51 protein-coding genes and 1 pseudogene are annotated in these 53,498 nt (G+C 49.3%); 25 read left to right on the top strand and 27 right to left on the bottom strand.

The annotated features are described in order from the left end of the window. Window positions 1-7: 7 nt before the first annotated feature. From ACO6V1_RS05535 to ACO6V1_RS05505, 7 genes are all read right to left on the bottom strand, one after another. Window positions 8-556, bottom strand: a complete 549-nt coding sequence (locus ACO6V1_RS05535) for a DUF2058 domain-containing protein (RefSeq protein WP_422446724.1) — start codon at window positions 554-556, stop codon at window positions 8-10. 181 nt (window positions 557-737) lie between these two features. Further along, window positions 738-1,508, bottom strand: coding sequence for a cytochrome c1 (locus tag ACO6V1_RS05530; protein WP_101745151.1), 771 nt, complete (start codon window positions 1,506-1,508; stop codon window positions 738-740). Beyond that, window positions 1,508-2,743 carry a cytochrome b gene (locus tag ACO6V1_RS05525; RefSeq protein ID WP_422446728.1) on the bottom strand — a complete coding sequence of 412 codons (1,236 nt, stop codon included), beginning with the start codon at window positions 2,741-2,743 and terminating at the stop codon, window positions 1,508-1,510. Before ACO6V1_RS05525 ends, ACO6V1_RS05530 begins: the two co-directional genes overlap by 1 nt. Beyond that, the gene (petA, locus tag ACO6V1_RS05520; protein ID WP_101745149.1) at window positions 2,743-3,336 is read right to left on the bottom strand and encodes a ubiquinol-cytochrome c reductase iron-sulfur subunit; all 594 of its coding nucleotides are present in this window, start codon (window positions 3,334-3,336) and stop codon (window positions 2,743-2,745) included. The genes ACO6V1_RS05525 and petA overlap by 1 nt, the downstream gene beginning before the upstream one ends. A 406-nt stretch (window positions 3,337-3,742) precedes the next feature. Further along, window positions 3,743-4,135, bottom strand: coding sequence for a 30S ribosomal protein S9 (rpsI, locus tag ACO6V1_RS05515; protein WP_101745147.1), 393 nt, complete (start codon window positions 4,133-4,135; stop codon window positions 3,743-3,745). Window positions 4,136-4,147: 12 nt separating this feature from the next. After that, window positions 4,148-4,576, bottom strand: a complete 429-nt coding sequence (rplM, locus tag ACO6V1_RS05510) for a 50S ribosomal protein L13 (RefSeq protein ID WP_101745146.1) — start codon at window positions 4,574-4,576, stop codon at window positions 4,148-4,150. A 250-nt stretch (window positions 4,577-4,826) separates the two neighbouring features. Further along, window positions 4,827-5,855 (bottom strand): hypothetical protein, encoded by a 1,029-nt coding sequence (locus tag ACO6V1_RS05505; protein ID WP_422462120.1) that lies wholly within the window; start codon window positions 5,853-5,855, stop codon window positions 4,827-4,829. Window positions 5,856-6,199: 344 nt separating this feature from the next. On the opposite strand from ACO6V1_RS05505, the gene rpe reads away from it, so the two are divergent. Further along, complete coding sequence (gene rpe / locus ACO6V1_RS05500; RefSeq protein ID WP_422446733.1) at window positions 6,200-6,877, top strand: ribulose-phosphate 3-epimerase; 678 nt, start codon at window positions 6,200-6,202, stop codon at window positions 6,875-6,877. A 106-nt stretch (window positions 6,878-6,983) separates the two neighbouring features. Here rpe and ACO6V1_RS05495 read toward each other — a convergent pair whose 3' ends face one another. After that, complete coding sequence (locus ACO6V1_RS05495; protein ID WP_422446735.1) at window positions 6,984-8,357, bottom strand: hypothetical protein; 1,374 nt, start codon at window positions 8,355-8,357, stop codon at window positions 6,984-6,986. Window positions 8,358-8,538: 181 nt separating this feature from the next. On the opposite strand from ACO6V1_RS05495, the gene ACO6V1_RS05490 reads away from it, so the two are divergent. From ACO6V1_RS05490 to trpC, 6 genes are all read left to right on the top strand, one after another. Continuing rightward, a complete protein-coding gene (locus ACO6V1_RS05490; protein ID WP_422446737.1) occupies window positions 8,539-8,850 on the top strand; it encodes a hypothetical protein in 312 nt (103 codons plus the stop codon). A gap of 28 nt (window positions 8,851-8,878) precedes the next feature. Continuing rightward, window positions 8,879-9,103 (top strand): AAA family ATPase, encoded by a 225-nt coding sequence (locus ACO6V1_RS05485; protein ID WP_422446739.1) that lies wholly within the window; start codon window positions 8,879-8,881, stop codon window positions 9,101-9,103. Window positions 9,104-9,756: 653 nt separating this feature from the next. Beyond that, complete coding sequence (gene trpE, locus ACO6V1_RS05480) at window positions 9,757-11,247, top strand: anthranilate synthase component I (RefSeq protein ID WP_422446741.1); 1,491 nt, start codon at window positions 9,757-9,759, stop codon at window positions 11,245-11,247. After that, entirely contained in the window at window positions 11,247-11,831 is a 585-nt protein-coding gene (locus ACO6V1_RS05475; protein ID WP_422446743.1) for an anthranilate synthase component II, read from the top strand. Before trpE ends, ACO6V1_RS05475 begins: the two co-directional genes overlap by 1 nt. A gap of 24 nt (window positions 11,832-11,855) precedes the next feature. Next, the gene (gene trpD, locus ACO6V1_RS05470; protein ID WP_422446745.1) at window positions 11,856-12,911 is read left to right on the top strand and encodes an anthranilate phosphoribosyltransferase; all 1,056 of its coding nucleotides are present in this window, start codon (window positions 11,856-11,858) and stop codon (window positions 12,909-12,911) included. An 11-nt stretch (window positions 12,912-12,922) separates the two neighbouring features. Then, complete coding sequence (gene trpC / locus ACO6V1_RS05465) at window positions 12,923-13,726, top strand: indole-3-glycerol phosphate synthase TrpC (protein ID WP_422446747.1); 804 nt, start codon at window positions 12,923-12,925, stop codon at window positions 13,724-13,726. Between the two features lie 44 nt (window positions 13,727-13,770). On the opposite strand, the gene sodC is transcribed toward trpC, so the two are convergent. Continuing rightward, entirely contained in the window at window positions 13,771-14,346 is a 576-nt protein-coding gene (sodC, locus tag ACO6V1_RS05460) for a superoxide dismutase [Cu-Zn] SodC (protein WP_422446749.1), read from the bottom strand. Window positions 14,347-14,427: 81 nt separating this feature from the next. Beyond that, window positions 14,428-15,081 carry a cAMP-activated global transcriptional regulator CRP gene (gene crp, locus ACO6V1_RS05455; protein ID WP_422446751.1) on the bottom strand — a complete coding sequence of 218 codons (654 nt, stop codon included), beginning with the start codon at window positions 15,079-15,081 and terminating at the stop codon, window positions 14,428-14,430. Window positions 15,082-15,266: 185 nt separating this feature from the next. Between crp and ACO6V1_RS05450 the strand changes: the two genes are divergently transcribed. Next, window positions 15,267-15,680 carry an OsmC family protein gene (locus ACO6V1_RS05450; RefSeq protein ID WP_422462126.1) on the top strand — a complete coding sequence of 138 codons (414 nt, stop codon included), beginning with the start codon at window positions 15,267-15,269 and terminating at the stop codon, window positions 15,678-15,680. Window positions 15,681-15,770: 90 nt separating this feature from the next. Here ACO6V1_RS05450 and ACO6V1_RS05445 read toward each other — a convergent pair whose 3' ends face one another. After that, a complete protein-coding gene (locus tag ACO6V1_RS05445; RefSeq protein WP_422446755.1) occupies window positions 15,771-16,112 on the bottom strand; it encodes a histidine triad nucleotide-binding protein in 342 nt (113 codons plus the stop codon). A 33-nt stretch (window positions 16,113-16,145) separates the two neighbouring features. Further along, entirely contained in the window at window positions 16,146-16,880 is a 735-nt protein-coding gene (cysZ, locus tag ACO6V1_RS05440; RefSeq protein ID WP_422462152.1) for a sulfate transporter CysZ, read from the bottom strand. Window positions 16,881-17,078: 198 nt separating this feature from the next. Between cysZ and trxB the strand changes: the two genes are divergently transcribed. After that, the gene (trxB, locus tag ACO6V1_RS05435) at window positions 17,079-18,032 is read left to right on the top strand and encodes a thioredoxin-disulfide reductase (RefSeq protein ID WP_101745135.1); all 954 of its coding nucleotides are present in this window, start codon (window positions 17,079-17,081) and stop codon (window positions 18,030-18,032) included. A gap of 47 nt (window positions 18,033-18,079) precedes the next feature. Here the strand turns inward: trxB and ACO6V1_RS05430 are convergent, their stop codons facing one another. Beyond that, window positions 18,080-18,556: a YhcB family protein gene (locus ACO6V1_RS05430; protein WP_101745134.1), complete on the bottom strand. Its 477-nt coding sequence runs from the start codon at window positions 18,554-18,556 to the stop codon at window positions 18,080-18,082. Window positions 18,557-18,918: 362 nt separating this feature from the next. Here ACO6V1_RS05430 and zapE point away from each other — a divergent pair, with 362 nt between their 5' ends. Beyond that, window positions 18,919-20,013, top strand: a complete 1,095-nt coding sequence (zapE, locus tag ACO6V1_RS05425; RefSeq protein WP_422446761.1) for a cell division protein ZapE — start codon at window positions 18,919-18,921, stop codon at window positions 20,011-20,013. After that, entirely contained in the window at window positions 20,010-20,447 is a 438-nt protein-coding gene (locus ACO6V1_RS05420) for an SDR family NAD(P)-dependent oxidoreductase (RefSeq protein ID WP_422466101.1), read from the top strand. Before zapE ends, ACO6V1_RS05420 begins: the two co-directional genes overlap by 4 nt. Here the strand turns inward: ACO6V1_RS05420 and ACO6V1_RS05415 are convergent. The 4 genes from ACO6V1_RS05415 to ACO6V1_RS05400 all read right to left on the bottom strand — a co-directional run bounded on the left by ACO6V1_RS05415 (window position 20,432) and on the right by ACO6V1_RS05400 (window position 25,293). Then, window positions 20,432-22,123 carry a hypothetical protein gene (locus tag ACO6V1_RS05415; RefSeq protein ID WP_422466095.1) on the bottom strand — a complete coding sequence of 564 codons (1,692 nt, stop codon included), beginning with the start codon at window positions 22,121-22,123 and terminating at the stop codon, window positions 20,432-20,434. The two genes, ACO6V1_RS05420 and ACO6V1_RS05415, sit on opposite strands and share 16 nt — an antisense overlap. Window positions 22,124-22,634: 511 nt before the next feature. Next, a complete protein-coding gene (gene djlA / locus ACO6V1_RS05410) occupies window positions 22,635-23,456 on the bottom strand; it encodes a co-chaperone DjlA (RefSeq protein WP_422446765.1) in 822 nt (273 codons plus the stop codon). Then, window positions 23,453-24,205: an N-acetylmuramate alpha-1-phosphate uridylyltransferase MurU gene (murU, locus tag ACO6V1_RS05405; protein ID WP_422462130.1), complete on the bottom strand. Its 753-nt coding sequence runs from the start codon at window positions 24,203-24,205 to the stop codon at window positions 23,453-23,455. The genes djlA and murU overlap by 4 nt, the downstream gene beginning before the upstream one ends. Then, complete coding sequence (locus tag ACO6V1_RS05400) at window positions 24,202-25,293, bottom strand: aminoglycoside phosphotransferase family protein (protein ID WP_422462131.1); 1,092 nt, start codon at window positions 25,291-25,293, stop codon at window positions 24,202-24,204. The genes murU and ACO6V1_RS05400 overlap by 4 nt, the downstream gene beginning before the upstream one ends. Before the next feature lie 257 nt (window positions 25,294-25,550). Here ACO6V1_RS05400 and ACO6V1_RS05395 point away from each other — a divergent pair, with 257 nt between their 5' ends. The 3 genes from ACO6V1_RS05395 to pdxA are packed head-to-tail and all read left to right on the top strand — an operon-like array spanning window position 25,551 to window position 30,684. Next, window positions 25,551-28,331 carry an LPS-assembly protein LptD gene (locus ACO6V1_RS05395; RefSeq protein ID WP_422462133.1) on the top strand — a complete coding sequence of 927 codons (2,781 nt, stop codon included), beginning with the start codon at window positions 25,551-25,553 and terminating at the stop codon, window positions 28,329-28,331. Then, window positions 28,332-29,669 (top strand): peptidylprolyl isomerase, encoded by a 1,338-nt coding sequence (locus tag ACO6V1_RS05390; RefSeq protein ID WP_422462135.1) that lies wholly within the window; start codon window positions 28,332-28,334, stop codon window positions 29,667-29,669. Window position 29,670: 1 nt separating this feature from the next. After that, window positions 29,671-30,684, top strand: coding sequence for a 4-hydroxythreonine-4-phosphate dehydrogenase PdxA (gene pdxA / locus ACO6V1_RS05385; RefSeq protein WP_422466099.1), 1,014 nt, complete (start codon window positions 29,671-29,673; stop codon window positions 30,682-30,684). A gap of 79 nt (window positions 30,685-30,763) precedes the next feature. Here pdxA and gcvA read toward each other — a convergent pair whose 3' ends face one another. The 4 genes from gcvA to ACO6V1_RS05365 all read right to left on the bottom strand — a co-directional run bounded on the left by gcvA (window position 30,764) and on the right by ACO6V1_RS05365 (window position 36,199). Then, window positions 30,764-31,711 carry a transcriptional regulator GcvA gene (gene gcvA / locus ACO6V1_RS05380; RefSeq protein ID WP_422446775.1) on the bottom strand — a complete coding sequence of 316 codons (948 nt, stop codon included), beginning with the start codon at window positions 31,709-31,711 and terminating at the stop codon, window positions 30,764-30,766. A 119-nt stretch (window positions 31,712-31,830) separates the two neighbouring features. Continuing rightward, window positions 31,831-33,327 carry a CoA-acylating methylmalonate-semialdehyde dehydrogenase gene (locus ACO6V1_RS05375; protein ID WP_422462137.1) on the bottom strand — a complete coding sequence of 499 codons (1,497 nt, stop codon included), beginning with the start codon at window positions 33,325-33,327 and terminating at the stop codon, window positions 31,831-31,833. 61 nt (window positions 33,328-33,388) lie between these two features. After that, window positions 33,389-34,549: an iron-containing alcohol dehydrogenase gene (locus tag ACO6V1_RS05370; protein ID WP_422446779.1), complete on the bottom strand. Its 1,161-nt coding sequence runs from the start codon at window positions 34,547-34,549 to the stop codon at window positions 33,389-33,391. A gap of 60 nt (window positions 34,550-34,609) precedes the next feature. Beyond that, window positions 34,610-36,199, bottom strand: a complete 1,590-nt coding sequence (locus ACO6V1_RS05365; RefSeq protein WP_422462138.1) for a BCCT family transporter — start codon at window positions 36,197-36,199, stop codon at window positions 34,610-34,612. A gap of 301 nt (window positions 36,200-36,500) precedes the next feature. Here ACO6V1_RS05365 and ACO6V1_RS05360 point away from each other — a divergent pair, with 301 nt between their 5' ends. The 6 genes from ACO6V1_RS05360 to ACO6V1_RS05335 all read left to right on the top strand — a co-directional run bounded on the left by ACO6V1_RS05360 (window position 36,501) and on the right by ACO6V1_RS05335 (window position 42,997). Then, complete coding sequence (locus tag ACO6V1_RS05360; RefSeq protein WP_422446783.1) at window positions 36,501-39,011, top strand: CoA transferase; 2,511 nt, start codon at window positions 36,501-36,503, stop codon at window positions 39,009-39,011. A gap of 129 nt (window positions 39,012-39,140) precedes the next feature. Next, the gene (locus tag ACO6V1_RS05355) at window positions 39,141-39,266 is read left to right on the top strand and encodes a hypothetical protein (RefSeq protein WP_422462142.1); all 126 of its coding nucleotides are present in this window, start codon (window positions 39,141-39,143) and stop codon (window positions 39,264-39,266) included. Window positions 39,267-39,339: 73 nt separating this feature from the next. Then, window positions 39,340-40,146 carry a 16S rRNA (adenine(1518)-N(6)/adenine(1519)-N(6))-dimethyltransferase RsmA gene (gene rsmA / locus ACO6V1_RS05350; RefSeq protein WP_422446785.1) on the top strand — a complete coding sequence of 269 codons (807 nt, stop codon included), beginning with the start codon at window positions 39,340-39,342 and terminating at the stop codon, window positions 40,144-40,146. 17 nt (window positions 40,147-40,163) lie between these two features. After that, window positions 40,164-40,967 (top strand): symmetrical bis(5'-nucleosyl)-tetraphosphatase, encoded by an 804-nt coding sequence (locus ACO6V1_RS05345; protein WP_422446787.1) that lies wholly within the window; start codon window positions 40,164-40,166, stop codon window positions 40,965-40,967. Window positions 40,968-41,292: 325 nt separating this feature from the next. Then, a complete protein-coding gene (locus ACO6V1_RS05340) occupies window positions 41,293-42,513 on the top strand; it encodes a type II secretion system F family protein (protein WP_269673042.1) in 1,221 nt (406 codons plus the stop codon). A gap of 184 nt (window positions 42,514-42,697) precedes the next feature. Beyond that, window positions 42,698-42,997: a hypothetical protein gene (locus tag ACO6V1_RS05335; RefSeq protein WP_422446789.1), complete on the top strand. Its 300-nt coding sequence runs from the start codon at window positions 42,698-42,700 to the stop codon at window positions 42,995-42,997. A gap of 160 nt (window positions 42,998-43,157) precedes the next feature. Here the strand turns inward: ACO6V1_RS05335 and ACO6V1_RS05330 are convergent. Beyond that, window positions 43,158-44,436: pseudogene (locus ACO6V1_RS05330) on the bottom strand (IS66 family transposase). 170 nt (window positions 44,437-44,606) lie between these two features. Beyond that, complete coding sequence (gene tnpA / locus ACO6V1_RS05325) at window positions 44,607-44,948, bottom strand: IS66 family insertion sequence element accessory protein TnpA (protein ID WP_422446791.1); 342 nt, start codon at window positions 44,946-44,948, stop codon at window positions 44,607-44,609. A 205-nt stretch (window positions 44,949-45,153) separates the two neighbouring features. Between tnpA and ACO6V1_RS05320 the strand changes: the two genes are divergently transcribed. Continuing rightward, complete coding sequence (locus tag ACO6V1_RS05320) at window positions 45,154-45,984, top strand: ion transporter (protein ID WP_422446793.1); 831 nt, start codon at window positions 45,154-45,156, stop codon at window positions 45,982-45,984. A gap of 464 nt (window positions 45,985-46,448) precedes the next feature. Here ACO6V1_RS05320 and ACO6V1_RS05315 read toward each other — a convergent pair whose 3' ends face one another. The 4 genes from ACO6V1_RS05315 to ACO6V1_RS05300 form a co-directional block, all read right to left on the bottom strand. Next, window positions 46,449-46,808 (bottom strand): transposase, encoded by a 360-nt coding sequence (locus ACO6V1_RS05315; RefSeq protein ID WP_422466097.1) that lies wholly within the window; start codon window positions 46,806-46,808, stop codon window positions 46,449-46,451. Between the two features lie 302 nt (window positions 46,809-47,110). Next, window positions 47,111-47,347 (bottom strand): hypothetical protein, encoded by a 237-nt coding sequence (locus tag ACO6V1_RS05310; RefSeq protein WP_422446797.1) that lies wholly within the window; start codon window positions 47,345-47,347, stop codon window positions 47,111-47,113. Between the two features lie 47 nt (window positions 47,348-47,394). Then, window positions 47,395-47,673, bottom strand: a complete 279-nt coding sequence (locus ACO6V1_RS05305; RefSeq protein ID WP_422446799.1) for a hypothetical protein — start codon at window positions 47,671-47,673, stop codon at window positions 47,395-47,397. A gap of 106 nt (window positions 47,674-47,779) precedes the next feature. Then, window positions 47,780-47,905 (bottom strand): transposase, encoded by a 126-nt coding sequence (locus tag ACO6V1_RS05300; protein ID WP_422446801.1) that lies wholly within the window; start codon window positions 47,903-47,905, stop codon window positions 47,780-47,782. A 103-nt stretch (window positions 47,906-48,008) separates the two neighbouring features. Here ACO6V1_RS05300 and ACO6V1_RS05295 point away from each other — a divergent pair, with 103 nt between their 5' ends. The 4 genes from ACO6V1_RS05295 to ACO6V1_RS05280 are packed head-to-tail and all read left to right on the top strand — an operon-like array spanning window position 48,009 to window position 53,097. After that, window positions 48,009-49,898 carry a hypothetical protein gene (locus ACO6V1_RS05295; RefSeq protein ID WP_422446803.1) on the top strand — a complete coding sequence of 630 codons (1,890 nt, stop codon included), beginning with the start codon at window positions 48,009-48,011 and terminating at the stop codon, window positions 49,896-49,898. Between the two features lie 50 nt (window positions 49,899-49,948). Next, window positions 49,949-50,353: a TerB family tellurite resistance protein gene (locus tag ACO6V1_RS05290; RefSeq protein ID WP_422446805.1), complete on the top strand. Its 405-nt coding sequence runs from the start codon at window positions 49,949-49,951 to the stop codon at window positions 50,351-50,353. A 2-nt stretch (window positions 50,354-50,355) separates the two neighbouring features. Further along, on the top strand, window positions 50,356-51,270 hold the full coding sequence (locus ACO6V1_RS05285) for a hypothetical protein (RefSeq protein ID WP_422462148.1): 915 nt from the start codon (window positions 50,356-50,358) through the stop codon (window positions 51,268-51,270). A gap of 18 nt (window positions 51,271-51,288) precedes the next feature. Beyond that, the gene (locus ACO6V1_RS05280) at window positions 51,289-53,097 is read left to right on the top strand and encodes a hypothetical protein (protein ID WP_422446809.1); all 1,809 of its coding nucleotides are present in this window, start codon (window positions 51,289-51,291) and stop codon (window positions 53,095-53,097) included. The last annotated feature ends 401 nt before the right edge of the window (window positions 53,098-53,498 follow it).

Genomic DNA, 53,498 nt, shown 5'->3' with positions numbered 1-53,498 from the left:
GCCCCCGTTACCACATCAGGTCATCCGGAATCTGATAATCCGCATACCAGTCTTCTTCTTCCTCGGTCAGATCGCCAGACTTATCATTCTGTATGACAATCGCTTCTGGCTTACGCTCGGCAATCTTACTGGCCACCGGCGCAGGGATGACCAGAAAATCGTCGCCCAGTATCGCCAAGGCCAGCAAGCCCCTTTCCAACTTGGTTAACTGTTCATCAGTCACATAAATTTTCTTGATTTTGTTTTCATAAACAAACTTATATTCTGCATCGCCCCCATTACGGGACAATGCATTAGTCTCAATCAGTTGACGAACCTGTGCGTCCAACGCCTTACGCTGACGTTCATCTTCAAGCTGTCGATTCAGCTCACGATCTTTCTCAGCCTGAGCCTGCCTCTCTTTCTCCAGCTCAATACGGCGTTTTTCCTGATCGGTCATATCACCAGAGCGGGCAGCCTGCTGTTTCTTTTTCTTATTACTGGTCTTGGCCTGTAATGCCTGTTGTTTTGTCGCAAGGCCAGCTTTCATCAGCTGGTCACGAAGTGATTTACTCATCGTCTTAAATACCAGAGGGGGATTCAAAAAACTGGAATCTTAGCAAGCCCTTCTACTGACAGCCAGAGATGAAACCCGCCATTGTCTGCTTTTTGATAATCACAAAAAGCACAAAGCCCACAAAGAAAAGCCTTCCTTTGTGGGCTTGTAGGTTCAGAGAGCCGATAACGGCGACTAATGCTTAGTGGACATCCTTCCAGAATTCCCGTTTGAGCAGATAGGCAAACACAAAGAACAGCGCCAGGAACAGGTATACATAAATACCCAGCTGCTTACGCTGTTCTTGCATTGGCTCCGCAGAGTAAGCCAGGAAGTTGGTCAAATCATAGGCCATTTGATCGTATTCGGTGGGCGTCATACTCCCCTTACGCTCCGGATCAACCGTCAGGCCACAGATCTTGTCTCCGGTCAGCGGGTCACGGGCCGTTGGGTCTGTATCACCGCAATTGTCGATCTGTACTCCCTGAAGCCCCAGAAGCACATGGGGCATACCAACATCCGGGAAGACCTTGTTATTTACCCCATAAGGACGGCTTGGGTCTTCGTAGAAGGTCCGAAGGTAGGTATATAGCCAGTCAGGCCCACCTTTAACGCGGGACACCAGTGTCAGGTCCGGAGGTGTAGCACCAAACCAGACCTTCGCTTCGTCCGGGTCCATGCTGTTATGCATCAGATCACCGATCTTGGCAGACTTATCGAACACCAGGTGCTCCATCATCAGGTCATGGGGAATGCCAAGGTCATCCGCTACCCGCTCATAGCGCTGATACTGGGTCGCATGACAACCTGCACAGTAGTTCTGGTAATACTTCGCCCCCCGCTGCAGCGAAGCTTTGTCAGAAGGGTCCACATTGGCCTCATCAAGCGGGTATCCCCCACCGGCTGCTGCCGCCAACGATGAAAACAGCACCGAAACCAGAAACAACTTAATGGTCAGTATTATTCTTTTCATTAGCCGGTCACCCTCTCAGGTACAGGTTTGGTCTTCTCCCATCGTGTGTAGAAAGGCATCAACAGGAAGAACGCAAAGTAAATCAGCGTACAGATCTGGGCAATGAGTGTATAAGTCTCAGTAGCCGGTTGCGTTCCGAGCCAGGTCAGCAAAATAAAGACAAAGGCAAAAACCACAATGCTGGTTCTGCTGATCATGCCCTTGTAACGCCATGACCTGACCGGGCTGCGATCCAGCCAGGGCAGAACAAAGAGAATGGCAATGGCACCACCCATGGCGACAACCCCACCCAGCTTGGAGTCGATTGGCCCGATATCAAAGGTAATCGCCCTGAGAATGGAGTAGAACGCCCCAAAGTACCAGACTGGTGCAATATGCTCGGGCGTCTTCAGGCCGTTGGCCGGTTCAAAGTTGGCATGCTCAAGGAAGAACCCGCCCATCTCCGGGAAGAAGAAAATAATGCCACAGAACACGAACAGGAAGACCACAACACCGACAATATCCTTAACGGTGTAATAGGGGTGAAAAGCGATACCATCCAGAGGCACACCATCCGGCCCTTTGTTCTTCTTGATATCTATACCGTCCGGATTGTTTGAGCCCACTTCATGCAATGCCAGGATGTGCAAAACCACCAGACCAAGAATAACGATCGGCAGCGCAATGACATGCAGTGCAAAGAAGCGGTTCAGGGTAATACCGGAAATCAGGAAGTCACCACGAATCCACTGCTGAAGATCCGGACCAATTACCGGAATAGCGCCAAACAGGGAAATAATTACCTGCGCCCCCCAATAGGACATCTGCCCCCAGGGCAACAGGTACCCCATAAAGGCCTCACCCATCAGCGCCAGGTATATGGCCATACCAAAGATCCAGATCAACTCCCGTGGTGCCTTGTAGGACCCGTAGAGAAGACCACGAAACATGTGGCAGTAAATCACCACAAAGAACATGGATGCGCCGGTAGAGTGCATGTAGCGGATCAACCAGCCATATTCCACATCCCGCATAATGTACTCAACAGAAGCAAAAGCAGCTTCAGCGCTGGGAACATAGCTCATGGTCAGCCAGATGCCCGTCAGGAGCTGGTTAACCAGAACCAGCAGGGCCAGAGAACCAAAGAAATACCAGAAGTTGAAGTTTTTGGGCGCATAATATTTGCTGAGATGCTTCTCCCACGCCTGGGTGACGGGAAGTCGGGCATCAACCCAGGCCATTATTTTATTTCCCATCACGCATTCTCCTCATCTTTACCGATAATCAGAATATCATCGCCTTCAAAGGAGTAAGGTGGCACGACCAGATTCGTTGGGGCAGGAACTCCTTTATACACCCGACCGGCCAGATCGAACCGCGAACCATGACAGGGGCAGAAATACCCCCCCTTCCAGTTGGCATCAAACTCCATGGGTTTGACTTCCGGCAGATATTTTGGAGAACACCCGAGGTGGGTACACAAACCGACCAGAACAAGAACATCTTCCGTCCGTGAACGGTACGGATTGGTGGCATACTCAGGCTGCTCTGAGCTTTCTGATTTCGGGTCGCGCAAACGCCCATCCTGTGATGGCAGTTCATTAAGCATATCTTTGGTACGTCGCAGCACAAAGACTGGTTTACCCCGCCATTCATAGACAACCTGTTGCCCGGGTTCCAGCTTGCTTAAATTGACTTTTACCGGTGCACCGGCAGCCTTAGCTTTTGCACTCGGGTTCCACGACTTCAGAAAAGGCGTAGCAACCCCTACAGCACCGGCAGCCCCCACCACCGAAGTCGCTGCCACGAGAAAGCGGCGCCGGCCTTTGTTTATGCCGTTGTCACTCATTAACCTACTCTCCCCATCCGGGCTGAACGCCCAATGACTTCTTTTTGTTCATGGGTGTGATAACAGATTTACTTCTGAAACAGGGCTTTTGTTAACCCGGAAAGGACAAAGACTCAAAAGCTCTCTCGCAGAACCACCCGCACCTCAAATAACAACCTGACAGCTGCAATCAACCCCCAACAATAAAGCCGCCTCGCATTATACTTACGCACATAAGCGGCAGTGCGTAATGATACTGGTTTTAACGCATAAAAAAAATGCCCAAAACAGGGCACAGGTTTTTTTAATAAAAGTTTCAGGCATAAAAAAACTTCCCGATACGCTCTCCCGAAAGAGGCACAAAGGGAAGCTTTCCAGTAACCCAGGCAACCAGCCGAAAAAACCGGCCGGTGGTCTGAGCACAATATCAGCGCTTGGAGAACTGTGGACGCTTACGAGCTTTACGCAGACCCACTTTCTTACGCTCAACTTCACGAGCGTCACGGGTAACGTAGCCAGCTTTACGCAGAGGAGAGCGCAGAGTCTCATCGTACTGCATCAGCGCGCGGGTGATACCATGACGGATAGCACCAGCCTGACCAGAACCGCCGCCACCAGATACAGTGATCTTGATGTCGAACTTTTCAGTCAGCTCAGTCAGTTCCAGAGGCTGACGAACTACCATTCGAGCAGTTTCACGGCCGAAGTATTCGTCCAGGGAACGGCCATTGACAGTGATACTGCCAGAACCAGCTCTCAGGAAAACACGTGCGGTTGAGGACTTACGACGTCCAGTTCCGTAGTATTGAGTTACAGACATAACCACCCCTGATTAAATTTCCAGTTGCTGAGGCTGCTGAGCAGCATGTGGATGCTCGCTTCCGGCATAAACCTTCAGCTTGCTGTACATGGCACGACCCAGAGAATTCTTGGGCAGCATCCCCTTAACAGCCGTCTCGATTACCAGCTCAGGCTTGTGGTCGATCAGCTTGTCAAAGCTGATGGACTTCAGGCCGCCGATGTAACCGGTGTGGCGGTGGTACATCTTGTCAGTAGACTTACGTCCGGTAACACGTACTTTCTCGGCGTTTACTACAACGATGTAGTCGCCAGTGTCCACATGAGGAGTGTACTCTGGCTTATGCTTGCCGCGCAGACGCAGAGCGATTTCTGTTGCCAGACGACCCAGCGTTTTGCCTTCGGCATCAACTACGAACCAGTCACGTTTTACGGTTTCTGGCTTAGCACTAAAAGTTTTCATTAAATTCGCCTCTATGATACCGCTGACGCGATACCTGTTCCTACATGGCCGTTCCCTGCTGGGCAAGAGCCAGGCTAATAGCCCCAGATCAGCAATACCGGCCTGTTCAAAACATTGGGCGCTCAATCGGGAAACGGGAGCGGTATTATACCGTTTGGCAAGAGGAAATAAAGCCCCCTGCGAACCGGATCTCTGTTAAAAACCCGGAACCACACTTTGCATCATTAATTTACATAGCACGGCGACATGACTAACGAGCAACCCGCAAATCGCTGTCAGAAGCCCTGAGGACTTTTAAAATATGCCGCCCCTGAAAGTCCGGGTTAAACTGAAGACCTTCCGGAAGCACCCTTCTGCCAAACCTCTCAAGCTCTGAGGAAGCAGCACTGGTTCGGACTTCAACGGCCAGTAACAGGGAGTTCAGCAGGAAGCCAATAATGCTTCGACTCCATAAACTCACACCAAAACCACCGGCAAGGGCAGCGTAAGTGACGATAAAAGAGACCCTGTTAACAAAACCGTTTTTCTGATCCCCGTGATACCCGGTCACCATTCTCACAGGAGGCTGCGTTCTGTCATTATCGGCAAAACTGAACCCGACACCTTCTGAGAGGCCGTTAATACTTAAAGGCCCGCCAAGATCGAGAAAAAGCTCATTATCCCTGGGAAATTTGTAATATCGATAACCATAAATACCTCCCCGCCCCGCGCTACTAATGTACAGTGACTTAAGATCCATCCACTCAAGGCTCATAATGTAAAGCGTTCTTTCCGGGGACAGCATCAAATCAAGGGCTGACTGATGGGTTGCCAGAATTAAAAAAAGTAATAACGGGTTTTTCTGCAAAGGGGCAGGCATTGTCCTTGAATCAATTTTTTTTACCAACCGCCTGACCTTACTTTCCGTGGTAAATCGCACCTTGTAACCCGAAACCTCTGATGCGGATTCAGTCAATATTGCCTCATAGTCCACCAACAACAATTGCCCGGTTCGTTTAAGGTAAGAGAGGTAATTGACATAACCAAAAACTCCATCCTCCACTTCCTCCATTTGATCAATCTCTTCCGCCTCTGACGGGACTGAAATCATTATTCGACAGGACTCGGCAACCCCCTGCTGGCACCCCCCGGTATATTTCAAATCCCCCTTAACACCGAAGATATCCCTCAATTCCACGGAGCCCACATAGTCTGAAGCCACAACGTCGTCAGACTGGCCCTGATAATTCGCCATTGCCTGGCCGGTGATAATCAGTGCGATACAACAATATCGCCTCATTCCCCACACCAAAGCGCTTGAAAAAATCGTCTTAATTTTTACCACAAGCCTCACCAACAATGCTGCCAACCAAATGAACTTTACCCTTTTTTCGAGGCGGTCCCTCCTCCAGTCGATAGACCGTTGACCAGAAGATAACGAGATGCTCAGTCAGCACAGTGCGTGACGTAAAAGCATAGACGATGTCAACCATTGTGACTAATTGTGCTGGCATTACGCTGCGGTCTCAGCCTGAAATGGTGGCCGGTCTATCCCTGCGATGTGTCAGAGCCGGTTGTACCTGACAGGGCCCTGACAACCCGCTACAATCGCCGGAAATCATACACAGGCAGATCAGGAAAACCATGCGCGACTATATTATTGCCCCGAGTATTCTTTCCGCAGATTTTGCCCGCCTGGGCGAAGAGGTCGATCATGTTCTGGTCGCCGGAGCGGACTGGATTCACTTTGATGTTATGGACAACCACTACGTCCCGAACCTCACCCTGGGCCCGATGGTCTGCAAGGCACTGAGAAAGCATGGCGTCACTGCCCCCATCGATGTTCACCTGATGGTGAGCCCTGTCGATCGTATCATCGGTGATTTTATTGAAGCCGGTGCCAGTATGATCACTTTCCATCCGGAAGCATCTGAACATATTGATCGTAGCTTACAACTGATTCGCGAAGGTGGCTGCCAGGCTGGGCTGGTACTCAATCCGACAACATCCCCCGATGCGCTTGAGTATGTGATGGACAAGCTGGATATGGTCCTGTTGATGTCGGTCAATCCCGGCTTTGGCGGTCAGAAGTTTATCCCCTCAACCCTGAAAAAACTGTGCAGGGTGCGCAAGCTGATTGATAATAGCGGGCTGAATATCCGTCTTCAGGTAGATGGTGGTGTGTCGGCCAGTAATATCCGCCAGATTGCCGAGGCCGGTGCGGATACCTTTGTTGCCGGCTCCGCCATTTTTGGTGCTGACAACTATCAGGATGTCGTGACGCAAATGCGCTCCGAGCTGGCTGAAGTCGTGGCTTTATAAACCATGACAACATCCAGCGGCCATCCATTTCTGAACAACCTGACCCTGGTCATGTACGACCTGGATGGCACGCTGGTAGAAAGCGTGCCTGAGTGCGGGAATGGTGTCATGCAGTCACTGCTATTCCATTTCCCCAAACAGTGGCCTTTGAAGTTACCTTAACCTTACGCTGGTAAAGACGTGAACAAACCCGATTGCTGTGCCCCCATGCCTGCCGGGCAACCCTTGGCAGGCTGGGTACCGGATTCGACTTCTCAGCTCTGAAAAACAGATAGTTAAGCGCTGTATATAACGCGTATGCCCTTCGCGATATATAGGCCCTGGGCTTATCCTGATAACCACTCACCGCCGGTATCAACAACTTACTCAGCAGTTCGGGTCGCTCATTGCTGGTAGCGCAAAACTGCATATTCCAGGTTGTATAGAGATCACTCCAATGCTTCGGCAGCGGATAATTAAACAGAGGTTCCTGCCCCTGCTCATCCAACTCAGAAGCACATTGGGTGTATTTACCCGGATAATGCTGGGCCAGGGTCAAGCCTGCACAGGCATTTTCGTGACGGCCACTGACTGCCTCCACGGCGGTCGCTTCAATAATATTAAAGGGCAAAATACAACGCCCCTGCGAATGGGGATAATTTCGTTGCTTTCGACCTTTCAACATCTTCACAATAGGCTGCTCAACGGAGATGAGCTTAATCGCTTTTATGAAACCCAGCCCTCTGATAGCTCCCCCCATTTCATTTCGCTTTTTTTTCCACAAATGAACACACGCTTCCAGCACTTCGGCATTTTGAATCTGGGCTTTGGTCAGTAAATTGAGCGCCAGAGCAAATGGCAATACCGATTCCAGTTCATGAATAATTTCATTTTTACCCTTTTCGAGCATGCCTTCGTTCGTTTCACTGACATTAATAATGTTATGAATAGCACGCATCAAATAATCATTGTCCTTGATATTCCTGAAAACCTCACTGACTGCCTTTTCTATTGCTTCCTGCGAAGTATCATCGGATAAGTTACCACTGATTATTTCGAATATTTCCTGAGTCCACTCACCTCTGCAATCCATCAGCTCAAGATCTATGAAAGACTGCTTAACCTTTTCCCTCACTTCGTTAACATCAAGCTTCTGTATCAGCTTGCTGGCACGAGTATGCAAGTCACTCAGGAAACCATTGACCTTTTCTGTCTCTGCCGAACTCAGTGATGTTTCTGAGCGATCAACTGCTCCTTTCATACATAGTGCAATTTTCAAATAGATTGACAATGCTTTATTGCAGATATAAACCAAAGGCCTGCTAATAAGGTAATCGGTGATCTTTTTCCTGATCGTTGACGACCCGTAACCTTTATGTGAACGCTGGCCAGATGTCGCTTTTGGATTATTGAAATTGCTCGGCATCAAGCCTTGAGTCTGCACCAGTCCCTGAACTTCAGCCTGCAACAGACCCTGAGTATCCCTGGAATTTCCTATCATGTGAATCACCCTGCATAGTTTTAGCCATATCAAGAACCTACCCTATTGATTAACCGGATAAACTGACAAATTGATCAGAATGGCTAACAAACAATAGCAGCCCTGCATCAATAAGATTCAGGAACCTTTTCAGAAACGGGGAGTCGAACGGCATGCACATTATCAATATGACGGTCATACCATGAATGCAAATTCGACGACATATGACGGATCACTCAGCGCTAAAACTCTCTGGTATTTGAACAAGATAAGATCTTCGCAAGAATCTTTATCTTCTTCAGTATCCGCCTTAAAAAGGCATGCTGAGCAATTAACTGATGAACAACGCCTTAATCTTGTCAAAAAGATCAAGTCAGATAAGCGTCCCGGCTGGTCGGTTGACTTAAAACTCAGTGAAAGACAGTTACAATTTCAGTCAATACTTTTGAAACCATTCATATTGAGTCTTAGTAAAATAGGCAAAGTTACCATTGCAGATATTGGTCAATATTAATCAGTAAGTGTGTAGGCACAATCATTCCGTGAAGAACAATGTTGACTGGCAAAAGGTTGCCGATATGTTTGAAAAAGCCTGTAAGGTAAAAGGGGCCATTATTATGATTGATGAAATTGACAGTATGCTTCCGAAACGAAACGATGCTTCGCAGTTCAATGTTAAACGGACTAACGAATTGTTAAGACATATAGAAGCAGCGAATGAGAATCGCATCATCGTGGCGGGAACCACTAAAACAGTTTATCAGTGAAAAAACGGATAAAATCATGTGTAGTACTCAAGAAAATCCTGACACCTCCCCACTCCCATCGAAGCCGGGAAAATATAATCTGAGGTCAAAAAAGAGTTTTCTTTCTATCTTAAGCACTGAAGGAGCGGCCTTTGGATAGATATCAAGCCTGGGGAAAACATCATCGGCTGTAGATTCATATCAAGCAGCCCTTTGACCACTGATTTCAGGAAAAGATCAATATCAAAGCCATACGCAACCCATGCTCAAATCCAGATACACTGATTGCCCCGCCCGATGCACTTTCATCTTCGGGCCCCCAACCGGGGCAGCATACTCGCTGATTTGCAATAGCCCCTGTAGTCATATACCCTTAGCGCAGATCATAATGACATAAAGCAGTACTAAAGAGTCTGGATAAATCCTGCCCTGGTACGGAGTTTGCTGTGAAGCCCTGTCAAAGCCAAGACCATTTTCACCAACATCGCTTTCGACTCAGATACAACGACCATAACGGCTGTTCCGATACTTCCTTGTCTTCAACTTCCCTCCACACTGCCTCCTGGCGCTGGCCATAGGCCTGCCAATTTCACTTAGCCCAACGGCAACATGGTTGTTGCCAAACATAGATAATTTCAATCAATAATCCTGTTAGCTTATTCGAGAGAGCTGCTATGACGCCTGAAGCGTTTACGCGTCTGACCAGAGAAGGATACAACCGCATCCCCGTTGTACGTGAGATTCTGGCAGACCTGGACACACCATTAACCACCTATCTCAAGCTCGCCAATGGCCGCTACTCCTACCTGCTGGAGTCCGTGGAGGGCGGTGAAAAGTGGGGCCGCTACTCGATGATTGGCCTGCCCTGTCGCACCTTGCTCCGGGTCAATGGCGATCGTATTCAGATCGAAACCGATGGCCAGATTGTCGAAGAACACACCACCAGCGACCCACTGGCGTTTATCAAGGCATTCCAGCAACGTTATCAAGTGCCGGAGTTGCCGGAACTGCCCAGATTCACCGGCGGCCTGGTGGGTTATTTTGGTTACGATACGATTCGCTACATTGAGCCCAAACTGGCACAAAGCGCCCCGAAGGACGAACTGCATACACCGGACATCCTGTTAATGGTGTCTGACGAACTGGTGGTATTCGACAACCTCAGTGGCAAACTGATCCTGATTACCCATGCGGACCCTGACCAGCCAGCCGCGCTGGAAAAAGCACAATCCCGCCTGGACAACCTTGTACGCCAGCTGCAAACCAGCCACATTCAACCTCCGGTCCAGGCCTCTCTGAACCCCGCCTGTGAAGGTGATTTTCAATCAGGCTTTGGCGAAGAAGCCTTCAAAGATTCCGTTGGCGCTATTCGGGATTACATTCTGGCAGGCGACGCAATGCAGGTGGTTCTCTCCCAGAGAATGTCGATCCCCTATGACAGTTCACCGCTGAATCTTTACCGGGCTCTGCGAAGCACCAACCCTTCCCCCTACATGTACTACATGGATCTGGGGGATTTTCATGTGGTGGGCTCTTCTCCTGAAATTCTGGCCCGGCTGGAAGATGGTGAGGTGACCGTAAGGCCCATTGCCGGCACCCGAAAACGCGGTGATACCGAAGAGAAAGATAAAGCGCTCGAACAGGAGCTGCTCAATGACCCCAAAGAGCTGGCAGAACACCTGATGCTGATCGACCTGGGAAGAAACGACGTTGGACGTGTAGCAACCACAGGCTCAGTAAAACTGACGGACAAGATGGTCATCGAGCGCTACTCCCACGTTATGCACATTGTCTCCCATGTGACGGGCGAACTGAAAAGTGGACTGGATGCCCTGGATGTACTAAAAGCTACGCTACCCGCAGGGACGTTAAGCGGGGCACCCAAAGTACGGGCCATGGAAATCATCGATGAAATGGAGCCGGTAAAACGGGGGGTCTATGGCGGCGCAGTGGGCTACCTGGCCTGGAACGGCAATATGGACACCGCTATTGCCATCAGAACAGCGGTTATCAAAGACCGGCAGCTCCATATTCAGGCCGGTGCCGGTATTGTTGCTGACTCCAGCCCTGACCTGGAATGGCAAGAAACCATGAATAAAGGGCGTGCAATGTTTCGTGCGGTAGCCATGGCCCAAACCGGATTCATTAAAGGGATGAAACACTGATGCTGTTAATGATCGACAACTACGACTCATTCACCTTTAACCTGGTTCAATACTTCTCGGAACTGGGGGCTACTGTCGATGTCCACAGGAACGATCACATCACCATTGATGACATCGAAACGCTAAAGCCAGACCATATCGTTATTTCTCCGGGCCCGTGCACGCCAAACGAAGCTGGCATATCCATGGATGTTATACGACATTTTCAGGGTAAGGTTCCGATCCTGGGAGTCTGTCTTGGCCATCAGAGCATTGGCCAGGTGTATGGCGGCAGGATTGTTCGTGCCCGACAGGTGATGCACGGGAAAGTTTCCCCGGTCTTCCATCAGGATTTCGGGGTGTTTCAGGGACTGGCCAACCCGGTCACCACAACCCGTTACCACTCACTGGTGATTGATAAAGAGAGTCTTCCTGATTGTCTTGAGGTCACCGCATGGACGCAATTTGCCGACGGCAGCAATGACGAGATCATGGGCGTTCGCCACAAAGAACTGCCCGTTGAGGGCGTGCAGTTTCATCCGGAGTCCATTATGACCGAACAGGGACATGACCTTCTGGCCAATTTTCTCAAACAGTCCATATAACCATTGAGCTAAGGGAATGAAGACATGCAGATAAAAGAAGCCATCAACCGGGTCGTACAACATCTTGACCTGAGCCGGGATGAAATGGTCGAGGTCATGCAACAGATCATGACAGGCCAGTGCAGTGACAGCCAGATTGCGGCTTTTCTGACGGGCATGCGGATGAAAAGTGAGAGCATTGAAGAGATCACCGGGGCGGCCATGGTTATGCGACAGCTGGCTACCCGGGTTGAGGTTAACACTGGGCACCTGGTGGATATTGTCGGTACCGGCGGGGATGGAGCCCACCTGTTCAACGTCTCGACAGCGTCGGCATTTGTCTGTGCGGCTGCCGGTGCCAAAGTGGCAAAACACGGCAACCGTGGGGTTTCCAGCTCAAGCGGTAGTGCCGATCTTCTGGAGCAGGCTGGTGTCAACTTGGATATCAGCCCTGATCAGGTGGCCCGCTGCATTACTGAGGTGGGGGTCGGCTTTATGTTTGCACCAGCCCACCACTCAGCCATGAAAAATGTGGTCGGTGTGCGCCGGGCGCTGGGTATTCGTACTCTGTTTAATATTCTTGGGCCGATGTCCAACCCGGCTAACGTAAAAAATCTGCTGATTGGTGTCTTTAACCGGGAGCTATGCCGCCCTATGGCTGAAGTACTGCGTGAACTGGGCAATGGGCATGTTATGGTGGTGCACTCCGTCGATGGACTGGATGAAATCAGTATTGCCAGTGCCACTCACGTTGCTGAGCTGAAGGATGGCAACATCCGCGAATACACCCTGACACCGGAAGATTTCAATATCAACTCCCAAAGCCTGATCGGGCTGGATGTAAAAGACAGTGATGAATCACTGGCGCTGATCAAAGACGCCCTCGGTAAACAGGAGGGAAAACACGCTGAAAAAGCTGCCAGCATGATCGCCCTGAATGCCGGTACCGCTATCTATCTTTCGGGGGTTGCCGGTGGCCTTGAGGAAGGTATTCTGATGGCCCGGGACGCTATCGATAGCGGCCTGGCGCTGGAGAAAATGAAAGAGCTGGCCAGCTTCACCCGCGTTTTTTCTGCAGAAGCAGCCACCTGGTCAGTGTGAGGATCCAATTCATGTCGCTACCGACGATTCTGAATAAAATCATTGCACGGAAGCATGAAGAAGTTTCTGAGCGCCGCGATATCAGGCCGCTTGATGAAGTGAAAACGCTGGCCGAACAAAACACCCCAACACGGGGCTTCGCCCGCAACCTGCTGTTACGGGTGGAAAAGCAGCAGGCCGCCATCATTGCGGAAATCAAAAAAGCCTCTCCCAGTAAAGGTGTTATTCGGGAACACTTTGAGCCTGCTGACATCGCCAGAAGCTACGAACGCTCCGGAGCCTGCTGCCTGTCCGTGTTGACGGACCAGGATTTTTTTCAGGGGAGTGATCGCTTTTTACAGGCTGCTCGAGATGCCTGCTCTCTGCCTGTACTACGTAAAGACTTTATGGTCGACCCGTATCAGATATATGAAGCCCGGATGATTGGTGCTGACTGTATCCTGTTGATTGTCTCCGCACTGTCTGACCAACAGCTCAGTGAATTTAATGAGCTGGGACAATACCTTGGAATGGACGTTCTGGTTGAGGTGCACGGGGCCGATGAGCTGGAAAGGGCACTGCCATTACCGGGCGCTATTCTCGGTATCAACAATCGCAATCTGCATACGTTTGAAGTGAGTCTGGATAATACCTTTGAGTTGCTAAACCGGATTCCCGATGGTCGGCTGGTGGTTACGGAAAGTGGTATACACACAAAGCAGGATGTGGAATCCATGGTCTCGCACAATGTGAACAGCTTTCTGGTGGGTGAGGCTTTTATGCGTCAGGAAGATCCGGGAGAAGCGCTCAGCGGATTGTTTGGCAGTTACTTATGATTAAAGGCCGCCCTGAGAGGGGTGGCCAATCTTTATCACGTCAACTATTGAATAATCCCACAGGCTATTCTGGCACCACCGCCACCCAGGGGAGGGTTGTCAGAATAGTTATCGGAACCAGCATGAATCACCAGTGAACGCCCCTTCAGTTCAGAGAGTGAAAGTCGAGGTGCTACAACAGGGCTGACCGCGTTTCCATATTCATCAACCATTAATACCGGCAAATCCCCTGAATGCCCGTGACCTTCGGGCCCCTCGTGATGACCGGTGCTGTTTGGGTCATAGTGATCACCTGCGGCCAGGGCAGCAACGCTCTGGCCACCTTTTTCTCCTGGCTCACAGGAGGGGTTTTCATGAACATGAAAGCCATGCTTCCCGGGTGGCAGATCATGCAGTGCCGGCTGCAGTCTAATCCCTTTGGTGACATCATCATCGTCAGCATGATGTATAAATATGTTGCCTATTGTTGGCCCATTACCTGCCGGAGTCACCTGAAACATCGCAACTTCCAGCTTTTCCTCTACCTTGCCTTCACCCTGACCCGTATTATTTGAACACCCGGACAGCAAAGCAGATAGTGCGATCGGCAGAGCCAGGAACCTGATACCTTTATTAACCATGTTATGAAACCCCTGAGAAAACATATAAGCCTCAGTATAGGTTTCAATGACACTCAACAAGGGCTGATTGCTTCGGCTATTCTATCGGGTGCCAAACACAACCATGGTTTTTCCTTTTACCGAAACAAGCCCCTGGGCTTCAAGGCTTTTCAGAACCCGTCCAACCATTTCACGGGAGCAACCGACAATACGACCAATTTCCTGACGGGTTATTTTGATCTGCATCCCATCAGGGTGCGTCATGGCATCGGGTTGACGGCATAAATCCAGCAAGGTTCTGGCCACCCGGCCGGTAACATCGAGAAATGCCAGATCCCCCATCTTCCGGGTGGTATCCTTCAAACGGGCAGCCATCTGGCCAGACAGCATCATCAGAATCTCGGGTTCTTTCTGCACCAGATCCCTGAACTGCCGGTAACTGATTTCCGCTACCTCACAGGCGGTCTTGGCCTTAACCCAGGCGCTGCGTTCCTGCTGATCCTCGTCGAAAAGACCCATTTCTCCAAAAAAGTCCCCCTGATTCAGATAGGCGACGATCATCTCACGACCATCATCGTCTTCGATAACCACGGATACAGCACCCTTGACGATGTAATAAAGGGTCTCTGAAGTGTCACCGGCACAGAGTATGGTACTTCTGGCCGGATAGTTTTTCCGGGAGCACATGTCCAAAAAAACAGACAAAAAGTGTTTTACTCCGGAGGCTGGTCTGACAGGTAAATTCTTTGCCAACATCTTTTCACCACAACTGCCTTGTTTTGGTCACATCATACCGCAAACTTTTCTTGACTGTCTTGGCACTATTCGATGAATGGGTGCTGTTACGAAGAATACAGAATTCTGATTGAATGGCTGTTTTGACGCAAAGGCTTTAGAATTGCCCCCAAATAGAAACAGTCAAACGAGAACAGGAATTTCAAATGAAGGCACAAGTCAAGTGGGTTGATAACCAGCGTTTTCTGGGACTGACCGACAGTGGCAACTCCATCGTTATGGATGCCGATAAACACCATAAGAGCGCACCGAGCCCCATGGAGATGGTGCTGATGGGTTTAGGTGGCTGTTCTTCGGTGGACGTGGTTAATATCCTGGAAAAAGCGCGTCAGAAAGTGACCAGCTGCCATGTGGACATTGAATCCGAACGTGCTGATGCCATTCCCGCCGTATTTACCAGAATACATCTGTCTTTTGTGGTGAAAGGCAGCAAGATCAAAGCATCCCAGGTGGAACGTGCCGTAAACTTATCCGCCGAAAAATACTGCTCGGTTGCCCATATGCTAGGCAAAGGTGGTGTTGAAATCACCCACAGTTACGAGATTATCGAAACCGAGTAGAGGATTTAAACCACAAAGACACGAAGGAAGCCTTTTTTGTTTGCTGAACCTGGATCAAAACAACTTTGTGTCTTTGTGGCCCTCTTCTGTTTAACCCGGCGGCCACTGCATTTGACGTCCCGCCAGCAAATGCAGGTGTATATGGTAGACCGACTGCCCACCTTGGCTGTTGGTATTCACGGCCAGGCGAAAGCCATCCTCACTTACCCCTTCGCTGGCCGCGATGTCTTTTGCCACCAGCATCATCTTGCCCAGCAGTGACTGGTCTTCTGCTACAGCGTCATTCATGGTCGCAATATGCTTTTTGGGAATGACCAGAATATGGGTTGGAGCCGCCGGGTTAATATCCCTGAAGGCCACTACCTGATCATCTTCAAATACTTTATCTGCGGGAATATCGCCCTCAGCAATTTTACAGAAAAGACAACTCATTAAACCCACTCCTTGCCTATATAAAAAATCCAGTCACCCTGCAGTAACAGGCTGCTCTATTTCCCGTTCCCACAACAGCGTTGCACCAACGACCGCAGCAGGAATAATCAGCAAATTGATCAACGGTATCAACATGGCCAGGTTAACAACCGCACCAAAAGGCCACGACGTTGATAGCTTTGGTTTCAATCGTGATAACATGTCGGAAAATGAGACACCCCGGTTATCCGCTGCATAGTCACAGTACTGGATAGCCATCATCCAGCCATTGAATAAAAACCACAACACCAATCCCAGCACCGGAACAAAAGACAGTATCAGCAGCACGATTGCCCGGGGCAGGAAATACAACAGTTTGCGCAACTCCCGGCCAATACTTCTCGGCACAATTGTCAGCCAGTCAGACAATTTAAGATCAGGCAGCTCAGCGCCTTCCATTCGCTGCACTTTTTCCGCCAACAGTGCATTAAACGGGGCCGCAATAAAATTCCCGATAATGGTAAAGGTAAAAAACATCACGGCCGCCAGGGCCAGAAAAAACAGCGGCCATAGCAGATACTCCAGAAACGCCAGCCACTCTGGCATCCAGCCGGTGAGTTGCTCCATCCACAGAGAGAAATGGCCCGATGCCCAATAAATAATCCCGGAAAACACCAGGATATTAATGACCAGCGGAATCAAAACAAACCATCGCAATTGTGGCAGTAAAATCATTTTCAGTCCCTGGATAAAGTAACCGGGGCCTGATGCAGGGGTATTATGTATCATCACTTTATTGTTAATGCTTGCCAGAAACCGAAATATTACACCAGCATCAGCTATTTCTCTTGTTTTCTTCTCTTGTGCTTTTCTCTTGAGCAATAGGGACAGACAATAAGACCCATAATTTTTGCCAATTGCCATGGCTCAAAGGCTATAGCTATTATAAGGCCATTTAATCATTACCCCTTATTAATGGAGTACATAATGAGCATAACCAGACACTCCCGCCTGTTAATTCTTGGTTCCGGGCCTGCGGGCTATACCGCCGCTGTCTATGCCGCCAGGGCCAATCTCAATCCGGTCATGATTACCGGCATGCAACAGGGGGGCCAGCTGACCACCACAACGGATGTCGATAACTGGCCAGGTGGACAGGAAGGGCTTCAGGGCCCCGGCCTGATGATGGAGATGGAAGCCCACGCCAAACGCTTTGGTACTGAAATTATTTTTGATCATATCGAAGAAGTGGATTTCAGCCAAAAGCCCTACACCCTGAAAGGCAGCCACACGTATACCTGCGACGCCCTGATTATCGCCACCGGAGCCAGCGCACGCTATCTGGGCCTGGACAGTGAAGAAGCCTTCAAGGGTAAAGGGGTGTCTGCCTGCGCAACCTGTGATGGATTCTTTTATAAAAATAAAGATGTGGTCGTGGTCGGTGGCGGCAACACGGCGGTGGAAGAAGCACTCTATCTCTCTAACATTGCCAGAACCGTTACCGTGATTCATCGACGCCAGCAATTTCGCTCAGAAAAGATCCTTCAGGACAAATTGATGGATCGCGTGCAGAACGGCAATATCAAACTGGTTCTTGACTCTGTTCTGGATGAAGTTCTGGGCGACGACATGGGGGTCACCGGCGTCCGGGTTAAAAATGTGCTAAGTGGTGAATCTGAAGAAATATCCGCAATGGGCTGCTTTATCGCCATTGGCCATACGCCAAATACCGGTATTTTTGCCGGTCAGCTGGACATGAAAGATGGCTATATACGGGTGAATAGCGGTCTGGCAGGCAATGCCACACTGACGTCAAAAGAGGGAGTTTTTGCCGCCGGGGATGTTATGGATCATGTCTATCGCCAGGCGATTACCTCTGCCGGTACTGGCTGCATGGCAGCATTGGATGCCGAGAAGTATCTGGATGCCCTGGAAGCTTAAATAGAGTGGCTACAGGCTTCTTCGCCAGGAAGCCTGTAAGTCACCGTTTATTTATCGGTGGTGGTTCCTTCTTTCGCTGACTCACCGTAACCGTACTCTTCAGCCAACGCTCCCTGTTCATCAGGGCTGGATTTAGGCGCATAGTCCTTGGGCTGCTCCAGGGGGGGCGTGCGTTCATTACGACGCTTATGAATCTTCCCGGACAGCAGTGCGTTACTGCTTAACAGGGAGTCGCCAAGCCGGTTGCGGACTTCTTCATCCTTACAGAGCGCTTCCGCACCATTGGCCAGATGCTCATGGACATCCCGGTAGGTATCGGTCAGTTTATTGATCAGGTGGGCTGATGTGGTGAAGTGATCTCCCACACGCTCCTGGTACTCTTTGAATTCCTGCTGAAGTTCATCCAGCTGGCTCTCCAGCCTGCCGTTACGGGATTTTGCACCGGACAGTAAATGGTAAACGAGCGCACCACACAGAATCCCCGTCAGAAACGCCAGACTACCGATAAACCAAAGTACGTTCATGTTTTCCACAGTATCGCCTCACTCAGTGGGGCCCGCGCCCTTGTCATTAAATCACAACGCCATGTGCTTTAGCGCCTGCCTATAAACAGATTGTATAGATTCCATTGAAGTTGGCCTAGCCCATACCGGCAAAAGCCAGATTCGAGCAAAACTCGCAGACTTTGTCCACCACTTACTTTGTATAGTTGCTTTCGTCAAAGAGTGATAAAAGAACATCAAAGCCTATAATGACCGAACCCGGCCTGAAAAGGTTCAGTTCAGCAAGCCTTGCCACCTGACCGGAGTCCAGTTACATTGACAGCTTTTGCCCCGTTGGCAAATATGAAAACAATAAGCAGCGCTCCTTTATCCAGTATTTGATTATGACCCCGCAAGCTTGTTATCACAGGGATATCACCCAAAAAGGTTTTAGCAGGGACCCGGCCCAGGCTGAGGCGGTAAAACACTTGCAAAACCTCTATGAACAGCTGATCCAACCACCCGGGGGATCACTCCTCAAGAAGATCAAAGGTGCCCTCGGCAAGCCCCGTGAGCCATTACGTGGCCTCTATTTCTGGGGGGGCGTTGGCCGGGGTAAAACCTGGCTTATGGACACCTTTTATCACTGCCTGCCCTTTCAGGATAAGCTGCGCATGCACTTCCACCACTTTATGCGCCGGGTGCATGCCGAGCTTAAGACACTGGAGGGGCAGAAAAACCCGCTATCAAGCGTCGCTGAACGTCTTTCCAAAGAAGCAAGGATCATCTGCTTTGATGAGTTCTTTGTTTCCGACATCACGGACGCCATGATTCTGGCCGGTTTGATGGATCAGCTGTTTCAGCGGGGCGTCACCCTGGTCGCCACATCGAATGTGGACCCCGACCTTCTCTACAGCGATGGACTGCAAAGGGCCCGCTTCCTTCCGGCCATCGACCTGATTAAAAAGCACACCCTGGTGGTGAATGTTGATGGCAATATTGACTATCGCCTGCGTCTTCTGGAAAAAGCTGAAACCTACTATTGCCCCCTCAATAAAGCCAACCATGAAAAGCTGGAGCGGATATTTTCAGAGCTGGCTGCTGACCCGGAACATATTGAGTCGGGCCAGAGCATCGAAATATCAGGACGCCCGATTAACACCGTAAAGTCAGGCAGAGATGTGGCCTGGTTTACCTTTACGGATCTGTGCGATGGCCCCCGCAGCCAGAATGACTATATCGAGCTTGCCTGCCTGTACCATTCAGTCATTGTTCAGGATGTCCCTCAGTTTGATGCCAACCGGAATGATCAGGCCCGTCGTTTCATCAATCTGATTGACGAGTTCTATGACCGTGGCGTAAAACTTATTTTATCCTGTGAAGTTCATCTTGAAGCACTCTATGCCAGTGGTACTCTGTCGTTTGAGTTCAAGAGAACGCGCAGTCGTCTGCAGGAGATGCAGTCTACAGAGTATCTTGCCCGGCCTCATAAGCCATAAGTGCGTCGAAAATAAATACAGGAGTTTCATCGTATGGATCTTGGTATTCAAAACAAAGTTTTCATATCGATGGGCTGGTCATCAATGCCGGAGGCCCGGCACCGGGATTCTTTGAAGAGTTTGATGATCAAGCCTGGCAGGCTGCTTTTGAATTGACGCTGATGAGCGCCATACGACTGATCAGGGCAACGCTGCCTGCGCTTAAAGTAAACGGCGGCAGCATTCTTACCCTGACCTCCTCCGCCGTAAAGGAACCCATCGATATTCTGGTGATGAGTAATGTCATGCGTTCAGGCGTCAACAGCCTGGTAAAAACACTCGCAACCGATCTGGCGCAATACAATATCCTTATTCAAAGCAATACTTCTCTGCAAGCCCTCAACAGCTTGATATTTTCACTGTGCAGAGTGACCAGAAATCAGGGTGGTAAATGACGGTGAAGGACGTGGTTCGCATCAGTCAACCAGCCAGTTACGCAGCAGTTGGGCAGTCGAAAAGCATTTTTTGTTTTTCCCCGGGCAATAGAGATTTGACCACTAGCAGGGGATGCCGGTTTGAGCCAATCGGGTACAATCTCACCTAACAGGGGGCTTTGCAAAGTTTGAGCAGGATTGCCTGAATCAACAGAAACATTGCTTTTACAGGCCTCCAGGTAGATTGTTAACAGCTCTTCGACCTTTTCGTGAACCGCATTTATGCTTTTCAAAAGTTCACTTCGGGAAGCCGTTATATCAACAATTAATTTATTGTCGTCTGATCTGTTCCAGAAAAGGTGCTGAAATTTAGCAAATAAATCGTCAAAATCCGAAGTGTTGATAACCCTGTTAAAAAAACCATCCTGAAAAAAATGTTCGGAATAAGTTTCGCTCAATTTAACCAGCTCTTGCTCGACAATATCGAGACCAGGCATACCATCAATATTACCCACACGCTTTAGATATGCAGGGTATTTAGTCATAACTGACAAAAAGTTTGCCTTTTCATAATCAGTGATTGCCTCAATAATTTTGCCCATTTCTTTTTTAATGCCATCCACTTTCAGAGCTTCAGCAATCTCATCTGTTTTTTTTCTGATCGTATCCTTGTCATCTTTATCTGCCAACTGCAATTGAACCCGATTCATCAGCATGATCAATCGCTCTGTAGCCAGCTGAAGTTTCCCGAATAAGGGGATAAAATGTTCAAGGTATATCAACTGCTGAGCCTGTTGGGTGAAGTCCGGAATACCGATATTACTTTTCTCAACCCTGTTCCTGATCTTTTTCTTCAGTGTGTCAATGATTACCAGCAACACTTCGTGCTGTGCGGTTTCTCTATCCATTACCGGTAACTCATGATTTTTGTTAGTCACCAGCATTGCTGCGTTACAACCGACTTTTGGGTGCCCGCCAACACCACCAGGAATAAGCATCCGGTAAGTTGCTCCAGTGGCATCTTCACCAGACTCAGTGGTCAAAATCGGAAACTGGCATTTTTTAAGCTCGATACAAGGTGGGCTATTAAACAACTCTTGATGCCTGAGCGTTGGTGAAGTCTGACAGCCATGCCACTCTGAAGAAATATTCGTATAGTGTTTATGACGTCCAATGTAGCCATGATAGCAACATACGACCCCATCCCTGACGAATACGAATCCCGCTTCAGCCATGTTTTCCGGAGACAGATTATCTGTAAATGTAGTGTCCTCTAACTCACCGTCATCGGTGTAATAACTTTTTTCAATCATTAGTTTTACGGCATTAACATCATGTCGTTGAACTTCAGTCAAGGCGTAAATACTTTTCTCACTTAATCTCCTGACAATCCCTTGAAAATCAGTGCCACGCCAGGCATCGCCAACCACCATATAACGGCTGGATAAATCCATTTCTACAAGGCAACTGCCTACCCTGCACGGATCGACCAGGATAGGATGATCGCAGGATACCGCCCTTACAATCCGGCCACTGTAGACACGGTGGGATTTCTTTTTTTCGTTCTTTTTTTCGTCCTTTTTTTCGTCTGAATATATATTTAGCTTTGTTACATCCCCAAACCCATCGTAAGGTTTATCTACACGATAAAAATCTCTTAGGTCCCAATGATATTTGACTTTAAGTGTTACATTCATCGAACTTTCACCACCCCGTGATTTCACCCATTTGAGATGACTTGCTGACAATGAAAGATCAGACCTTCATTAACCGATTTAGTTCTATCGAGTCATTTCAGGAATTATGATTATTTCCACAAAATGACAGAACACCCAAAGAATCTATAGAAAGAATTAAACAGAAGGTTGAACTTCCCTCTCAACGATAGAGGTGGAGAATTCATTAATTTCTTTGAAAATGAGATACTTCTTTTTTCTTCTCAGTGCTGATCTCACCTTTCGCGGCAACTCTGAAAAGCAATAGATCACTGAACGATTGGAATCAAGGTCAATCCTTGTAGTGGCTGGAACATACCAGTACATATACTGCTTACGTTTTGAATAAATCACAGCCCCGGCCTCCAGATGATTAAGTTAAAGAATTTGCCTGTTGATCATTTAGTCAACTTAACCCTGAAAAAGTTCCCCTGAAGGCTGTATAAAAGTAGCAACCATCCAAAATCTTCATAAAGACAGCTGCTTATTCTAACTATCCTGCGGCCTTCCTGGCTGCCCGAACCTGATCATAAGCGCCCTGAATTTCCTGGGTTTTTTCTTTGGCAACCGCCATCATTTCCTCAGGCAACCCCTTTGCCACCAGTTTATCCGGATGGTGTTCGCTCATCAGCTTACGATAAGCCTTCTTGACTTCAGCATCTGAGGCACTGTCTGACACGCCCAGAACATCATAGGCCCGCTTCAGATCCATTCCTGAAGATGATCGGTTGCCACCGGCTCCGGAATGATAGCCACCTTGCTGGTAATACTCTCTCTGGGCAATAAACCGTTTGTGAATTTGCTCAAAAGCAAAGTTGCCCACCCCCAGAATACTGCAAACCTGCTTGAATACCGCTTTTTCTGAAGGGCTCAACCCACCGTCGGCATAGGCTGCCGACAGCTGAATCTCCAGAAACATGGGAATCAGTGTGCTGGCACCGGCCACCTCACGAAATGACCGAAGCGCACCTTCAATATCGGAAGACGGCTTCTTGCCCTCATTAAACAGCTCTATTGCCATCCTGCGCTGCTCTTCTGAGAGGCGCATGTTGTCCATAATGGCTCGTGCTGTCTCTATTTCGTACTCACTTACCCGGCCGTCCGCTTTTGCCACACGGCCCATCACCAGAAACGTTGCCCTGAAAAAGGCGGTCTGGGCTTTTTGACGATAAGCGGCAGAAGTCCCGAAGCCAGCAGCTCCCTGCCCACCTAAATAGGTCCGGTTAATCCAGGAACCCACAAATGCGCCCAAAATAGCGCCAAAGGGTCCACCGGTCATGAATCCAACCAACGCGCCAATTACTATTGCGGTCATGAAGTCCTGCTCTGATCTTGAAGATTGTTTTGGCTTTGCGGCCGGTCCTGCTGCTGTTTTTGAAGATAGCCTTCCAGTGCCTGTAGCCGTTCAACAGAACCCACATCCGTCCAGAAACCATGGTGGTACTGGCCACTGACCCGGCCCTGTTGCATGGCCTCAATCAATAACGGAGCCAGGGCAAAGGCTGTGCCACGCTGACAGCCGTCAAATAATCGCGGGGATAGTATGCTGACGCCACTGAATGTCAGTCCGGCTTTTTCCGGCATTGCTGCTTTCTCAAAAAGAATCCCATCGTCGAGACAAAAATCCCCTGCAGGATGGAAGTCCGGATTATCGACCATCACCAGATGCGCCAGCATGCCTTGCGGGAGCTGCAGATTTTTCAGGCAGATATCCGTATATACATCCCCATTCACCACCACAAACGGTGCATCACTTTCGCCCGCCTGACCTTGAGCCAGCAGCGGCAGGGCTCGACAAATCCCACCGCCGGTTTCCAGAGGCTCACCTTCAGGAGAATACTGAATAGTTACCCCCCAGCCGGAACCTGAGCCAAGTGCCTCCTCAATCTTTTCTCCCAACCAGCCATGATTAATGACCAGCTCCCTGAAACCAGCCTGCGCCAGCCGCTCGATATGATAGGTAATCAGGGGTTTTCCTGCCACTGGTACCAGCGGTTTGGGAATGGACAGGGTAATGGGTCTGAGTCTTTTGCCATAACCAGCAGCAAGTATCATGGCCTTCATACGCCAGCTTCCTCCATTACCTGTTTGAGCCGCCCTTTAACCAGAGGTTCAACGCCCTTTTGCAGCCACTCAGCATGGGCTTTGAATTGAGGGTATCGCTGGCAGATGGACACCACATACCCCAGGGTTCTTGGAATATCGTTCAGGTAGCCGGATTTGCTATCACGCAGCCATAACCTGGAAAAGATCCCCAGACATTTCAGATGACGCTGTAAACCCGTGAGATCAAACCAGATTTTCAGCTGTTCCCGGTCATAATCTGCCAGCACCGGATGACGGGCAATAAAGGAGGATAACCAGCAGTCTATCTTTTCTTCAGGCCAGGCTATGTAGCAGTCCCTCAATAAAGACACGACGTCATAAAGCAATGGCCCATGCAGCGCTCCCTGAAAATCAATAACCCCGACAGTGCCATCCGGTGCCAGCATCAGGTTTCGGGAATGGTAATCACGATGAACCGTTCCCTTTGGCTGCTCAAGAAACGTTGTTACCAGCGAGGAGAACAGCCCCGTCAGCGGCTGCATAATGTGAGGATCTTCAGCATCAAATCCCATAAGTGCCCCAAGAAACCACTGGGGATAAAGAGACAGCTCAAGGCGGATCAGCTTTTCATCGTAGGGAGGCAGGTTATCAGGCAACTGTTGCTGCACGGTGAGTAAGGTGTCCAGAAGCTGCGGATAGTGCTGGTTGGCGGCAGAACCTTGCAGTAAAACCTGCATTGGCGTATCCCCCAGATCCTCCTGAAGCATAAAGCCATGCTCATAATCAACCGCAAACACCTCAGGAACGTGAACCCCGCCTGCCCGCCAGTGAGTGGCTATCTCAACAAAGGTGCGGGTATCTTCCGTTGCCGGAGGAGCATCTACGGCAACCAGCGTCCGCTGAGGGGTTTTAACCCGATAATATTTTCGAAAACCGGCGTCACTGCCAATGGCCTGTAAAGGCATTGAAGCACCTGCATCAAGGTCCCCATGATCAAAGGCAGGGCTTTGTCCGCCAGATAACACTGTGACAACCCATTGTGCCAGTTGTTCCCGACGACAAGATGCTTCAGAAACGTTCTGAAGCTCTGAAATTGTTGTGGCCAACGCTTTTGCTTCCCATTAGCAATGTCAGATCAATACCCAAGACTATCACAGAGAGCTATTCTGGCCTATTGGCGCTTAGGCTCTATTGACATAAGGTTCCCGGCCCGGGAGAAAATGAAAAGCCTGTGGCCATTTGACATTTCAGGCTCTCGTGTCCAAAGTTCCCAATGGATTTAACACTGCATTTCCTGTGCAAATGCATATAGAATATTGCGACTCAAATGCAGTAAGAATGTTGCCCCAGGATTGCTGAGCTTATGGATATGCACCCATTACCCTTTACCCCAAAAGCACTGACACTGGTCATTGCAACCAGCATTATTGCCAGCCAGCCAGCAGCCAGAGTTATTGCCGCTGAACCCTCGGGTGGTCAACAGAGCGAATGGCACTGCCAGACACTGGCTAATGGTCATTGGAGTTGTCATCCTGCCACCGGCAAATCCAAACCGGTGCAACCGAAGCCCGGGGCCAAACAGCAGGTCAGAAACCCGAAAAAACCGGCGACGCCGATAAAGCCTGCCACCAACGGTCAAAACGCCGCCCTCAAACAACAACTGGACTGGCAACCTATCCGGAACCTCTCTGCACAGAGAAGATCAACTGAGCCTTTCTATAGCTGCGGCGCTTATATCGAGCCGCCCAGACCTGGCAAAGACTATAGCGGGGACAGCAATAATGCACCCATTGTCGCCGAGTCCAATGAGTCAAGTTATGACAAAGACTCAGTTGCCACCTTCAAGGGTGATGTTACGGTCCGTCAGGGCAGTCGGCAGTTTGAAAGTGACCACGCCACGCTGGACAAAAGTCGGAACCATGGCCAGTTCGAAGGCAACGTTCGCTTTCGGGACAGTGGCGTCCTGCTGGTCGGTGACAAAGGTGATCTAAAGCTCGACAGTGGCCGTGCAACCCTTGAGAATACCGCTTATGTGATGCATGAGCAGAAAGCCCGCGGCAGCGCTAAACGCATCGTCCGCAATGAAGACACTACACTTGAGTTGTCTGACGCCACCTACACCACCTGCCCTCCGGGTGACAAAGGCTGGCAGCTGTCCGGGCAACAGGTAACCCTTGATATGGGTAGTGGTCAGGGTCTGGCCAAAAATGCCGTCGTTCGTGTGCAAGGGCTGCCAATCCTCTACACGCCATATTTGTCTTTCCCTATTGATGACCGCAGAAAGTCCGGTTTCCTTTACCCTACGCTATCCCAAAGCAGTGATAACGGTTTGGACTTTGCCATTCCTTATTACCTGAATATTGCACCCAACTATGATGCCACCCTGACGCCCAGATATATGAGCAAACGGGGATTAATGCTGGAGAACGAATTCCGCTATCTGGTGGGTAACACCCGGGGTGAACTGGGGCTTTCCGGATTGCTGGACAAAGATCAGCTGAAAAAAGAGAACCCTTATTACAATGACCACCGCTGGTTGCTCAACTATCGTCAGCAGACCAACCTGACCAGCCGCTGGACGGCAGAAGTCGACTACGCCAAAGCCAGTGATAAAAACTATCTGGATGATTTCAGCACCAGCCTTAACCTGTCTGCCAACGCACCGCTGAACCAGCGGATAGGTACCCGCTACCTGGGAGGGGATACCAACCACAGCTGGCAGTTTAGTGTGGATGCTCACCAATACCAGAATATGAACCAGACGGCCGATGACCCTTATAACAAACTGCCGCAAATCAAACTGTCTGGTAACTGGCTGGCCAGTAGCCGCCTGAACCTGAATTATGTGGCCGACTACACGAAGTTCTCCCGTGATGATAATTGGCATTATGTTAAGGCAGAATCGAAAACAACACCGAATAACGAATACTTCGAGAGCGTATACGACGAAGGTTATGGTATTAAAAGCGCCAATGGTGAACGGCTCTACCTGGAAACCGGGGCAGGTTACTCTTTTGACTGGAGCTATGCATTTATCCGCCCGGCGGTGAAGGTGCAACATGTTGAATACCGGCTGACGGACCTGAGTGCAACTGAGGTAGAGACTGACCTGAATAGGGCCTACGGCAACTTCGCCGCTGCTGACTACACCGAGTCACCCAAGACAACAGTACCCACATTCAGCATTGACAGCGGCCTTTACTTTGACCGATTCACCAATATCGGTGGCACCGAATTCACCCACACTCTTGAGCCCAGGATGAAGTATCTCTACTCCCCTCATAAAGAAGGGCAGGAGATGAACCCGGTGTTTGATACCGCACTGATGAACTTCAACTACAACTCACTCTGGCGTGACAGCCGCTTCTCCGGCCACGACCGGTTAGGTGATGCCAACCACCTCTCCCTGGGCCTGACAACCCGGCTGATAGAAGATGATGGCTTTGAGCGGGTGCGCTTTGGCATTGGTCAGATCATCTATTTTGAAGATCGTCAACTCTGGATCAGCCCTATCGCCGGTATTGACCAGGGTGTTACTGACCAGGACCTGGATACCAACCCGGGCGATGAGACCAAGCGTCTGCTGGAAGAAATGCAGGATTCAGTGTCACCACTGGCATCGGAACTGGTCTATAACATTAATCGCAGTATGAACATCCATCAGGATCTGATGTGGGATACCAGTAACAACAAACTGGACAGCTACGGTCTTTACTACCAGTACAAGCCGGATGATCGCCGTGTCATGAACGCTGGCTATCGTTTCCTGCGTCAGGCTGATCGTTTTGTTAAAAACGAGCTGGATCAAAATACCGGCCTGACCACCGACAACAACCTGAGCCAGACCGACCTCTCTATCGCATGGCCTGTGACCAACAACTGGTCAGCCATGGGCCGCTGGCAGTACGATTTAACCAACAGGCGGAACCTTGAGATATTATCCGGAGTCGAATATAACAGTTGCTGTTATCAGGTACGTGTACTGTGGCGCAAGTGGGTTGAGGATGATGACAACATTGATCACCCTGACAGCAAAAACGGCGTATTTCTCCAGTTTGTCCTGAGAGGACTTGGCGATCTGACCGGTGGCACCACAAAACAGTACATCAAAGGTATTAAAGGTTACGCAGGGGATGAGAAGTAAATGATGAAGGGATTAAAAAGCATGGCACTGGCTTCCCTGTGCCTGCTGTCTTTCAGCAGTGGTGGCGTTTACGCACAGTCAAATGACGCGGCGCAAACCCCACAGAAAGGCACCATCCGAAACCAGCTGGCACTGGATCGAATCGTTGCCAAAATTGATCAGGACGTGATCATGCAGAGTGAGCTGGATGCCCGTGTTGAGGCTGTGCATCGCCAGCTGGCATCCAGAAATATCGACCTGCCGCCGGAAGATGTGCTTAAAAACCAGGTACTGGAACAGCTGATACTGGAAAACATTCAGATCCAGATGGGCAAGCGCGGAGGCATCCGCATTGATGACTGGGCTCTTAATGACGCCATTGCCCGAATCGCCCAGCGCAACCAGATGACCCTGGAAGCGTTCCGGCAAAACCTGGAAGCGGATGGCCTGTCGTTCAGCCAGGCCCGTGAAGAAATCCGCCGGGAAATGATTCTAAACCGTGTTCGCCAGCGCCAGGTTGCCCAGCGGGTCCAGGTCAGCGAACAGGAAATTGATAACTTCCTGAGCTCTCCTGAAGGGCTGGCGCAAGTGCAGACGGAATATCGTCTGGGTCATATTCTGATTGCCACACCGGACAATGCCACGCCCGACCAGGTCCAGAGTGCAGAGCGCCTTGCTGATGACCTGTCCGGACAACTGCGCCAGGGGGCAGACTTTCAGGCCCTGGCCATTGCCAACTCCAGGGGGCAGAATGCCCTGGAAGGTGGCGACCTCGGCTGGCGAAAAGCCGACCAGCTCCCCACACTTTTTGCGGAACAGGCCATTAACATGACCCCGGGGCAGACCTCCGACGCTATCCGCAGCCCTGCCGGTTTCCATATCATCAAACTTATGGATACCAGGGGGAATAAAAAAGTGGTTCAGAGTCAGGTTCATGTTCGCCATATCCTGATCAAGCCCAATGAAATTCGCAGTAACCTTGAGTCCCAGATGCAGGCGAAGAAACTGTATCAGCGGGTTCAGGCGGGGGAAGCGTTCAGCGAGCTTGCCAAAGCGTATTCTGACGATACCGCTTCCGCGCTCAATGGCGGTGATATGGGATGGATCTCTCCAGAAACACTGGTTCCGGAATTCCAGACCGTGATGAACATCATTCCGGAAAAAGTAGTAAGTGAGCCATTTCGCACCACCTACGGCTGGCATATTCTTGAAGTGCTGGGCAAACGGCAGTCTGACATCAGCACCCAGGTTCGCCGCAACCAGGTAAGAGAACTGCTCAGTAATCGCAAGTTTGAAGAAGAACTGCAAGTCTGGCTGCGGGAAATCCGCGATCAGGCCTACGTTGAGATCCAGCTCTGATATGACCGGTTTCACCACCCAACCCATTCCCCGGCTGGTGGTTACCGCCGGGGAGCCTGCAGGCATCGGTCCCGACCTTTGCCTGATGCTGGCAACCCAGGGCCACGAGCTTTCCAAACCGGTGCAACTGGTGATCGCAGCTGATCCGGAGCTATTGGCACAACGGGCAATACAGCTGGGCCTTTCCGTTGACCTGCAACTCTTTAGCCCGGATATCAGAGAACCTTCCCGGGCAAACACCCTGGTGGTTGCCCCGGTCTCCATGGCCACCCCGGCAACAGCGGGTGCCGTTAACCCCGCTAACGGTCAATATGTTCTCGATACCCTGAAGTTAGCCTTGGATGGATGCGTGAACGGCCTTTTTGCTGGAATGGTGACCGGCCCTGTTCATAAAGAAGTAATCAATAACGCTGGTATTCCCTTTAGTGGCCACACTGAGTTTCTTGCTGAACAGACCCACACCGGGAAAGTTGTGATGATGCTGGCGACAGAGGGCTTAAGAGTCGCCCTGGCCACCACCCATTTGCCGCTTTCAAAAGTTTCTTCAGCGATTACCCATGACTCCCTGACTCAGGTTATTCACATTCTTCATCGGGAGTTACAGGATAAGTTTGCGATCCGCACGCCTCATATTCTTGTCTGTGGACTGAACCCCCATGCCGGCGAGGGTGGCCACCTTGGAATGGAAGAGATTGAAACCATTATTCCCGTTCTGAACCATTGCAGGGCTCAGGGGATGAACCTGACCGGCCCCTTACCCGCTGACACCCTGTTTAACCCAAAACTGCTGCAACAGGCTGATGCCGTACTGGCCATGTACCATGACCAGGGATTACCGGTACTGAAATACAAGGGCTTTGGCCAGGCCGTCAATATTACCCTGGGGCTGCCAATTGTTCGAACCTCTGTTGACCATGGTACCGCCCTGGATCTTGCGGCCACCGGGAACATTGACTCAGGCAGTTTATACACCGCCATCGAAACGGCACTGGAGATGCTTTCCTTCCCTGATTGACATCCTCCCCATTGATTCTGAGAAATCAGTGTGGGGTCTATAGGATTAGTCCTTTAATAAAATAAGTTTCCTGTATCAATCAGTATGCAATATCCGCTACTTTTATATCTTCACTAAGCTGACTTTTTGATGACGAGGCTTTGCTTTTCCGGCTCTCTTCCAGAATCCAGCTTCTGAATACTTTCGCCTTGGGATGCAAGTACTGACGGGCAGGAGAAGTAAGATAGAATCCCTCAGAAGCCCTGACTCTTTGCCGCAATGGTGCCACCAGCTCACCACTGGTCAACATTCCTGCGACAAGGGATGTCCGGCCCAGCGCAAAACCCTGACCATACTTCGCCATTTCCAGTGCTGTAATCAGGGTATCAAACTGCAGGCCTGGAGAGTTTTCGCGGAATTCACAATCCAGCTGATTGAACCAGTACCCCCAGCCTTCTTCATAGCCAATAACATGCAACAGGGTATGTTCTGATAGCTGTTCGGGACACTCGGGCAGTGGCAGACCATTGGCCAGCTCTGGACTGCAAACGGGGAAGAGCTCGTCCTCAGTGAGACAATCAGCCTTCAGATCTGGCCAGTCACCCCGGCCATAACGTATTTCAAGGTCTGCTTCCCTGTCCTTGTCCTCTGCCCAGATATTACTGGTAAAACGTATGCCGATCTCAGGAAACTCTTCCCTGAAACGGCCCATTCTGGGAGTCAGCCAGGTCGTGAAGAATACCAGATTCACCCTGACAGTTAACAATCTGTCCCTGCCCTGACCAAACAGCTCTTCCGTCGCCACAACCAGCGAGCTGACTGCTTCATGAACAGCAGGAAGATAAGCCATGCCGGCTTCCGTCATTTCCAGCCCACGGGGAAGCCTCTTGAACAGGGCTACTCCAAGCTGAGACTCAAGACCTTTAACCTGTTGGCTGACCGCAGCCTGGGTAAGATTCAATTCATTGGCTGCATGGGTAAAGCTGAGCAGGCGGGCAGATGCCTCAAAGGAGCGCAGCCAGTTCAGAGGAGGTAGTCGCTTTTTCATTATAATAATCACTACATGGCTAGACCATGCAGTATTAACCCCAGACAACCGAAAGACTGTTCATTTTTTGTAACAAAACGACAATCAAACTGTTTCCGGGGCTATTACCTGGGCTCCGCTTACTTCATGGTGGGCATGGAAAACTGGACATTTTCCCGGACGCCCGCAGAGGGCCAGCGCTGAGTAATGGTCTTGCGACGTGTATAAAAACGAACCGCATCCGGACCATAAGCATGGAGATCACCAAACAGTGAGCGCTTCCAGCCACCAAAGCTATGATAAGCCACTGGCACTGGCAAAGGCACATTGATGCCAACCATTCCTACCCGGATGTGTGCGGAGAAATAGCGAGCGGCTTCCCCATCCCGGGTAAAGATGCAGGTACCATTACCGTATTCATGACGATCAATCAGGTCCATGGCTTCCTGCATACTGTTGACTCGGACAACCTGCAGAACGGGGCCAAAGATTTCGTTCTGATAGCTGGTCATTTCTGGCGTTACTCTGTCAATAAGGGTACCACCGACAAAGTAACCTTCCTGATAACCGGCGACCTCGGGCTGGCGACCATCAACCACGATCTCGGCTCCCTGCTCTTCGGCACTGTCAATAAAACCGACCACTTTTTCCTGGTGCTGTCGGGTAATGACCGGTCCAAAATCATTGGAGCTGTCGCTGTAAGCACCCACTTTCAGGGACTGCATGGCTTCTTTCAGCTTGCCTACCAACTGGTCGGCCGCTGCATCACCCACGGCAACGGCTACAGACAATGCCATACAACGCTCGCCGGAGGAACCAAAAGCTGCGCCCAGCAGCTGATTAACAGCATTATCCATCTCGGCATCAGGCATTACGATCGCGTGGTTCTTAGCACCACCCAATGCCTGGCATCTTTTGCCATTGGCTGTCGCTGTCGTGTAGATATACTCAGCGATGGGGGTAGATCCAACAAAGCTGATAGCCTCGACTCTTTTATCATGGAGTAGAGCATCCACAGCTTCCTTGTCACCATTGACAACATTCATGACACCTGCTGGCAGACCGGCTTCGTGCAGCAGTTGAGCCACGAACAGTGTTGAACTTGGCACCCGCTCGGAAGGCTTCAGAACAAAGGTATTGCCACAGACAATGGCCATCGGGTACATCCAGAGTGGCACCATGACCGGGAAGTTAAAGGGAGTGATCCCGGCAACAACCCCCACAGACTGGAACTCGCTCCAGGAATCAATGCCTGGTCCGGCATTACTGCTGTGTTCTCCCTTTAACAGCTCTGGCGCACCGCAGGCATATTCAACGTTTTCAATACCACGCTGCAGCTCCCCCATGGCATCGTGGGAAATCTTGCCATGCTCCTGGCCAATCAATTCGCAGATACGCTCAGCATTCTGCTCAAGCAGCTCCTTGAATCGGAACATGATACGGGCACGCTTGATGGAAGGCGTGTTTCTCCACGCAGGGAAAGCTGCTTCTGCAGCAGCAACAGCTTCCTCTACTGTAGCTTTGGAAGCCAAAGCAACCTGCTTTTCAGCCTGACCGGTTGCCGGGTTATAAACCGCCTGATGACGTATATCATCATTGACTGCTCTACCATTGATCAGATGGCCAATTGTGTTCATGATTCACTCTATGGTTTTGTTAGAAATGTTTTTCTTAACTCTCTGACTGACTTGTGTTGAATTAGTCCCAGAGCTGCTGGTAAATGGCTTTAATTTCTTCTGCGTCAGGCACCCTGGGATTATTAGCAGGTGACCCGGATGCCAGAGCCTGCAATGCCATGGTGTCCAGCACTTCAAAAAATGCAACTTTATCAATGCCAAATTCCTGTGGACCCGGAACTGAAAGCTCATCATTCAGAGCTTTCAGTTCGGTCAGCAGCTTATGGTTTGCCACTTCATCACTGTCTCTCTGTTCGGCAACACCCATAGCCCGCGCACAGTCGGCATAACGATCAGGCGCAGCGGGAATTGAATACTCAGTAACAGCCGGCAACAGCATGGCATTAGACAAGCCATGGGGAACATGGAAAAAAGCTCCAATAGGTCTGCTCATACCATGGACCAGAGCTACCGAGGCATTGGAAAAGGCGACACCCGCGAGGGTTGAGCCCAGCATCATGGCTTCACGGGCTTTTTCATCCTTGCCATTGTGATAGGCGGTACGCAGATTCGGTGCAATCAGGCGCATGGCTTCCAGAGCCTGACTGTCACTGTACAAGCTGGCTTTTTTACTGACATATGCCTCCATAGCATGGGTCAGTGCATCAATACCTGTGTCTGCTGTCGTACGGGGAGGCACACTCAATGTCAGGTTATAGTCCACCAGAGCTGCTGACGGCATATAAGCAGCCCCGACACAGAGCATTTTTTCGTCACAGGATTCATCTGTGATAATGGTGACTCGAGTGGCCTCAGAACCCGTACCGGCCGTAGTGGGTATAGCAATCACCGGCAGTCCGGGCTGATCCATGATCCTTGGGAACTTATAATCCCGCATTTCACCACCAAGGCATGAGAGAACAGCTATTGCCTTTGCACTGTCGATAGGGCTGCCTCCACCGAGAGCAACAACACAGTCGTAGCTTCCCTGCCTGGCCATTTCAACACCCGCCTGAATGGAGCCGACGGTGGGTTCCGGAACGGTATCTGCAAAAACACTGGAATCAATGTCGTTTTTTGTCAGACAGTCCTGCAGTGCCTGGACATAACCTAGCTGAACCATCATGGCATCAGTAATAATGAGAGGCTTCGCACAGCTCAGACTAGTCAGAACATCAGGAAGAGCCAGGCTGGCCCCCGCCCCCACCTGCATGATGCGGGGCAAAATCACTCGCGTAGACATAACAAACCTCGTCTAATCTACTGAAATGGCTGTGTACCTCTTGCGCACAGCCAATATCTATCAGGAACGTCCATTTCTTGCCATGGACACCTTGTAAGCCTCTTCACCTGGTAAAGCCTCCTCGCGCAGGGCCTTGATAAGACCATAAGTGGCAAGAAACAGAATGATCGAGAATGGCAGGGCCGCGACAATAGAAGCTGTTTGCAGAGCCTTAAGACCACCGGCATACAGCAAAACGGCTGCCGAGGCACCAATCACCAGTCCCCAAAACACTCTGTACCGGGCAGGCGGATTATCACTCCCCATGGACACCAGGGTACAGATCACCAGGGTCGCCGAGTCCCCGGAGGTAACAAAATAAGTCACCAGCAAAATGGTGCAGATGCCCGCCATCAGCGCGGACATCAACTCACTCTCAATCAGCAGCTGCACAGTGGTAAACAGAGCAGTAGTGATATCCTTGTTCACAGCCTCTGTAACACCGCCGTCACCGTAAAGTTCCAGATAGAAGGCACTGTTACCAAATATAGTGATCCAGAAAGCTGCCAGTGTCGTAGGTGCAACGAGAACACCAAGGACAAATTCACGAATGGTCCGGCCCTTGGAGATACGGGCAATGAACATGCTGACAAAAGGAGCCCAGGCAATCCACCAGCCCCAATAGAAGATAGTCCACCATCCCTGCCATTGAGCGCCTGGCTCTGGATCAACCCATAACCCCAGGGAAACGGCATTCAACAGATAGTCACCGGTATTGGTAAAGAATGCACCCAGCAGATAGGCAGTAGGCCCAAAGATGACGAACAGACCCAGAATGACTATGGTCAGATGCATATTGAAAACACTAAGGATACGAATGCCTTTGTTCAAACCGGTCAGTACCGAAAGCGTTGCCACAACCGAAATAACTGCGATCAGGATCACTTGATTGGTGGTCGACACTTCTATGCCCAATAGATAGCCCAGCCCGGCATTCATCTGTTGTGCACCCAGTCCCAGCGAAGTAGCTATGCCGAATACGGTTCCGAATACTGCCAGCAAGTCAGCTGCATGGCCGATAGGCCCATAAATCCTGTCACCGAAGATGGGGTAGAGGCTTGAGCGGATAGTGATGGGAAGCCCTTTGCGATAGGCAAAATAGGCCAGAATCAGACCAGTAACAGAAAACAACCCCCAACCATGCAAACCCCAGTGAAAAATCGAGATTCTCATGGCAACCTGGGCCGCTTCTGCCGTCATGGCCTCGTCATCACTGATGAACGGATTGCTTTGAAAGTGGTAAATCGGTTCGGCAATACTCCAGAACAGGATTCCAATTCCGATGCCAGCACCAAACAACATGGAAAACCAGGCGAAATTACTGAACTCCGGTCTGTCATCATCACTGCCCAGACGAATATCACCGTAGCGGCTGAACACCAGCCAGACAGAAAAAAACAGGAAAAACGACATTATCCCTATGTAATACCAGCCCAGATCCGTAGCAATAAAGTTTTTTGCCGCCGTATAAACGCTATCGGCGTATTCAGGATCGGCAACGGTAAAAACAATAAATGCCAGAACCAGTAAAGCGGAACCAACGACCATCGCTGGGTTGGCTCCCGCAAGCAAGCCAGCATACGGCGACGTATTATTTTTATTATTATTCATTTTTAACCCTTCTTTTTGAGGTATTGATCCTCAGGGACATCATCAAATGCGATTTGCACATCAGAGCACGCCATCATTATCAGTGGCTGGAAAAAAAATGAGAAACAATAAAATAGACACCTGAGACCAAATTATTTTTATAACAAGCCTTTTCCAGCAATAAAAAAAATCAGGTCTCAGGGGTATTTTTTTTTGCTGGTCGATCGGGCAATCCATTCATAACATTTTCCTTGCATAAACGCGTGCAATGAACGCACCGTATTTTAATAAAGCTCTGCCTCTTTATTAGCAGGATTACCAGATGCACAATAAGAATAAATTGCCATTGAATGGTGTCAGGGTTGTTGATTTTGGCCAGCAGATTGCCGGTCCGGCTGTTGCCATGGCGCTGGCCGATCTGGGCGCAACCGTTGTCCATATTGATCCACCCGAAGGTCCTCAATGGGACCATCCCGCCAATGCCGTTCTAAATAGAAACAAACTCTGCCTGAAGCTTGATCTTAAAACTGAGTCTGGCTTGCTCCAGGCACTGTCATTGATTGAAAAAGCCGATATCGTCATCGAGAGCTTCAGACCCGACGTAATGAAACGTCTGGGCATCGATTTTCAGCAATTGAGAGAATCACGCCCCGACCTTATCTCATTGTCGATTCCCGGCTTTGCCAGTAATGACCAGTTGAGAAGGGAGTGGAAAGCCACTGAAGCGGTTGTTGCTGCTACTGCTGGTGCCTTCACGGACATGGGATTCAACCGAATTTTGATGGGTTTGAACCCAAGTTTTTCCCCTCTGCCTCTGGCCTCTTCCTACGCCACATCCCTGGCAGCCAGCTCAGTGGTTCTGGCGCTCACCGCACGTGAGAAAACCGGTAGAGGTGATCACATTGAAGTCCCTATTGTTGCCGCAATGATGGAGGGCCTCTCCTATAATTCTTACGTTGTCGAAGGATTGCCAGAGCGCTACAAAACCATGCGTGAACATGAGATCGAGCATCGCAAGAGCAACAACATTCCCATGGCTCTCAGCTATGATGCGCTTCAGGAGTACCTGGACCCCTTCTACCGAACCTATGAATGCGCCGATGGCCGTATGTTCTACTGCGTATGCCCATCCCACCGTAATCATGCCCGCCGCTGCCTGGAGGCTCTGGGTATTTATGACGAGCTGCTGGCTGAGGGACTGCCAGACGTTAAAGATCTGCACCAGCCCATTAAGGAGTGGGATGGTGAAACGTCCATAGGCGTCTATCCATTACCGAAGAAATGGGCTGACATCATTGCAGCCAAAATGAAGAAAGTATTCCTGACCAAAACCTCACAAGAATGGGGAGAGATTTTCGGTGAAGGACAGATTCCAGGCGCTCCTCACAGAACAACCCGGGAGTGGGTGAATGATGAGCACACCAACCAGTCTGGCCTGATCGTTGAGGTTAATGACCCCGTTTATGGTCTGATGAAACAACCTGGCCCCATTGCCTGGCTGGAAGAGTTTGCCGGACAAATGATTACTCCCGCTCCGCGCAAGAATGTCAGCTATGAAGAGGCCCTCTTTGCGCTGAATACAGTCACGGACGAAGATGACCAGAACCGGTTTGCCGCTCGCCGCCAGCAGAAAGCCCCCGCGCACTGGCTGGACGGACTGCGAATTCTTGATCTGACCAATGTTATTGCCGGCCCACACTCTACCGCCTTTATGGCACGCTTTGGTGCCGAAGTGATTAAGCTGGATCCGGTCACCCCTCTTTATGATCCTCTGATTGGTACCCTGTTTACCTTCCAGACCGGCGTTGGTAAACGCAGCGCGCTGGTCAACATCCTGTCTGAAGAAGGACGAGAGGTATTCAACAGATTGGTCAAGTCAGTGGATATAGTGGTTATCAATGCGCCTGAACGCCAGATGAAGCCTCTGGGTCTGGACCACGAATCACTGCAAGCCATTAACCCGGGCGTTCTCTTCTGCCGCCTGGATTGCCTGGGCGGTCCTTTGCCCGGTCCAAAAACCAATTACATTGGTTATGACGACATCATTCAGGCCAACAGTGGCATCATGAGTCGCTTTGGTGGCTCACAGACACCGGAAGAACACGCCCACCTCGGCACACTGGACGTCAACTGCGGTTTCTCCGGCGGACTGGCTATGGCGGTTGCTCTCTACCACCGCCAGAAAACAGGTCAGCCTACCCGGGCAAGAACGTCATTGTCTGCGGTAACCAATCTGGCACAGATTCCCTTTGCCTTTGACTACCAGGGAAGAGTTCCGTTTAATGAGCCTTCAGGTCGACAGGCTCTGGGTTATAACGCGCTGTCTCACTTCTATGAAACACAGGAGGGATGGATTTATCTGGACAGCAATGACTCCGAGCTGGGCAGACTGGGTCAGGTAGAAGGTCTCGGAGGTATAGTGACTGCTGACAATCTCTCAGACTACCTGACAGAAGCCTTTAAAAGGGCTCCAGCCGTTTACTGGAAGTCCGCGTTGGATAAGGTAAATGTAGCTTCGGCCATTCCACAGGCTATTGAACATCTCAGAGAGCAATACAGCCGTGTTGCCGATGGTAAAGCAGGTACCGGCCTGGGCAGCTTTGCCTTCTCGATCTATCCTGAGCATCCCAGCGGCCACCAGATCACACAGATCGACCATTATTCCATTCGACCCACAGAGTCAACTATCGTAGCCGCCACGCCTACTGAAAGGTTTGGTCATTCAACCAGGGAAGTGTTAGCTGAAATGGGTTATGACAGTGAGTCTATTCAATCAATGATTGAGCGTGGAATTGCAGGTACTGGCTGGGGCAAGGAGTTCCTTCCCAGCTGATAATCAGGTGGCAGCCATAACCTGCCACCTTCTTCCATAAGGGTACTACATTTGGTGATAGCGCTTCGGCAAGTAAAGGTTCTGTATAATGCGAGTTCCCTGAGGATTACTTGATGATCTGAAGTGAGCATGGCAACCATCTCGAATTTCGCCGTTGGGGATGAGGCATTCTTCGGGGAACTACTGGCTGCCGGTGAATCTATTGTCGGAAAGTCTCGCGAAAACAGCAGTCGGGCGTTATTATTGCCAGTTTGACCGATATCCATGCAATCTATTTTTCATGGCTGATGGTCATCGACTGTTTCTCCCCAGATGAGCAATACTCCTCATGCCCCAGACAGACGTTCCTTACCATAAGGCCCGCAAACGTTTCGGCCAGAACTTTCTTCACGATCATGGCGTTATCGGTGAGATCGTTGCGTCGATCAACCCGAAACATGGCGAGCATCTGGTTGAGATTGGTCCCGGCCAGGGAGCCCTGACCGCCGACGTGCTTGAGCGTGCCGGTGGACTGGACGTGGTAGAGCTGGACAGGGACCTGATTCCTACTCTGCTCCTGCGCTTTGGCCTGAACCCGAACTTTCATATTCACGAAGCCGATGCTCTGAAGTTCGATTTTGCCAGCCTGACAACCGATGACCGGCCACTGCGCATCATCGGTAACCTGCCCTATAACATTTCAACCCCGTTAATCTTTCACCTGTTAAGCTTTGCAAGCATGATTCAGGATATGCACTTCATGCTGCAAAAAGAAGTGGTTCAGCGCCTGGCTGCCGCACCGGGGGAAAAACACTATGGCCGCCTGGGTATCATGGCGCAGTATTACTGCAAGGTCGATTACCTGTTTACGGTAGGGCCCGGAGCATTCAAGCCTGCGCCCAAAGTCGACTCAGCCATCGTGCGAATGACTCCGTATCATGAGCTACCTCATCCCTGTAAAGACATTCTGAAACTGGAACAGGTTGTTCGGGATGCTTTCAGCCAGCGGCGTAAAACCATCCGTAATACACTCAAGCAGCATCTCAAGGCAGAAGAGCTTGAAACACTGGCCATGGATCCTGCCGCCCGGCCAGAAGTACTGAGCCTTGCCGATTTTGTTCGAATAGCCGACTACTTGACTGATAGACAACATTAACAGCCCGGGAACAGCCAATGACCACCTACGCAGTCGGGGACATCCAGGGTTGTTATGACCCTCTGCGACAACTGTTGGATAAACTCAAGTTTGACCCTGACCACGATGTCCTCTGGGTTGCTGGTGATATGGTCAATCGCGGCCCAGAATCTCTGGCAACACTGCGCTACCTGAAAAGTCTTGGCAATAGCTGTATCGCCGTTCTCGGGAATCACGATCTGCACCTTCTGGCCGTGGCCTGTGGCATTCGCAAGCAGAAAAGCAAAGACACCCTGACTGAAGTGCTGGAAGCCCCTGATGCTGATGAGTTGCTCCAGTGGCTACGCTTTCGCCCAATGCTGCACCATGACGACCAGAGAAAGATCACCATGGTGCATGCCGGTATTCCTCCTGTCTGGACTATTGACCAGGCTATCGAACAAGCCCGGGAACTGGAGCAGGCTCTACGCTCTGAAGACCATGTCAAATGGCTTAAAAAGATCTTCAAAAACACCAAACCTCAGCCATGGGATGATGAGCTTAAGCTGAAGAAAAGGCTACGGCTTACCGCAGCCTACTTTACCCAGATGCGTTTCTGCAATGACCATGGCGTGCTGGACCTGGAAAGCAAAGGGTCTGTCCCGAAAAACGGTTATGCGCCCTGGTTCAGCTTTTCCGGGAGCCCCTGCTTTCGAGAGCAGATCATTTTTGGTCACTGGGCAGCGCTGGAAGGGGTCAGTGGTCATGATAATATCCACGCCCTGGACACTGGCTGCGTCTGGGGTAAAAGCCTGACTGCGATCAATGTGGACGGTTTCCAGCGAACCGAAGTTTTCAATTAAAAACACACGACAGATCAGGCTCTGTTGACCAAGGGTAACAGGTCCGTTGGCTCCTGCAGCCTACTTCCACAAGGTGGACCGGGGATCTAATCAAACCGGCTCACCGCAGCCTGAAGGCGGCTATAAAAGCCAGACTGCACATCCCGCTGAACGTGCAGTGAAACCTCAGCAGGCCCTAATGACCCACTGTATTTGACCGAAACAAACAGTAATCAGCTCTCAATTTCAGAGGATTATCTGTTTTTATGAACGCCCTGATATAAACTGGGCGAAAGTAAACTTATAATCTGCTCATCAAGAAGAACAGCTATGGATCGCGCATACAATGGCCGCAAAACCAACCAAAACAGCCACCTTTGTCTGGCAGGGCAAAGATAAAGCCGGCAAAAAGATCAAAGGGGAAATGCAAAGTGCCAGTGCTGCGCTGGTCAAGGCTGAGCTTAGAAAACAGGGCATCCTGGCGACCAAAGTCTCTAAAAAAAGCCTCTCCCTGAGCCTTGGCGGTGGGGGCAAAGTCAAGCCCATGGACATAGCCCTGTTCACCCGCCAGATGGCAACCATGATGAAGGCAGGGGTACCACTGCTTCAGGCCTTTGACATTACCTCTGGCGGTATCGAGAAAGAGGCCATGAGAAATCTGGTTGGCAAGATCAAGAATGAAGTAGCCTCTGGCAGTACTTTTGCCGACTCCCTCAGACAACACCCGGATTATTTTGACGACCTGTACTGCAATCTCGTTGCCTCTGGTGAACAGTCCGGAGCACTTGAGACATTGCTGGATCGAATCGCTACCTACAAAGAAAAAACCGAAGCCCTCAAGGCAAAAATCAAGAAAGCGATGAACTATCCAATTGCCGTAGTGCTTATTGCTATGATCGTTACCGTCATCCTTCTGGTGAAGGTAGTCCCTCAATTTGAAGAGGTTTTTCAGGGCTTCGGTGCTGAGCTACCCGCCTTTACCCAGGTTGTCATCAACATATCAGAGGTTGTCCAGGAATATTGGCATATCGTCCTCGGCGCTTTGGTCGCTGGCGGCTTCCTGATATCACGGACACTGAAGTCATCCAAGGCAGCCAGAGACGGTCTGGATCGCCTGATGCTGAAGCTGCCGATTATTGGTGAAATTCTGGATAAATCCGCCGTTGCCCGTTTTGGCCGAACCCTGTCAACCACCTTTGCCGCCGGGGTTCCCCTGGTCGATGCGCTCGACTCGGTCGCCGGTGCTGCTGGCAATGTCGTTTATGCCAATGCGGCAAGAAAAATTAAAGAAGATGTATCCACCGGTCAGCAGCTACAGTTTGCCATGAAAAGCACCGGAATATTCCCGCCTATGGCGATACAAATGGTCTCTATCGGTGAGGAGTCAGGCTCTCTGGATGAGATGCTTGATAAAGTCGCCACCTTCTATGAAGAAGAAGTGGATAATATGGTTGATGGCATGACCAGCCTTATGGAACCCATCATCATGTCGGTGCTGGGTGTACTGGTCGGTGGCTTGATTGTGGCAATGTATCTGCCAATCTTCCAGTTGGGGTCTGTTGTTTAACGAACCTCCTGTAGAAATGTATTAAAAGTGTCGACACAGGTGCAAAAATGTCGACACCAAATTTAAATTGTCGACAAACCTTAGATCTAAACTATATTTCTCACTGTCCAATCAAGCCTGTGGTTGACAGTGAGGTAGTGATGCAAACTAAGAGAAGTAAGGTTACAGAGAAAGACGTTGAGAGGTGGACAAACAAGTGGTTGAAACTTCAGAAGAGGGAGTCTGTAAACCTTGGCTTGAAGTAAGAGAAGTACCCTCCAAAGGAAGGTCCAGAAAGGTCAAAGGCATTAAAATGGCTCACACTCACCACTTTTTATCTGATCTTGAGTACCATACCTACCTCCTGCTGGAATTTGAACCTGCTGTAATTAGAATCTACGATCAGTTCCCTTTATTGCCTCGAGAGGATTCAATCATAATTGCCAATGAAATGGGCATAATAAATCCTGTCTACCGTGATTCGCTCCTTACAGCTTTTGGCTGATATTAGAGATTTTTGGTCAAATCTACTCAAGATACCTGATTTTCAAAACCTTCACCTGAATGGACGAACACATAATTTCGTTCGCGATGTTTGAGAGGGACATCGAAAAGAACGTAAGCGCCAATAAAACCATCGTCATAGCCAGCCCAAACTTTACGACTTATCCTTTAGATGCTTTCACTGCCCAAGGCAGAAGCTGCTCCAGTTTCTCAACCGTGTCGGCATAAGGCAGTTCTTTCAAAATGTGACTCAGGTATTCGAACGGTTCCAGTCCATTGGCCTTCGCCTTTCAATCAGGCTGTAGTAGGTTGCACTCGCTTTGGCACCTTTCGGGGTATCAGCAAAGAGCCAGTTACGCCTACCCACAGTGAAGGGGCGGATAGCGTTCTCAGCTGCCGCGTTGCTAATGTTGAGGTGTCCGTCTTCACAGTAAACCACCAGTTTTGACCACTGGTTCAGGGCATAGCTCATGGCCTTATGGGTAAGACTATCCGGTATCAGCCGGGTGACGTTTTTCTGTAGCCACTGAACCCTTCAAACAGGCGCAGGGGAACCTCCTTGCTTCGGGAAGGATCATATTCAAACAACACGGCGGTTTGTCCCGGTGGCCCACCCAGTGTGACCCACATGTATTTGTCCGATGTTATTGCCTTGCTGGGTTCTTTAAGCACCTGTATCCGGGTTTCGTCAGCATTAATCACTCGTCCTGTTCGCTGATGGTCGTACATCAGGTTGATCAGTCCCTGAAGTTGCCGGGACAGACGCATCAACCAGTTAGCCATAGTCGTGCGGGTGACCGAACCACCGTAGCGGGCGAGGATTTTTTCCTGCCGGTACAGAGGCAGGGCATCACAGAACTTGGCAACAATGATGTAGGCCAGCATGCAGGTTGTCACTGCTGACTTGGGAATAGGATGCCTGGGCAACTCAGCGGCTTTGATGATTCGTCTTTCTGGTTGATTGTCGTCTTGCGACTCCAAAAATACCGCCTTCTCCTGAAGGATCTCTTTTACTCTCACCTTGGCAGGGATGATATCCAGCTCTTCCCGGACTTTGCTGAAGAAGGTGTCGATAGCCCCTTCTTTCTCTTCAGGACTCAGTTCTATTTTTTCCTGGAAGCGAGGCAGGGAAGGCGACAGTGGTCTACGGCCTTGAGACTTTTTATGTTTCTTTTCTGTCTCCGAAGCCTCATTCTGGACCTCTTCACCACAATCAACCAACTCTGCTTCATCAAAGATTTCCCCCTGCAGGCTGCTCTTTTCAGAGCTACGACCATAAAGGCGGGCTCGCTCAAGTCGTAAATACTCTTCCAACAGGGCGATACGCTTTTTTTGCTCAGCGATGACACAGGATTTTTTCTCAATGACATCCGCCTGCTGATCAATGACCTTTATCAAGGCTTCAAGATCAGTAGTATTTTCCCAGAATAAGCATTTGATTTTATTTCGCTGCCGGTTTGTGAAAACATACAGCTCGCTGCTGAAAGGGTTATGGCCAAGCTCCTGCTCAATCAGAACGGCCAGCCCCTTGGAAGATTTCCGGAAATCGACCGGGTCTCAATGCAGGTAGACTCTGGGAAGGGTCACTGGAGGACGCATAACCGGCAGACTCATTGGAGCAGCCCTATGAGTTGTTGTGCTAACTTCAGATTGGTCTGGTCAAAGCCTGTGACCGTTAACCCACTGGGCAGTGTGACGCTGAGCGATGAAAGAGCGGTGCCTGCGACTTCAGCCTGGGAGACAGGAATGACTTGTACAAAGGCAGAAGGCTTATCCTCTTTATGTGTTGTGGTGGTAACGGGCAAAGAAGCTTCATCCAGTTTTTTTCTCCAGTACCAAAACTGGTTTGGTCTGAGGTTGTGCTGCTTACACCAGGTGCTCTGGCTTAATCCGGAATCACGCAAGGATTGAACGCGTTGTTGCCACTTCTCTCTGAGGGAGTGTGTAGACATGCTTGCCTCCTTGTAGACTGGAGGCTTATGATTTCGTAGTGGAGATTAAAGTGGTAGGGCGTGGGTTTTGAATGCACTTACGCCATATCAGTTGTGATGTCATCACGACTGTTTGGTGTCGGCAAAGGGTGATATCCTCCTCAAAAGTCCAGAATTGTTAATGGCTACACCTGACTTAAGTTTGTAATTCCCAAGCCGAGACAACATGCCGAGTAGTACCAACATCAAGTCACAACCCAAGGATTTCATTGAATCCTTCCTGGAAAGGCTCTTTCTGAACGAGAAGGTCACCGCCCTGGTCATCTTTTTGGCTGTCATAATGGCGTTTACTAATGATGCCCTAAGCCATCATAGTATTTATACTTTCAACTGGGTTTTAACTCTCTACTTCCTAATTGAAGCATTCGTGAAAATTAACGCTTATTCATGGCGTGGTTACATCCATTCGAGAAAAAACCGGTTTGACTTCTCAATCCTCACAGGAAGTTTATTCCTACTGCTTTTTCCGGCTTTGCAAACGTCTGGCGTGGCCTTTCTTCGGATATTCCGGATTCTTGCTCTACTACGAATACTGCGTCTGCTGCCAAATACAGAGCATATCCTTCGCGGGTTAGCAAGAGCCATAGTTGCGTCCAAAGCTATCCTGATCCTACTGGCTATCATGCTGGTTTTTTTCTCAATGCTTGGATATGCACTATTTTCAAACTATCTGCCTGAGTTCTTTGGCAACCCCCTAACCGCGATGAATACAATCTTCCAAATATTCACCATTGAGAACTGGGGCGCTGCGCCAGAAGCAGCCAAATCATTGGGGAGCGATAGTCTTTATTATGCGATTAACATGTTTGTCATCAGCGTTCTGATTCTAGGTGGATTTGTTGCTCTCTCTCTTGCCAATGCTGTTTTTGTAGATGAAATGGTCAGCGACAATAATAACGACATCAAAAAAGAGTTAATGGAACTTAGAGCTGAAAACAGGGAAATAAAGAGACTTCTGCATCAAATTGTAAGTAATAACAATAAAAAATCTCGGTGAGTCGCAAGCCTAATACATGTTTTTGTCAGCTGACTTTCATTACTTGCCATAGTTATTATTAATCCTGCTCAGTGCTAAATCCGGGCAGGATGCGCTTGTTGTGCATTATTGTCCATGGGACTAACTGCTAACAACTTACAGACTATCAAGTTCTCGACTTAGGTCACCCCTGCCTGGAACGCTGCGGTGTTTGTCAACATAGTTGTTGCCTTAACTCACGCAGCCTGACTTAGCTGCCCGACAGCAGATCGGTCAGTATTCAGCCAGACTTCATCAGTCAGGTTCCAGTTCCGGGTTGCTCTTTTGCCCCATCTCTCAGGATGACGCAGCTTAGCCAACAGATATACCTTTTTCCGGTTATCCATCAGCTCTTTGGTTTCCCCTCGATGCCTTTGAGCCTGCGTAAGGAATTTGATTCCGCTGTGCCTGTGCTCTTCGTTATACCACTGGGCAAAGCCATGCACTCAGTTGCGAGCCGCCTCAAGCTCAGCAAACGATTTGCATGGATAACCTGGCCTATACTTCAGAGTTCTGAAAATGGCTTCAGCAAACGGATTGTCATCACTAACCCTTGGACTCCTGAATGAGCTGACCACGCCCAGCCTCTGCAGTGTGGACAACATAGTGCCACCTTTCATAGCGCTGCCATTGTCTGAATGTAAGACCAATGTCCTCTCCAAAGCTGCTATTCCGTGGCGAATACAGGCTTTGGTAATCATCTGCGAGGCATGTTCAGCAGACTCATTCTCATGGATTTCCCAAGCCACTATCATACGGCTGTATATGTCTATCACCAGATAGAGATAGTAAAACTGGCCACGCACAGGAGAGCGCAAGAAAGGTAATGTCCCACGACCAGACCTGATTTGGCCCGGTAGCACAATACGACGTTGGCTTTCTGTGACTGGGCTTGGCTGCGCGCCCACGGTGGTGTTGTTGACCGTAACTGTTCGCTGAAACCTTATTGACCCTTGATTACCAAGGGCTACAAGCACCTGTACTTAAGTTCAATATGGCTGCAGCCCCTGGTAATCGCGAACATTGGATGGGATCACCAAACAGTTACTGTTGACCTTTCTCGTGCAATACCCGGTAAAACGTCCTTTCAGATCCGATATATTGGTTCTCATCGGCTAATACCGGGACGATCTGACTGGGGTGCCAGGCTTTTAAAGCGATCACTATTACAGGTATCAATAATCGCCTGTCGCTCCTCCACCGACAGTTTGTTAGCGGGAGCAGGCCGGTTGGCATTTTTGCAGTTATCTGCCTGAACAGCATCCTCCCGGGTCCAACGTTGTACGGTTCTTTCTGAAAGGCCAAGAGCCTCGCAAGCTTTCGACTGGCGTGCACCAGCTTTCACGGCCTGTGTGATCAGGTTGAATGCAATTTGGCGATCCGGGAGAGGGGTTAATCGTCCTCTGGTTCCCCCCAGATCTCTCGGGCCTTTTTTGTGAGTACCAGCAAGGCAGCAGTTTCTGCTAATGCCTTGTTCTTGCGCTTGAGTTCGGGTTCGAGTTTCCTCATGGTTTGCTTGTCTTTTTTCTGCTCAACCGTCAAGGCCTTACGTTGTTCTGATGGTCTGACAGATTTGGGCGACACACCGCTAATAAAGGCTCGTTTCCACTGTTCAATTTGTTCAGCAAAAAGGCCTTTTCTTACAACAATATTCAGCCATTTCTGCTTCATTTAAGGCCGCTGTTTCAATGATTACGGCTAATTGGTTTTCAGGTGTCCACTGATCTGGATTTTTTCCATCGCCTGGCACAGGTATTCCTTGAGATAAAGCTTTCTTTCACCAAGTGTAAAGAGTCACATCAGAGATACCAGTATCACGTACCAACTGAGAAACAGGCACATTATTTGGTGGCATCATCTTCTGAATGATGGACTCTTTGAGCTCTTCTGAATAGCGGGCCATTGATCACTCATTGGCCGCCCCCTGTTTAGGTTTCTAAATTCAGGAGAGGCGACAACTATGCTGACACAGGGGGGCTGGTGTATTACCATGCATTACATTTTTATTGGCATACATTGCCGCACAAAAAGTACACGATATGGAACAGATATTTTTTCAACTCCCCGCTGCCACCCTGTCTTTTTGCTTTCTTAATTTGTGCATTTGTATCTATCTCATTGTACAAAGCAGAGGCCTAAGGGCTCAGCAACTACTACAAAAAGATGAGATTAGTTCACATATATCCTCGTCTATAAGCAGTCTGGCTCTACAAACCACTGAAGCAAATGCATCTCTTAAGAATGCTATTTCTTGTAGTGGGAATGTTGTGGTCGATACCCTCACCCAATTGAATCATGACGCTGACAACCGATTACAGACCATACGGCAATTAATAGAGTCGAAGGGCGAGAAGGTAGAGCGGCAAGTTCAAGCCTTTGAAGAAGCAGTTACATCTCTTGTTTTCAAAGCCCATGAAGATCAGACCCAATTACATAAAAAGCTTGTGAATAGCCTTACTGGTGACATAAGGAACCAATTCACTTCAGTGCATGACGTCATATCCAAGACTGAAGCAAATATTCTGGACTTGGTAAACAAAGCAAATCACTCACAATTGCAGCAATTAGGTATTGTGCAGAAAGCACTTGGTAATGCCCTTGATGTGACCAGTACCAAGATTGGCGAATATCACGCCCAGCTTATTGGTAAGTTTAGGCTTTTGAATGATGCTCAGACTACCAATACTGCGTCCCTGCAGGCAACTTTTAACAAACACTATATCTCACTTGCCCAAACCGTAAACCAGGCTCAAAAACAGCTTACTGAAAAACTGGAGGCTCTGGATGAGAAACAGGCGTGTAATACTGACTCCCTCCAGAGTACCCTTACCGAGCATCGTAATTGTCTCGACAGTATTGTGACTCTGGTACAGGAGAGGATTACAGATCAGCTTGGTAAGCTGGCTGAAAAACAATCCCTTGATGCTGACTCCCTGAAAACAGCTCTGGCCGAATACCATGAATCCATTGATAACACCGTTAACCAGTCACAAACGCAACTGGCCGAACAGCTGGGTCACCTTGCCGATGAAAATCGTAGCCATACGGAATCTTTACAAGAATTCCTTTCCGAACAACAGGCTGCCCTTCATAATGAAGTAAAAGATGTAAGAGTTCGAATTTCAGCGCAACTGGATCAACAGGGCAAAGCTCAAATCAACAAGGCAGAGAGCTTGCATAGCGCTCTGACTGAACACCACACTTCCCTTGATAACGCTGTAAGTCATGCACATACACAACTTGCTGCACATTTAAACAGCTTGGGTAAAGATCAAGCCAGCAGCACTGAATACTTGCAGGATGTATTCGTTGAGAATCAGATTACCCTCAACAATACCGTAACTCAGGCTCATGCCAAAATTACAGATCACTTGGATCATCTGGGTGAGCAGCAGACTGGAGCTACATCATCCCTTCAGACAGTCCTGACTCAATCTCAGAAAACCCTAGAGAACACTGTCAAACTTGCACAAACGCAAATTGAAGAACATCTGGATTCCATGTCCAGTCATCAGGCGGAGAACAATAGCATCTTGTTTGGACAGATTGGCGGGCTGATCCAGAACCTGAAGATAGATAATGCCGTCGAATTAACCAACTCCCTTGCCAACGGGAAAGAATTGACAATTGAAAACGATGATTTTGTTAAGCATCTTGGTGAGTGTAAGGTGTCCAAAATTGAGGACAAGTCTTCCGGTCAGACTACAGAAATCATCTACGAGGACAATAAAAAGGTAGCTTCCCAAACCTTTGCTGACGGAGCCCTGAAGTACAGGATGACATTTGATGACCGTGGCAGAATGGTTAAGGGCGAAGAGTTTGATGATCACGAAAATCTGATTTTCGAGTACCAATACAACAGTGCGGGTGAAGTCGTCAACCGCGTTGAGTTTTGATTTTTACCAAGATACAGAGTCTGTAATAGACAGTTAACAAGGATTTTCGGATGTTTTTGAATATTTTATCCAAAGAAGAGCGCAAGCATTTCCTCAACCTGGCTTTCCACCTCATGCAACTGGATGGGGAGAGCAAACAGGAAGAGCTGTCTATCTATGACGCTTTTGTCCATGAATGTGAACTCACTGGATATCAACCCCTGACCAGTGAAAAGCATATTACCCAATCCATTACCAGGCTTGCAGCTAAAGAGCCTTCTGCAAGAAGGGCTGTCCTTATTGAGCTTTTCGGGATTATGTTCGCCGACCACGAAGCTTGTGACGCCGAGCGTGATTTTATGAACCGGGTAGTTGAAAACTTTGATATGGAAAGCTTTGAAGTTAGTAAAATAGAGCGCTGGGTGTTGGCAATGAACGATATGGTCTCTGAAGGCTATAGAATGGTAGGGGCGTAAGCATGTTTGGGAGAATGTGGAGTAGCATCAAGAGTGCTGCATCAACGGTTGTTAATACTGTAAAAAGTGCTTGCACCAAGGTAAAAGAAACTGCTTCCAAAGTGTGGAATGCGGTTACTGGTAAAGACAAATTCGAAGAAGCTGAACGGCTGCACCAGCAGACAGTTCAACGCTTTGAGGATAAACAACGTCAATACGAAGATGCGGTCGCCCTAAAAAGCCAGGAAATTGAGCGGCAAATCATGGCGATCAATGGTTACAAAAAAGCCATATATAATGAGCAATTCCCACGTTTTATGCGCCTTGGAAATCGTTTGCATAATGTCAGGGTTGCTGGCACTGCTTTTGAAGAGTACTTCGATAACCAGATTCTGGAAATTTCCACACAAACCGGGGTTCGGACAAAGCAGGATCTGTTCAAAATCGACTTCAATAACCTTTCTTTCAAAGAAGTGGCCCTCTCTGTACTGACTTTGGGTTTTTTCTCCCGTAAGAAGGCTAAAGAATCCCTCCAGCAGGTTAAGGATGAAGCGAAACGTATTGACGAAGAAATTGCCAAAATGGATGCCCATTTGGTAAAAATTGACCAAATAATCAGCTCAATCAATAATGTTGCAGAATATTTCGATGGCTTGATTATCAGTTACGCCAGACTGTTGGACCGCTTCGAATACGGTATCAATACGCAGCGCATTGCCCAGCTGAGTGCCTCTCCGGAACTGTTCAGTAGCAAGTTAGATTTTCGCCTGCTACCTGTTACTCACATTGAAGAGTTTCAAGCGCTCTTTAACCTCTCCATTGTTTTGAAGCAGATGTCCAGAATGGGATATCTCTCTCAGACTGGTGAGGTTATTGAACAGGAAACAAGGTCCGCTCAAAAGCTCTACCAAATGACCCAGACCCTCAAGGCTGCTTAAGGAAGGCACGAACTGATTATGTCGAATTATCAACAACCGCAGTTCGATGTTTCAGCCATGACTCGTGCGCTTGCAGAGGCATCCCCTCTGCAGGCAAGCCGGGTGCTGATAGACATGGAACTCTTTGAACAGCGGGACTCATTGACTGTTCTCAATGATATCTATGAAGAGTTTGAGTCAGGCCAGAACATGGTGAATGAACTGGTTCAACCAATTGCTTTTAATCTACTGGATGGAATTATCAGCCACAGGTCTCTCAAACTGGACAGAACAGGACTTTCCGCAAGCCGACTCTGGGAAGAGATACAAACATTCGATTATGACCATCACAGCCGTTCTGTTGCAGAAACTCCGGTCAGTCAGAAGCAGCAGCTAGAGGCTATGCGCACACCAAGAGATTATGATGAAAAAGTACGCAAAACCATGACCAAGCGTACAAACCTGGAGGCGAACAAGGATCGGCACTTCAAGGGAAACAAACAAGCATACAGTTCAATTGAGTTCAACGAAGACGGTAGCCGTATAACTGTTTATCGCAAACAGGCTGTGGCGGAAAATAAAGGCCACAAGAGGAAAGCCGCAGACACCGATCATGTGGTACCAGTAAAACAGATCAACGATAGATATGCTAAAAATGCATTTCTGACAAATCTGGATCTGCAAGCCATTACCGATGGTGACTATAACCTGATTGAGATATCCAATAGTTTTAACCGTGCTAAAGGTGCCAAAAGTTTTGCGGAAATGCGTGCGACCAAGGATGCACTGCAGAAAAAAGCAGACAGTGGCGAACGCTTAAGTCCCAGCGAAAAAAAGCAGCTGAAAAATCTATCTCGCCATAGCAACAAAACCTATGATGCTGCCAAGGAGAAAGAAAAACAAGCAGTGTCAGAAATGCTGACAAATGCACAGCAAAAAGCCATAGAAAATGCAAAGAACGCAAAACTCAATATTTCTTTCAAAGCAGGCAAACAAGTGGGAGAGCAGACAGCTTATCAAGCCATTGGCCACGCAATACTACTCTTCATTAAACCATTACTGTTTGAGATGAATGATGCTATCCGTAACGGGTTTGGTAAAGGCGTAAACAAATCGGATGCTATAGAAGGTTTAAAGTTCCGATTCACTCGCATTATGGCCTATGTAAGACGGGAAATCCTTCCGACATTAGCGCAGTCCTTGAAAGACTTCATAAAGAATTTTTTCAAAGTGTTAGTTCAGGGTGTTCTGGACTTAGTGACAGGGATGTTTCGTAGTGTCATGCGCATTATCTCAGAGGGTTTTTCGGCCTTGGTTGGGGCCTTTAAAATTCTTACCCGTCCCACATCAGAGATGAGTCGAGCCCAGAAAGCTGATGCAATCGTCAAGCTCTTTGCCGCAACAGCGGCCACTTTCGCCGTATTTACTCTGGAAAACACCTTGTTGAAAGGTCCGCTTTCCGCTATGCCTGGGTTTGTCAAGGACATTACTATGACAACCCTGAGTGGAATAGCCTCAACAATAGTTGTTTATCTTCTGAACAAGGCTGACCTTTTTTCAATAAAAGCCGAGTTACGTTCCAAAAGAGTGGAAGAGATATTCAGCCATCGTATTGAACAAATAAAACTCAATACAGATGCCTTTAACGCTGAGAGTATCCAAAAGCTGGCAGAAGACCGATTACGCTTAAAAGCCATTAATGAGCGGATCAATGCGGCTATCAAAGATGATGCCGATGTGAACCCATCTGTTTATGCCTTGGCCGACCACTTCAGGATCAAGCTGGATATACGGGATACCAATGAATTCCTGAACCTACTAAAGAGCTCGGACACATTAGTGATCTGAACAATTGGTGGCGGTACTTTTGCAGACTGGCCGACTCTACAAAGTACCGCTTGCTTGGTTGTCTCTTTATACCAGTTCAGCTCTATGATTACTCCACATCATACTGAAAAAAGAAGCCGGATTGGCATGAGAGGAAATGCTCTGTGAAATTGTTGCCTATGCGGCAGTGCCATAACTAAAAGAGGAGGATTGGGTATTCCGGAAACATTCGGCCACCCATTCCGGTAACATCCGGCCACCCATTCCGGTAACATCCGGCCACCCTTTTCCAGCCAGCGACGCAGTCTTTTTCAATAACCGTTACCCTCGTTCTTGAGACCCTTTCAAGGATGACGGGATTGCATCATGAAGAGACTGTCCATGCGTAAAATTCGTGAAGTTTTCAGGTTCAAATTTGAGCA

The sequence above is a fragment of the Endozoicomonas sp. ALC013 genome (genome assembly GCF_049310205.1).
Lineage (GTDB): Bacteria > Pseudomonadota > Gammaproteobacteria > Pseudomonadales > Endozoicomonadaceae > Endozoicomonas.
Note: the sequence above shows the minus strand (reverse complement) of the source record. Positions and strands in the feature narration are given on the sequence as shown.

What these genes read in the sequence shown, in the direction of transcription:
- trxB (WP_101745135.1), top strand. Translation starts at nt 17,079, where the DNA reads ATGAGCATAACCAGACACTCCCGCCTGTTAATTCTTGGTTCCGGGCCT.
- ACO6V1_RS05300 (WP_422446801.1), bottom strand. Translation starts at nt 47,905, where the DNA reads ATGGCCCGCTATTCAGAAGAGCTCAAAGAGTCCATCATTCAGAAGATG.
- ACO6V1_RS05320 (WP_422446793.1), top strand. Translation starts at nt 45,154, where the DNA reads ATGCCGAGTAGTACCAACATCAAGTCACAACCCAAGGATTTCATTGAA.
- trpD (WP_422446745.1), top strand. Translation starts at nt 11,856, where the DNA reads ATGCAGATAAAAGAAGCCATCAACCGGGTCGTACAACATCTTGACCTG.
- ACO6V1_RS05370 (WP_422446779.1), bottom strand. Translation starts at nt 34,549, where the DNA reads ATGTCTACGCGAGTGATTTTGCCCCGCATCATGCAGGTGGGGGCGGGG.
- ACO6V1_RS05445 (WP_422446755.1), bottom strand. Translation starts at nt 16,112, where the DNA reads ATGAGTTGTCTTTTCTGTAAAATTGCTGAGGGCGATATTCCCGCAGAT.
- rpe (WP_422446733.1), top strand. Translation starts at nt 6,200, where the DNA reads ATGCGCGACTATATTATTGCCCCGAGTATTCTTTCCGCAGATTTTGCC.
- zapE (WP_422446761.1), top strand. Translation starts at nt 18,919, where the DNA reads ATGACCCCGCAAGCTTGTTATCACAGGGATATCACCCAAAAAGGTTTT.
- rplM (WP_101745146.1), bottom strand. Translation starts at nt 4,576, where the DNA reads ATGAAAACTTTTAGTGCTAAGCCAGAAACCGTAAAACGTGACTGGTTC.
- ACO6V1_RS05285 (WP_422462148.1), top strand. Translation starts at nt 50,356, where the DNA reads ATGTTTGGGAGAATGTGGAGTAGCATCAAGAGTGCTGCATCAACGGTT.
- rsmA (WP_422446785.1), top strand. Translation starts at nt 39,340, where the DNA reads ATGCCCCAGACAGACGTTCCTTACCATAAGGCCCGCAAACGTTTCGGC.
- ACO6V1_RS05430 (WP_101745134.1), bottom strand. Translation starts at nt 18,556, where the DNA reads ATGAACGTACTTTGGTTTATCGGTAGTCTGGCGTTTCTGACGGGGATT.
- djlA (WP_422446765.1), bottom strand. Translation starts at nt 23,456, where the DNA reads ATGACCGCAATAGTAATTGGCGCGTTGGTTGGATTCATGACCGGTGGA.
- ACO6V1_RS05415 (WP_422466095.1), bottom strand. Translation starts at nt 22,123, where the DNA reads ATGAATGTAACACTTAAAGTCAAATATCATTGGGACCTAAGAGATTTT.
- sodC (WP_422446749.1), bottom strand. Translation starts at nt 14,346, where the DNA reads ATGGTTAATAAAGGTATCAGGTTCCTGGCTCTGCCGATCGCACTATCT.
- gcvA (WP_422446775.1), bottom strand. Translation starts at nt 31,711, where the DNA reads ATGAAAAAGCGACTACCTCCTCTGAACTGGCTGCGCTCCTTTGAGGCA.
- ACO6V1_RS05340 (WP_269673042.1), top strand. Translation starts at nt 41,293, where the DNA reads ATGGCCGCAAAACCAACCAAAACAGCCACCTTTGTCTGGCAGGGCAAA.
- cysZ (WP_422462152.1), bottom strand. Translation starts at nt 16,880, where the DNA reads ATGATACATAATACCCCTGCATCAGGCCCCGGTTACTTTATCCAGGGA.
- murU (WP_422462130.1), bottom strand. Translation starts at nt 24,205, where the DNA reads ATGAAGGCCATGATACTTGCTGCTGGTTATGGCAAAAGACTCAGACCC.
- ACO6V1_RS05375 (WP_422462137.1), bottom strand. Translation starts at nt 33,327, where the DNA reads ATGAACACAATTGGCCATCTGATCAATGGTAGAGCAGTCAATGATGAT.
- ACO6V1_RS05360 (WP_422446783.1), top strand. Translation starts at nt 36,501, where the DNA reads ATGCACAATAAGAATAAATTGCCATTGAATGGTGTCAGGGTTGTTGAT.
- ACO6V1_RS05505 (WP_422462120.1), bottom strand. Translation starts at nt 5,855, where the DNA reads ATGAGGCGATATTGTTGTATCGCACTGATTATCACCGGCCAGGCAATG.
- ACO6V1_RS05290 (WP_422446805.1), top strand. Translation starts at nt 49,949, where the DNA reads ATGTTTTTGAATATTTTATCCAAAGAAGAGCGCAAGCATTTCCTCAAC.
- ACO6V1_RS05355 (WP_422462142.1), top strand. Translation starts at nt 39,141, where the DNA reads ATGGCAACCATCTCGAATTTCGCCGTTGGGGATGAGGCATTCTTCGGG.
- ACO6V1_RS05525 (WP_422446728.1), bottom strand. Translation starts at nt 2,743, where the DNA reads ATGGGAAATAAAATAATGGCCTGGGTTGATGCCCGACTTCCCGTCACC.
- ACO6V1_RS05490 (WP_422446737.1), top strand. Translation starts at nt 8,539, where the DNA reads ATGAATGCAAATTCGACGACATATGACGGATCACTCAGCGCTAAAACT.
- ACO6V1_RS05390 (WP_422462135.1), top strand. Translation starts at nt 28,332, where the DNA reads ATGATGAAGGGATTAAAAAGCATGGCACTGGCTTCCCTGTGCCTGCTG.
- ACO6V1_RS05280 (WP_422446809.1), top strand. Translation starts at nt 51,289, where the DNA reads ATGTCGAATTATCAACAACCGCAGTTCGATGTTTCAGCCATGACTCGT.
- ACO6V1_RS05495 (WP_422446735.1), bottom strand. Translation starts at nt 8,357, where the DNA reads ATGATAGGAAATTCCAGGGATACTCAGGGTCTGTTGCAGGCTGAAGTT.
- tnpA (WP_422446791.1), bottom strand. Translation starts at nt 44,948, where the DNA reads ATGTCTACACACTCCCTCAGAGAGAAGTGGCAACAACGCGTTCAATCC.
- ACO6V1_RS05395 (WP_422462133.1), top strand. Translation starts at nt 25,551, where the DNA reads ATGGATATGCACCCATTACCCTTTACCCCAAAAGCACTGACACTGGTC.
- ACO6V1_RS05475 (WP_422446743.1), top strand. Translation starts at nt 11,247, where the DNA reads ATGCTGTTAATGATCGACAACTACGACTCATTCACCTTTAACCTGGTT.
- ACO6V1_RS05530 (WP_101745151.1), bottom strand. Translation starts at nt 1,508, where the DNA reads ATGAAAAGAATAATACTGACCATTAAGTTGTTTCTGGTTTCGGTGCTG.
- ACO6V1_RS05365 (WP_422462138.1), bottom strand. Translation starts at nt 36,199, where the DNA reads ATGAATAATAATAAAAATAATACGTCGCCGTATGCTGGCTTGCTTGCG.
- ACO6V1_RS05450 (WP_422462126.1), top strand. Translation starts at nt 15,267, where the DNA reads ATGAAGGCACAAGTCAAGTGGGTTGATAACCAGCGTTTTCTGGGACTG.
- pdxA (WP_422466099.1), top strand. Translation starts at nt 29,671, where the DNA reads ATGACCGGTTTCACCACCCAACCCATTCCCCGGCTGGTGGTTACCGCC.
- trpC (WP_422446747.1), top strand. Translation starts at nt 12,923, where the DNA reads ATGTCGCTACCGACGATTCTGAATAAAATCATTGCACGGAAGCATGAA.
- crp (WP_422446751.1), bottom strand. Translation starts at nt 15,081, where the DNA reads ATGTTGGCAAAGAATTTACCTGTCAGACCAGCCTCCGGAGTAAAACAC.
- rpsI (WP_101745147.1), bottom strand. Translation starts at nt 4,135, where the DNA reads ATGTCTGTAACTCAATACTACGGAACTGGACGTCGTAAGTCCTCAACC.
- petA (WP_101745149.1), bottom strand. Translation starts at nt 3,336, where the DNA reads ATGAGTGACAACGGCATAAACAAAGGCCGGCGCCGCTTTCTCGTGGCA.
- ACO6V1_RS05345 (WP_422446787.1), top strand. Translation starts at nt 40,164, where the DNA reads ATGACCACCTACGCAGTCGGGGACATCCAGGGTTGTTATGACCCTCTG.
- ACO6V1_RS05535 (WP_422446724.1), bottom strand. Translation starts at nt 556, where the DNA reads ATGAGTAAATCACTTCGTGACCAGCTGATGAAAGCTGGCCTTGCGACA.
- trpE (WP_422446741.1), top strand. Translation starts at nt 9,757, where the DNA reads ATGACGCCTGAAGCGTTTACGCGTCTGACCAGAGAAGGATACAACCGC.
- ACO6V1_RS05305 (WP_422446799.1), bottom strand. Translation starts at nt 47,673, where the DNA reads ATGAAGCAGAAATGGCTGAATATTGTTGTAAGAAAAGGCCTTTTTGCT.